Raw genomic sequence first — 57,671 nt, forward strand, 5'->3', positions numbered from 1 at the left:
CAATAATTTTCCAAAACGGATTCAAATTCTTGAATATTCGAGAAGTAAAAAATTCTAAAATATAAATTTATAATTTCTTGATATTATTCCAACAATCCCGCTCTTTTCGATGAAATACGAGCCTCAACTTAGAAAATGGGTCCGTTTTCTAAGTTTTATATTCTTTTTTTCTGATATTAGCGAGAAATCACGAATTTTTACGGTTGAAATTCGCGGGAAGAAACATTCCGAAATAAACGCTCCGGAATGGACGACCGTTTTTTAGGAAAGTAGATTGGAGGGAAGTTTGAAATTCATAGAATCCTCTCTGGATCCGGGGAAAAGTCCCACTTCCGCGTTCGGATAAAAAGCCTTTAACTTAGAGATGATTTCGTCCACCAAAACCTGGGGAGTGGAAGCGCCGGCGGTTAATCCTAAAATTCTAATTTCATTATTTTGAATATACTCTTTGGAAAGATCGTCCGCCCCCGTCACTTTGAAGGAATGCGGTTTCGATTTTTGAGCGAGCTGCAAAAGACGAAGAGAATTGGAACTGTTATCCGCGCCGATCACGAGCATCGCGTCGATCGCGTCCATCATCAAAGAAACGGCTTCCTGTCTTTCGGTGGTCGCATAACAAATATCGTCTTTCGCGGGATGTTCGACAAAAGGAAACGTCTTCGCGATTTGATCCACGACGTTCTTCGTGTCCGCAACGGAAAGGGTGGTCTGCATCAAATAGGTGAGCGGTTTGTTCGGATCGATCTTATCCTTCAGACGGATCACGTCTTCGGGGGATTCCACGAGATACATGGACGCTTCTCCCATAGTTCCGATCGCTTCGTCGTGTCCCTCGTGTCCGATGTAGATGATTTGGTGCGTATCTTTGATCTTGCGCGCTTTTCTGTGAACGCGTGTAACCAGAGGACAGGTCGCGTCTCCGATCTTCATTCCTCTTTTTTTTGCGGAATCGACGACGGAAGGAGCCACACCGTGCGCCGAAAAAACGACCGTCGCTCCGTCCGGGGCTTCGTCGAGATCGTTGATAAAACGGATTCCTCGTTTTTTCATGTCTTCCACAACGCGGCGGTTGTGTACGATTTCTTTACGGACGTAAATCTGTTCCGCGGAGTTGGCCTGAACCTGTTCCACGTAAGAAATCGCATACTTCACACCGGCACAAAATCCTCTAGGATTGGCTAAATAGATCTTTTCTAACATGATGTCTCCGCTCGAGTACCATTCTAAGAAACTCGTTTCAGCAAAGAATCAAAAAAAATTCCCGCGCGCTTACGATCCCTTAACGCGACATAGCGAAATCCGATAGGAAGCGGTTTTTTATCATAGAATCTCCAAAAAAAGTGCGTTATCGGATTTTACGGACGCGTCGATGGATTCTTTGAAAAGGTCAAGGAAGACCTTTGAAAAATCATTACCCCCTTTTTAAGGGAATCGGATTCAAGGAGGAACCGAATGATTATCAACCATAACGTCAGTGCCATTTTCGCGCACAGAACATTGAAGTTCAATAGCGAAAACATGGGAAAGGACATCGAGAAATTGTCCTCCGGAATGAGAATCAACCGCGCAGGCGATGATGCTTCCGGTCTTGCAGTGTCCGAAAAAATGAGAACTCAGATTCTGGGTCTCAGAAGAGCGGAAATGAACACTGAAGATGGTATGTCTCTGATACAGACTACTGAAGGATATCTCCAGGAAACTCATGAAATCGTTCAGAGAATCCGGGTTCTTGCTGTTCAAGCTGCCAACGGTATTTATACCGAGGAAGACAGACAACAGATCCAAGTGGAAGTTTCTCAGTTGGTGGACGAGATCGACCGGATCGCTTCTCAAGCTGAATTCAACAAAATGAAACTCCTTACCGGAGCTTTCGCGAGATTGAATCCAACTGCGAGTATGTGGTTTCACATGGGTGCAAACATGCACCAAAGAGAAAGAGTTTACATTGAAACGATGAATACGGCGGCATTGGGACTTAGAAACCCGACCGTTTTAACGTTTATCTCTCTTTCTACTGCCGGCAAGGCGAACTCGGTAATCGGATTGGCCGATGATGCGCTCCGTTCCATCTCTAAACAGAGAGCGGACTTGGGTGCGTATTACAACCGTCTGGAACACGCAGCGAAAGGTCTCATGAACGCTTATGAGAACATCCAAGCGGCCGAATCCAGAATCCGCGATACCGATATGGCCGAGCAAATGACTAGCTTCACGCGTTATCAGATCCTGACTCAGGCTGCGACCGCGATGCTGGCCCAGGCCAATATGAAACCGCAAACGGTTCTCCAGTTACTGAAGTAAACTGAAAGCGCCGTTTCTTCCGGCTGAAAGACCTTAAATTTCAGCCGGAAGAGTTAAGCAAACGCCGGAAATGACGATATCTAAAATGGATTTATAATTCCCGTTATAAATCGCCGTACGACTCTGAAGCCCGAGTATTCTTCAAAAGAATCTTCGGGCTTTTTTTTCTTTTCGTTTCGGTGGGAGGTTGCCCTAAAAACAAGACGTTTTTTCGGCAAAAGGTGTGGGCTCGTCTTGATTAGCGTAATCGCGCAGAATCGAGTGTGCATCTTTATGTGCGACACGGAAACTTATCCGATGGATTCTGTCTTTTCCTATCGAATTCCGTCACAGGAACTTGTCCGATGGGTTCCGCTTCTTCCATGTCAGATTCCTCCGCGGCTTCTTGTCATGGGGAGAATGGCGATTCGGATCATGATTCGGCTTCCGAATAGATTTACGAAAACTTGGATCGTGATTCTAAGGGTTTTATCCTGGAACTTTTCCCGTATATTTGCTTTGGAAACAGGGGAAATTGACTCCGAGCAACGTATTCGCTTTCTGGAATATTCAAAAAGAAGAATTCATTTTTACCGCTTCGCCCACTCGGCAAAAACGGGGCAAAAAATGATAAACCGAAACGATCGACAAACTAAAAAAAGTCATCGAACGCGCGCGCTGCAAAACGAAAAGCCGCTTCGAATTTTTTCGAAGCGGCTTTTTCAGCCGAGGTTCGCCTAAAAATCTACGTTTCAAGAAAATCCGACGTTCTCAAGCGTCGATCCAAAAGCGAAGGATTCTTTTCCAAAAGAATCAGCCGAATCGGTCGCTTAACAATTTCACCACTTGATCGGGTCTCATGTTCGCCTGTGCGAGCATCGCGGAACCGCTCTTTGTGAGAATCTGATTTCTGGTATAATCCACGATCTGTTCCGCCATGTCCGCGTCCCTCACACGGCTTTCAGCGGCGACCATATTCACGTAGCTGGATTGTAATCCCTGAGAAGTGATTTCCAGACGATTGTAATACGCTCCGAGATCGGCTCTTTGCTGATTCACCTTGGAAATCGCCGTGTCCAAAATCCCGATCATCGCGTTCGCGCTTGCGGGGGAGGAGAGGGCTTGTTTTTTTCCGTTGGCAACCAACTGAAGACCGGTCGCGTTCATGGAATCGATGAAGATATCGAGCTTCTCGTTCTGATTCGGACCGACTTGGAGCTGAATCGGCTTGTTAGCTTGTTTGGAATGATCGCCCGAAAGAGGTTTGATATGGTTGAACTCGGCGGATTTACCGATTCTGTCCACTTCCTCGATGAGCTGATCCACTTCGAGCTGAACCAATTTGCGATCCTCGTTCGAATAGATTCCGTTCGAAGTTTGGATCGAAAGTTCCCTGAGTCTTTGGAGGATATTGTTCACTTGCTCGAGCGTTCCTTCCGTAACCTGGATGAAGGAAACTCCGTCCATCACGTTACGCTCCGCTTGAGCAAGACCGCGGATCTGGGTCCGCATCTTTTCGGACATCGCGAACCCGAGCGCGTCGTCACCGGCGCGATTGATCCGCAGACCCGTGGAAAGTTTTTCCATGGTCTTGTCCAATTCCTTGTTTACACTCTTCAGTACGTTGTTCGTCCTGAGCGCGCTAATGTTGTGATTGATGATCATTGTCACAACCTCCCTGTCAATGTTACCCGGATCCGTCCGGGCCGATGTTTGGGGCGATTGGATCGCCTTTGTTTTTCCACTGCGAACCTTCACTCTGTCTCGAGACGGAGAAGAAAGTTTTTATATTTTTTTCCTAAAGTCTTGTGCGGAGGGAGCCGAACTTAAGTTTAGGGTTATTTTGTCAAAATACTACAAAGCATTTTGGTCAAAAGCAACTCTTTTCCTTTCCTTGCCAAAAAAATCCTTTTCATTCCGTCCCCGTTTTTTCATCGTTTGCTGGTATTTTGTCTCTTCTTTTGAAGGATGGAAACTCGTTTTATTATGAAAATTTATACGAAAAAAGGGGACGGCGGACAAACTTCTCTGGCCAACGGATCCAAGGTTTCCAAAGCGGATGTCCGCGTGGAACTGTACGGAACCGCGGACGAACTCAACTCTACGATCGGTGTAGTTAGGTCCTTTTTGGAAACAACGTCCGAGCTCCATTCTCCGTTGGAAACGATTCAAAATCTTTTGTTCGAATTGGGCTCCGAGTTGGCGGGATTCAGAGCGAAGGAGGATTCCTGCATTCTGCCGGAGGACGTTGTGTTCTTGGAAACGGAAATCGATCGTATGCAGGAACGTTTGACTCCTCTGAAAAAATTCATCCTTCCGGGAGGCTCACAAGCCGCTTCGTTTTTACATATTTCGAGAACGGTTTCTCGAAGATTGGAGAGGGAAATGGTGCGCGCCAAAGAAAACGGGCTGGAAATCCTTTCCTCTCCTATGATTTTTATGAATCGTCTTTCGGATTACTTTTTCGTCTCCGCACGTTATGCGAACTTGGAAAGGAATATTCAGGAACCGTTATGGACGTCGAGAGCAAAAACCTGAATTCTCATCCCAAATCGCTTCCGATTCTGTTTCTTACGGAAATGTGGGAACGTTTCAGCTTTTACGGAATGCGCGCCTTGCTCGTTCTTTTTCTGACCAAGGTCTTTCATTATTCCGACCCTCTCGCCAATCGAATCTACGGGATTTATATCGGCTTGGTCTATCTCACTCCTTTGATCGGCGGATATCTCGCCGACCGTTATCTCGGTTTTAAGACCTCGATTTATTTAGGAATTACCCTCGTCCTTTTCGGACATTTGAGTCTCGCATTCGAAACCAAACCGTTTTTCTTTTTCGGTTTGGCGTTGTTGATCCTGGGAATCGGTTTTTTTAAACCGAATATCTCTACGGTTATGGGTAGAATCTATGACGAAGAAAACAAAAATCATATGCGTGATTCGGGTTTTACCGTGTTTTATATGGGAATCAATCTCGGCGGATTTTTAGGACCTATTTTTTGCGGGTATTTTACGGATTCTTTCGGATGGGGATACGGCTTCGGAGTTGCCGCCTTCGGGATGTTATTCGGAATCCTCGTTTTCATTTTCGGCCAGAAATTCTTTTCGGAGAACGTATTCCAAGCCGGTAAAAGGAATAAACTACGAAGTTCGGAGAATTCTCATCCTCTCACCAATGAGGAGAAGGACCGAATCGTCGTGATTTTTATCTTCACTGCGTTTATGATCATTTTTTGGAGCGTTTTCGAACAAATCGGTTCGTCCATGAATCTGTTCATCGATCGTCACGTGGATCGAAATCTCTTCGGCTATTCGATTCCCACGCCCTTGTACCAATCCCTCAACCCTCTTTTGATCCTAATCTTTGCTCCGGTTGTCGCGATTTTCTGGACCGAACTCGCGAAACGAAATTGGAAACCGGACACTTCGACTCGATTCGCATTAGGATTTTTGATTTTAGGTCTGGGTTATTCCGTTTTGGTTTTTGCGACGAGCGACTATAGATTCGGAAATAAAATCTCCTCCTTTTGGCTTTTGTTGATGGTAACCTTGATTACGATCGGAGAATTGTTCACTTCCCCGGTAGGACTTTCCTTGGTCACGAAATTGGCCCCCTTACATCTTGGCGGTCTTTTGATGGGAATCTGGTTCATATCCAGTTTTTTCGGAGGAATTTTAACGGGCGAATTGGCGGGTCTCATGAACAAAGGGAGTTTTCCCGAATTTTTCGGAATTTTCGCGGGACTCGCTTTTGCCGGTAGCCTGGTTTTATTTTTAGCTAGAAAAAAACTGCAGAGTTGGATGCACGGGGGAGACCGATAGGATTGGGGTTCGAATATTTTGATCCCGAGAATTATAATATACTTATTTTTGAATATTCTAAATTTCTATGAAACATAGCCCAACCAACATCAACTCCATAGACGAATACATCGGAATGTTTCCCGGAGAAGTGAGTGCAATTCTTTCTAAGCTGAGAGAAACCATCCGCGCGGCCGCTCCGAATGCTGAGGAAAAGATCAGTTATCAAATTCCGACCTTTTTTTTAAATAGGAATCTCGTCCACTTTGCCGCTTTTAAACGACATATCGGCTTTTATCCGGGCGCGAGCGGTATCGCCAACTTTGAGAAGGAATTGAGCGGGTATAAAACGGCTAAGGGTTCGGTTCAGTTTCCCATCGAAAAACCTCTGCCGCTTTCGTTGATCCGCAAGATCGTTCGATTTCGGGTAACCGAGGAAAAAACGCGCGTCTCCAAAAAGAAAACTGTAAAACGGAAGTAAGGAAGAGGCATTTCCTTTCTTTTTTCGTGGATCGAAGTAATATTAGAAATTCATTGTAAATTAGAATACGAGGCGATATGTTTCAAGGATACGTAGTTTCTCTTTTGTTGTTCTTTTCGGCAGTGTTTGCTCCGAATCTTTTTGCTGATCCGTTTTCCGATCTGCTCAAAGAGGATTTCGAAGCGGGGCAAACTTTGTTGATCCGCAATTCCGTCTTTCAAAAGTTAGGCCGGAGATCCCAGGATCCCAAAGTGACAGAAATTACGAAAAACACGATTCCTTGGGCGATTTTAGAAGGGCTTTCGCCGGAGGCGGTGGCCGACTTGATCGTAAATCAATATTACGTTTCTCTTTCGGGAATGCGGTTCACGGACGCGGAGGATGCGATTCCTCTTCTGACAAAGCAGAAACTTTCCGAAAAAGACTTTGCGCTCGTCTCGTTGTTCGTTAAGGAAACGGGAAAAGCGGGAATCCGCGAAGAGATCAGAAACGTATTTTTATCGACGGCGCTCAAATCACGGTGGGACGGATTTTCCATTTTAGCCGGGGGAAGGGCTTTGATCGCAGGTAAATACGCCGGAATTCCGGAAAACCGTCTCGCGTCCCGGATTTTGAGTCTTCTTCCGAGCAAAGGAGGTGTTTCTCCTTTCGAAAAAACCGATTCCGCATTTAGACAATCGATTTACTTCAATCCGTCAAACGAGCGTTATACGATCGCTTCGGAATTTCTCGCCCAACTTAGGTCGATTCATTCCGGCACAAAAGGCAGATCCTCGGAAACATGGACGGCCTCACTTTCTTCCGCCCGCGCCTTGGACGAAACTTTGGATTCCGCAGGCGAGATCGTAATCGGCGATCGTCCTAAGTTCGGTTTCCAGGAGAACATCCCGGATCCACCCCTGGTGCCGGAGGTGGAACCGGACGCACCTTCGATTCCAGAAAAGAGCGGTTGGGAAACATTAAATTCTTCTAATTTATTTAAGGTTGTAAAGGAATGGATCGGAACTCCTTATTATTGGGGAGGGACCTCGAAAAAAGGTGTGGACTGTTCCGGCTTTACGTTCAGTTCTTTGACGGATACAAGAGTCGGAGTTCCTTCTAAGATCGTTCCTCGGGTTGGCAGAGAACAGGCTAAGTCGGGAAGCGCGATTTCACACAATCAGCTGAGGGCAGGTGATTTGATCTTTTTTTCCGCTTCTCCCAATCAAAACAAAATTACGCACGTTGGTCTTGTCATTTCGGATAAGGAGTTTGCGCACGCTTCTTCGACGAGAGGAGTGGTGATCGACAAGATTTCCATGAAATGGTGGGTGGATCGATACGTCACGTCTAGGCGGATTTTTCAAAAAGTAGTTCCGTGATTTTCTCCGCAAAGTTCGACCGGAACGAAACGATCTTTGTTTTGCGGTTAGGAAACTATGCGAGCGGATGCGATGGGAGCAGGAGCGCCTTTGTATTTTTATTGACCTCTGTTCATCGGATTTTCGAAAGAAGAAAATCCGTTTTTGTCACCGGTCGGCGTTTTTGGCTTGAGAGTCGGAGGAGTTTGGTTGTGTAGGAAACGATCGATTGTCAATCCCTGGATGATAGAAATATATTCCTTTTTTATCATATGCGCAGAGGAGTTTCGATTGGAATCGGGGAGTCGATGCTGCTCGATTTGAGGAATCCGCGAAAAAAGGGTTCGAAGGGTAAAGACAGGAGATTTAGTTTTCTAGTTCCTCTTCCGTATACCGATCCCCAGGATTGGAAACGTAAAATGAATGTTCCGGTTCGCACCGTAACCTGCGGATGATTTCGTTATTGGTTAAGTCGAGGTGCAAAATATAGCTGTATGACTTGTGAAATGTTGGACCTCCTTCATTCAAGATATCTACGATAGAATTCCCGATCCCGACCTCCTCCAACCACAACAGATAATTAAAAAGAAAACAGCGAGAAACCCCGTGGGCTTGAGCCAAAACTCCAAGCAAAGCCCAACTTCCCGTATCCAGTCGAACATTCAACCGTTGCAAAGAATCCATCCCGGAGCTCGACGACTGATACGTCGTTTTTCCGGCCTTTTTCCCCAAACGATCCGCGGAAGTTAAATACTTACCATAAACCTGCAACAATCTAGGGATCCGTTTCGCCATGTATTTCCGTTTCGACTCACCCAATTTGAGCCAAGTCGTTTTCGGAACAAGCAAGGTCACAACCTCCGTTTTATCTTCCCGAAGTTTTGATCGAATCTCTCGAGCCGAATTTAAAAGTAAAGTTCCCATAACGAAGTCGGTTCCCCAGGTCGTTCGATCGTTTCTTAAAAAACGAAAAGACTTAAAAATTATCTAAACCGAAGGGGAATTTTTTCGAAATCGTTAGGAACCGAGGGAACAATTCATTCTTTCAGATTCAATTCTTCGACGATGTTCATCAGAATTTTCATCTTCTCCATGGGATTCGGATCCACGAGTATTTCCTGCTTTTTGGAAAATTCAAAATTGAGAATGGATGCGATGAAATCGATGGGGAAGGGATGTGTGACGAGTTCGTTCATTCGCAAAATCAAATCTTCGCCGGCGCCCTCCGACAATAGGATTCGTTTCGTCAAAAAAAGGAGCCTTTCAAAATCTTTCTTAAAATCCGCGTCGCGAAGATATTCGAAATCCGGTTCGAGCTTTTGGATCCTGGCAACTCGAAACGGTTCCATGGTTTCGTAATCGATGAGTTTTGCGATTCCCTTTCCTTCCAAAAGAATATTCGATCTTCCGTCCGGCAACGGATCCCGACGAATGATTTTTCCCCATCCGAATACCGTTTCGATTTCCGGGTGTTTGGAATTGGTTCGTGATTTTGCGGAGAGGATCGGGGCTACGGCCAACTCCTCTCCCGATTCCATACAATAATCCAACATCAGTCGATAGCGAGGTTCGAAAATATGAAGAGGTAGATATGTCCCTGGAAAAAGAACGATTTCCGGCAAAGGAAAGATGGGGACAGTAGTGGTTGACACGGGAAGGATACTATAACTGCTTAGAGAGAAACCGTAAATCAAAATCCCAAGGCTCGGTAGAATTTGTATTATTTGGACAGAAATCGTTTTCAAACTTCCACACAAAATCTGAAGAATCTCAATATCATCGTAATCGGAGACTTCATCTTGGACGAGTATCTCATCGGAGAAGTAAACCGCATTTCTCCCGAAGCTCCGGTTCCGGTCGTATGGGTTCGTAAGGAAAAAATTACTTTAGGGGGAGCGGGGAACGTGGTCAAAAATCTTTCCTCGCTTGGAGTCAAGTCCGTCGTTCTTGGTCGAGCGGGAAAAGACGAAAAGGCAAATATCCTCCTCGAACTTTTGTCCCGGGAAAATTCGGATTCGGAAAAAAATTTTTTAATACGGTCCGAGTCGGTTCCCACGATTCTCAAAACGAGAGTCATCGCCGGTCATCAACAGGTTTGTAGAATCGATAAGGAAGAACTCAAACCGATTTCGAGGGAAGAAGAGGATTCTCTTTTGACCGCTTTTTCGGAAAGAATCGATTCGGCGGACGCGGTCATCCTTTCCGATTACGATAAAGGAACTCTTACTCCTCGGATCATACAGGAGGTTTCCAAACTCTGCAAAGAACGCGGTAAGATCGTAACCGTCGATCCGCAAGTCAGTCATTTTTTTCTCTATCACGGGGTCAGCATTCTGACTCCCAATCATCACGAGGCGGGAAAAGCGCTGGGACGAAAATTGGAAACGGATTCGGAAATTCTAAACGCCGCGGAAGAAATCGTTCAAAAACTTTCCTGTCCTTCTCTCATGATCACGAGAGGCGAAAAGGGAATGAGCTTATACGTAACTTCTAAAAAAGAAATCTATCATATACCCACCGTCGCCCAAGAAGTGTTCGACGTAACCGGAGCGGGAGACACCGTAATCAGCGCCTATACCGCATACCACGCCGCCGGCCTAAACGAATTAGACGCAAGTGTGGTTTCCAACGCGGCGGCTGGAATCGTAGTCGGAAAACTGGGCGCAGAAACGGTCTCCCCAGACGAACTACAACGATCCCTTTCCGATCGAGGAACGTTTTCGGCGTGACGGATCTTCGAAACAACGTCGTTCCTTGGGACAAGGTTTCCGAAACCGCGGATCGGCTACGTTCCGAAAAGCGGATCGTTTTTACCAACGGCTGTTTCGATCTCGTTCACAGAGGACATCTTACGTATCTTTCCCAAGCCCGGGAGCTCGGGGATTTCCTTTGGGTGGGAATCAACTCGGATGTTTCCGTAAAACGGCTCAAAGGAGAACAAAGACCGGTCGTTTCCGAGGACGATCGCGCCATTCTTTTGTCCAACCTGCGATTCGTGGACGCGGTAACGATTTTTCCGCAGGACACGCCGCTCGAATTGATCCGCCTCGTCAAACCCGCGATCCACGTCAAAGGAGGGGATTATTCCGTGGAAGATCTTCCGGAAACTCCTCTGGTTCGCCAATTCGGCGGAGAAGTCCGGATTCTGCCGTTTGTACCAGGAAACTCCACCTCGCTGTTGATCCAGAAAATCCTGAAACTCTAAAACGAACCCATGCCTCATTTTTGGAGACAGAATTCTTAGAAATTCCTGTTTGAATTTCTGGAAACTCCCAGAACTCTGTTCTGAAAGGCGGGAATGGAAGTTGTCGAGAACTAAGTTTATCTTTGTAACCGGAGGGGTAAGTTCCTCCCTGGGAAAAGGAGTCACCGTAGCGGCTCTTGGTTGTCTTTTGGAAAGTCGCGGTTATTCCGTTTCCCTCCAAAAAATGGACCCGTACATCAATATCGATCCTGGTACGATGAGTCCGTATCAGCACGGGGAAGTTTACGTCACAGCGGACGGCGCGGAAACCGATCTGGATCTCGGTTACTACGAACGTTTTACGCATTCCAAACTGACCCGAAAAAATTCCGTATCCACCGGACAAATTTATAATACGGTCATTCAACGCGAAAGAAAAGGGGATTATCTCGGGCGCACCGTACAAGTGGTTCCCCATATCACCAACGAAATCCGTAACCGGATGTACATCGTCGCCCGAGAGGAAAATCCGGATTTTATTATCGTCGAAATCGGGGGAACGGTCGGCGACATCGAATCGATTCCGTTCTTGGAGGCGATCCGTCAGATGCGGTACGAACACGGAAATTCAAACGTATTGTTCGTCCACCTAACGCTGGTCCCTACGATCACCGCGGCCGGAGAGGCCAAAACAAAACCGACACAACATTCCGTCAAAGAATTACTCGGACTCGGAATCCAACCCGACATTTTGGTTTGCCGGGTTTCCCAACCGATGACAAAGGAAATGAAAAATAAACTTTCCCTCTTTTGTAACGTGAAGGAAGAAAACGTAATCTCCGCGAGCGATATCTCCACATCCATCTACGAAATTCCTAAAATGTATAAGGAAGAAAAACTGGACGAGGTCGTTCTCAAAACCATGGGAATGGAACTTAGAACCTCCGACTTCGACGAATGGGACACGATGGTGAAGGGACTTCTCTCCACCAAAGAAATCGTACAGATCGCGGTCGTAGGGAAATATATTTCTCTACAGGACGCGTACCGTTCCATTTACGAAAGCCTTTCCCACGGAGGAATCGCGCATAACGCGAAAGTGGAATTCGTCAAAATCGATCCGGAAAACCTGGATAAGGAAAACGTGATCGACTCTCTCAAAAACGTTCACGGAATCTTGGTTCCCGGCGGATTCGGGGACCGGGGAATCGAAGGAAAAATTCTCGCGATTCAACACGCAAGGACCAAAGGAATTCCCTTTTTCGGAATCTGTCTCGGAATGCAATGTGCCGTCGTGGAATACGGGAGAAACGTTCTGGGACTCAAGGACGCCAATTCGACCGAAATCCGACCCGATACGGAAAATCCGGTGATATCCCTTTTGGAAGAACAAAACGACATCGAGCAGATGGGCGGAACGATGCGTTTAGGTTCGTATCCCTGCAAAATCAAAAAGGATACTCTTGCATACGCGGAATACAAATCCGAATCGATCCACGAACGTCATCGTCATCGATTCGAATTCACCAATCGATACAGGAAACAATATGAGGAAAACGGAATGGTAATCGCGGGCACTTCTCCGGACGACAACCTCGTGGAAATCGTCGAAATCCCCCAGCACGCCTGGTTTATCGGAGTTCAATTTCATCCGGAATTTCAATCCAAACCGACGGCTCCTCACCCTTTATTCGCTGGATTTATCAAAGCGGCCGTGAAATACTCTAAAAAAGGATAACGATGAAAGACAATACCTGCAGCAAACGGGAATTTCTCGGAGGAGCCAAAATCGGCGGAGACGAACCCTTCTTTCTGATCTCCGGCCCCTGCGTCATGGAAAACCGGGACTTACTCGACCGAGTCTGCGCGGAGATGATCGAAATCTGCGCTGAACTCAAGATTCCCTATATCTTTAAAAGCAGCTTCGACAAGGCAAACCGTTCCTCGGTCAACTCCTATCGCGGCCCCGGACTTTCGGAAGGCATTCGAAATTTGGAATATATCAAAAACAAATACAACGTCCCCGTTCTCACCGATATCCACGAAACGAGTCAGATCGCTCCTCTGAAGGACGTGATCGACGTGTATCAGATTCCCGCATTTTTGTGCAGACAAACCGACCTCATCGCAGAATCGGCAAAAACGGGAAAATGGGTGAACGTCAAAAAAGGCCAATTCCTCGCACCGGCCGATACGCGTCATATTCAGATTAAAATGAAAGAATCCGGAAACGATAAATGTCTCGTTACGGAAAGAGGAACCTCCTTCGGGTACGGGAATCTGATCTTCGACGGAAGAGCGGTTCCCATCATACACGGATTCGACATTCCCGTCGTATTCGACGCGACCCATTCCGCACAACTCCCGGGCGCCGCCGGAAACAGCACCGGCGGACAAAGGGAATTTATTCCGAGTGTTTTGCGTTCGGCTGTTTCTCTCGGGATCGAAGGGATTTTTATGGAAGTTCACCCCGATCCGGAAAAGGCACTTTCCGACGCGACCACACAATATCCCTTGTCGCAAATCAAAACGCTTCTGAAGGAAATGGTCGGTCTGGATCGTTACGTCAAAAAAGAAATTCTGGCTTCCAGAAGCGGATCATAATATTATAAAGTTATGAAACGTCCCCATTCGTTTCGAAGTCGGATTTTTCTCATTTCCTCTTTCATTCTTTGTGCACCCGTTTTGACCGATTGCAGGAAGACCAACTACGAACGTGTGGAAAAAGAGAGGGAAAGCGGCGCTTCGGTTTCTATTCGAAACTTCAAACGGACCGCTTATGATCAGGAAGGAAAACTTCAATGGGAACTCAAAGCTCAAGAATCCTACGTATACGTAAACGAAAATAAAACGATCTTCTACAATATCGATTTCGATCAGTTTGAGGACGGAAAATTCAAATCGAAACTTCTCGGAGAAAAAGGGGAAATCAATCACAAAACCCGTTTGATGACTCTGGAAGGAAAAATCTTTCTTCGCACCAACGACGACAAAACCCTGAACGCGCGCGCCATGGAATACAACATGGATACCAAAAAGCTGATTTCGGATTCCGAAGTGACCGTCAGCGCGGATGGAACCACGATCCACGGAGTCGGTCTGCGGGCGGATAAAGATCTGAATAAATTCACGATTCTGCGACCGACGGCGGTGACGCGGGGCGGAACCAATCCTCTCAAAGCGGCAGATTCGAAATGAAACCACGTCTTCGTATTTTTTTGCGCGTATCGTTTGTTCTTTTGATCGTCTCGGCCCCGGCAGTATATTCCGGAAACGTAAAACCTCCGTTTCCGATCGGAAGTGAAACCGCCGATCGCAAGTTCCTGGAAATTCCGGATCAAACCGAAAAGAAAGAAACCGGGCCCAACTTTCCGACTCTCTGGGGAGGATCCGCTCTGACCCAAGAGGAAAAAACGATCTCGGGTCTAAAAGTCACCACGTTCAGTCTGGAAGGAGGCGCCTGGATCCAGCACAAAAAGGTAAAACTTTCGGCCAACCAGATCGAGGTCTACGGAAAAGACGCGTTTAAGGGATTTTTGCGAGGAGGGGTTCTCGTACAAGACGGTGACAACGGAGTTACTCTCAAAGCAGGCACGGGTGAATACGACAAATTCGAGGAAAAAATTTATATCAAAGACAGACCGCGTTTGTTTCATACGGACAAAAGCGGAGCTAAGACGGTTATCTCCGCGACGTTTATAGAAAGAAACCTTTCCAAAAAGACGACGTTCCTAAAAGAGAACGTGGTTATCGCACATCCGCAAATCACCATTCTATGTAAGGAAGCGGTATTCGAAGAGGAGGAAGATAAGATCACCACCGATCCGGACCCGATCCTCATCGCGAACGATAGATACCTGACGGGAAATCGACTCACGTTTTATACGAACGAAAACAAGGTGGAACTTTTCGGCAACAGCGTATTGTTCCAAAATTATACGGACACGGAAAAGATAGAAACTAAGGATCCGAATAAAACGGAAGAAAAGACGAAACGCGAAGTCCGTAGAATCGCGATTCTCAAAGGAGACAAACTCGTAAGTGATAAGGACGAAAGCGGAGAAACGAGAGTGGGTCTTTATGGAAACGCCAAAATCTTTCGTCACAGAACGAAAATGGAAGCCGAAAAGATGATCAGCTACGGAAAAAATTCGACGAAGATAGAAGCTCGCAACAACATCACGATACACGACCGTGAAAACAGACTGATCCTTTCCGGGAATGTCCTTGACTACTATAAAAACGAACAATACATTCATTTGACCGATTCCGGTAAAATCGATTTTCTTGATAAAAGCTCGGAGAACGTAACGAGTACGATGACCGCCGTGGAATTCGAACGTTTTATGGATAAGAACGAAACGGTAATACGGGGAAACGTTCTGATCGAAGGAAAAGATTCTTCCGCAACGGGAGAATACGCGACCTATTTTGAAAAAGAGGAAAAAGTGTATCTTGAGGGAAATCCTACGTTGAAAAAAAACGGCAGAGACATTCATGCGGGAAGAATCATATTCTTTCCTCGTGAAGGACGCGCCCTTTTGACCGACGGAATCGTTCCCGGAAAGTGAATTAGAATTATGAGTAAAACCTTCCGAATGGAAAACCTGGTCAAGGTCTACAACAAAAGAAAGGTCGTGGACGGAGCCAGTTTCGATATCAAAAAAGGGGAAGTAGTCGGTCTGCTCGGACCGAACGGGGCCGGTAAAACGACTTCCTTCTATATGTCCGTCGGTTTTGTCAGACCCGATTCCGGAAACGTTTATATAGACGGTCAGGACGTGACCGAATCTCCGATGCATATCCGAGCGAGACTCGGAGTAGGTTATCTCGCACAGGAAGCGTCCATCTTCCGCAAACTCACCGTCGCGGAAAATCTGGAAGCGATTTTGGAAACGATGAAACTTTCCAGAGCGGAGATCATACGACGTCGGGACGAACTTCTCATAGAACTGCAGATCATGCGCGTCGCCAACCAGAAAGGTTACACTCTTTCCGGCGGAGAAAGAAGACGTTGTGAGATAGCCAGAGCCTTAGTCACCAATCCCGACTTTATTCTGTTAGACGAACCGTTCGCTGGTGTGGATCCGATCGCGGTCAAGGACATTCAAACCGTGATCCAGTCCTTAAAGGAAAGGGGATTGGGAATTTTGATCACCGATCACAACGTTCGCGAAACCTTAAAGATCACCGATCGAGCCTACATCATGTACAGCGGTAGAATTTTGATTTCCGGTTCCACACACGATCTTGTGAACGATCCGGAAACCAGAAGAATTTATTTGGGTGAGGATTTTACGCTGTGAATCTCAGTCAGTCACTGGTTCAAAAACAAACCCAGAAACTGGTGATGACGCAGGACTTACGTCAGTCCATAGAACTTCTTCCCTTATCCACACTCGAACTCGGAGATAGGATCAGTTCCGAACTCGTGGAAAACCCGATGCTCGAAGAGGAATACGCTTCCGAACGAAACAGAACACCCGACCTCTACAGTCGGGACGATTTAAGAAGGAAGGAAAAAAACGACTTTCTCAAAAACTCGGATGTGACCTGGCAGGATAATTTTTCCCTCGATCGGGGAGGTTCCGCCGGTTCCGACGCGTCGGATCGAAACCAAAAATACATAGAATCCTCCCCGGAAAAAAGTTCCTTGTCGGAGCACCTTCTCTGGCAGCTGCGTCTTTCCAATTTAAAACCGGACGAAATATCCATCGGAGAGATTCTGATTTCTCTGTTGGACGATCACGGATTCATCACAGTAGGAATCCAAGATCTTTGTGCGGAAATGAAACTGAACGAAAAAAAGGTACACAAAGTTTTGGAACAAATCCATCGTTTGGATCCGATCGGAATCGGCGCCAAAGGCGTGGAGGAAACCCTTCTGATTCAGGCGAAAATCCTAAAACCGGAAGATAATAAACTGCATACTCTCATTCGGGATCATATCAAAGACCTGGAAAAACTGGATTACAAAACCATCTCCAAAAAAATGGAACTCCCTTTGGAAACGGTGGAATCGCTCGCTTCCGAAATCAAAAAGCTGGAACCTTATCCGGCGACGCTTTATACCGCGAACAAACCCGACTACGTCATACCTGACGTCATCGTAAGGGAAGTGGAGGGGGAATTCGACATCTATATCAACGACGAATGGATTCCCCGACTGAAAATCAATAAAGAATATAAGAATATTCTAAAAAACGCAAAGGACTCCGACAAGGAATACATCAATTCAAAGTTAGGCTCCGCGGAATGGCTCATCCGTTCCGTAAACCAGAGAAGACAAACCCTGTTCAAGGTGACTTCCGCAATCATCGAAATGCAGACCGAATTCTTTCGTAAAGGAATTCAATTCATCAAACCACTTACGTTAAAAGACATCGCCGAAAAACTGGACATGCACGAATCCACCGTATCCAGAATCACCTCCAACAAATACGTTCAAACCTCCCGTGGTATTCTGGAACTAAAATGGTTCTTTTCCTCGGGAGTAAAGTCCGCGGAAGGCGGAATCGAATCCTCCAAAAAGATCCACGACCTCATCCGAAATCTGGTGAAAGAGGAAAAATCGGAAAACCCTCTCTCCGATCAGGAAATCGTCGAAGCGATCGGGAAACAAGGAATCGAAATCGCCAGAAGGACCGTTGCCAAATACAGAAAGATCCTCAAAATCCTTCCTTCTAACCAGAGAAAAAAAGTAAAGTCGTTGGAGTCGAGATAAATCATGTCCATGCCCGGAATCAACGTTTCGAATATTCTCAACGAACACGAAGAGTTGGGTCTGCGTCTTCTCGCGGGAGAAAAGGGACTTACCAATCGGATTCACATGTCCGAGATCAATCGACCCGGTCTTTCCCTTACCGGTTTTTACGAAAACTTCGCACACGATCGGATCCAGATTTTCGGAAAAGGAGAATGGGCCTTTATTTCCTCTCGAACCCCGGAGGCCCTCGAACAGATCGCGGCCAACTTTTTCGGATTTCATCTCAACTGCATCATTTTCACACACGGAAATATGCCTCCCCCTATCTTCGTCGAAAATTGCGAACGACTCGGAATTCCGCTGATGATTTCGGACGTTTCCACACACAAATTCATAACTCTGATCTCCGGAATTCTGGACAGAAGTCTGGCTCCGAGAACGATGCGACACGGAGTTTTAATCGAAGTGTTCGGGATAGGAATCCTTCTTTCCGGAAAAAGCGGAGTGGGTAAAAGTGAAACCGCTTTGGAATTGATCGAACGGGGACACCGACTCGTGGCCGACGACATGGTGGAAATCCGCAGGCTTTCCGAAAGTTATCTGATCGGAACCTGTTCCGATCTTCTTCGTCACCATATGGAGATCAGAGGATTAGGGATTTTGAATATTAAGGATATTTTCGGAATCGGCTCCGTCCGCGATCACAAACTCATCGAACTGATCATTCATCTCGAGGAATGGACGGAAGACAAGGACTTCGATCGGACGGGTTTGGAAAATCCCACCGAAGAATTGTTAGGCGTTCAAATTCCTCTGATTCGAGTGCCGGTTCGTCCGGGAAGAAACATCCCGATCATCGTGGAAACGGCTGCTATGAACCAACGTCTGCGCAAACTCGGTAAAAACGCGGCTCAGGAGTTCAATCAAAAGCTAAGTCAACATCTACAGCAGGGTAAAGGTGAAAGAAATTCTCCTCAAAATCAATGAAAACGGGACCGGTATGCACGCCCGACCCGCATCCGTATTCGTAAACTGCGCGTCCAAATTTCCCTGCGATATCATCGTAATCAAAGAGGACGTGGAAGTGAACGGTAAAAGTATCATGGGATTGATGATGCTCGCTCTCGCACCCGGAAACGAATTCAGGATACAAGCCTCCGGAGAAAAAGAGGACGAGGCGTTGGAAGCCTTGACCAACATAGTCAATAACGATTTCGTCTAACGGATTTCCGTTCGAACCATGAACGACGAAACCAGATATCATCTACGTGACCTTCTTATCCTAGGATTGATCATCGTATTGTCCGTCACCTTAGCGGAATCGATTCAACTTTCGGGGAGGGAGACGGACCCCGAAGGGATAGGATTTCTCGATAGGATCGTAGTTTATATCTTCTACTTCATTCCCCTATTTTCTCTTTCGTTGTTGATATCGTATTTTTACAGGAACAAACGGAATTTAGAGACCGGAAGACTCAAAAGTTCGATTCGATATCGCCTAACGTTATCCTTTATTTTCGTAGCGCTTCTCCCTTCTGTTCCAATCCTTTTTCTTTCTTCGAACGTCACCGGAAAGTTATACGAACGTTTTTACGGAATCGACGTAGAGGAGGCGCTCGCATCGGGGGAAACCCTGATATCAAACGAAGAAGAACCCAAGAAAAAACTCCTCGCGGAAAAGACCAAAGTGTTGGAAAATTTTTTGAGGTTTCAACCAGCCAACCTCGAAGCCCTTGTAGCGCTCGCGTCCAAACTCAACCTCATTCAGAGCGACGAGTTTTACGTGGGCATTTACGAAAACCAAAAGCAGATTTTAGAAAACCGAGGTTTAAAATACAGACCGCTCGATCATGAATTCAAGTCCTTCTCGAAAAATTCCGACTGGAAGGATTTCTTAAGCTACCGACCGGACTATTGTATGTATTTCATCCGAGTCCCTTTTCCCATCGGGGAATATTCGCTTCGCACCGGAATCCGAATCCACAAAGGCGAAGAAAGGATCGTTTATTCCCTCATATCTACGAGAAGAAACTACGACCGCGCCGATCTCGCGAAGGAAAAACTTCCGTATCGAATTCGTCTAACGTTCAGCGTCCTTACCGTGTCGATTTTTCTTTTGGCGATTTATTTCTCCCTTCTTTTCGCGAGAAAAATTTCGAGACCGATCATAGAACTCGCGAACGCTACTCAAAAAATTTCCATGGGGGACACGGATATTACTCTGGAAATCCGCGAAACCGGAGAAATAGGGGCGCTCATCGATTCCTTCAACCAGATGGTGCAGGATCTGAAATCCAAAAACGCGGAACTGATGCAGAGTCAACGGATCGCCGCTTGGAAGGAGGTTGCACAAAGGATGGCGCACGAAATCAAAAATCCATTGACCCCGATCCAACTTTCCGCGGAAAGGATCAGAAGAAAAATGCAATCGGAAAATTGGGAGCAGTTCCAGGAAATCGTCACGAACGGAACGGATACGATCATCAAACAGGTGAGAGTATTGGAACACCTAGTAAACGAGTTCTCCGATTTCGCGAGAATGCCCGCTCCGAAATTGATCAACCAGAATCTGGAACCCATATTACAGGAAGCCGTAAAACTTTTCGAACACACTCCTAAATTACATATCACCACACGCATCGCCAAGGGTTTTCCTCAGTTGTTTCTGGATCAGAAGATGATTCTTCGCGTATTCACGAATCTCGTAAAAAATTCGGTCGAAGCGATAGAACGAAAACGTGAAAAGGAGGAGGATCCCGAATTCGAAGGATCGATTCTGATTTCGGCTTCGATCACGAGAAAAATCATGAGAAGGGTAGCGATCATCACGGTCGAAGACAACGGAATCGGAATTTCCGTAGAGTTAAAACAGAAGGTATTCGAACCCTATTATTCCACCAAAAACAACAACACTTCCGGAATCGGTCTCGCCATCGTTCAGAAAAGTGTGATTGACCACAACGGGCATATCTCCGTAGATTCTTCTAACATGGGCGGTTGTCGATTTCAGATCGAACTACCGATCTCTTAAACTCGAATGAAAATTCTCATCGCAGACGACGAGCCGGAAATCAGAAAATCCTTAAAGGAAATTTTGGAGGACGAAGGATACGAGGTGGAAACCTTTGCCACCGGTAAAACGTTGTTAAAACATCTACGCGTCGAACGGCCCGCGCTCATTCTTCTCGACGTTTGGTTGGGCAAGGAAGACGGAATCGCCGTCTTGGACGAATGTAAAAAACTATATCCCACTCTTCCGATATTGATGATTTCCGGTCACGGAACGATCGAAATCGCCGTCTCGGCCACAAAAAAAGGCGCCGCCGACTTTTTGGAAAAACCTCTTTCCATAGAAAAAGTATTAGAAGCGGTGGATAACGTCCTACAATCGGACGAAAAAAAACAAACCTCCGATATTAAATTAGAATATGATGAAATACTAGGAAACTCTCCCGCGATACAGAAAGTGAAATTTGCGATAGCCCAGGCGGCGGCGACGAACGCGAGGGTTTTTATCTACGGAGAAAACGGAACCGGTAAAGAACTGGTCGCCAAAACAATATTCAAAAATTCTAAAAGAGCCCATCAACCGTTCGTCGAAATGAATTGCGCGGCGATTCCGGAAGAACTCATAGAATCCGAACTTTTCGGGTTCACAAAAGGAGCTTTCACCGGTGCGACGGATGCCAGGATCGGAAAGTTCGAAGCCGCCAACGGAGGAACCCTTTTTTTGGACGAGATCTGCGACATGTCTCTTTCCACACAGGCCAAGGTGTTGCGGATCTTACAGGAGCAAAGATTCGAAAAACTGGGAAGCACCGAAACGATCACGGTGGACGTCCGAATCATCGCGGCCACAAACATACCGGTCGAAGAGGCGATTCGGGAAGGGAAATTCAGGGAGGATTTGTATTATCGTTTGAACGTGATTCCGATCACGATTCCTCCTTTGCGCGAGCGCACTTCGGATATCCCGCTTTTGGTCGATTATTATATATCCAAAACATTGGAGGAAAACCGTCTTCCTGCGAAAAAAATAGAATCGGAAGCGGTTTCCATACTTCAAAATCACTTTTGGCCGGGAAACATACGAGAACTTAAGAATATTATGGAACGCTTATGTATCATGACCGTAGGCACCGTCATAACTGCGAACGACGCACGGGACGCCCTCACAGGTTTTAAACGAGCGAACGAAATGGTGGAACTGGGGGATTTCCGAAAGGCCAAAGAGGAATTCGAGCGACAATATATCATAAAAACCCTACAAACCAACGAGGGGAACGTTACTCGCACTTCCCGTGTGCTCGGGATAGAACGCTCCCATCTTTATAGAAAGATGAAGTCTTTGAACATTTCTTCGGATCAATATACGGATGGATAAACGCGTTTTAACCGATCTTACGAGGATCTTGGGGTACTTGAAATTCCTGATCCAAAAGAAAAGGATTCCAGTCCTTCAATTTTCGGGGGAAAAACCTCCGGAAACTTCCGAACTCGTATGGACAGAGGAAGAGTGGAATTCCACTTCCGAAAACGATCTCAAACTCGAATCCGAAGGAATTCAAATCCGTAGACCGGCCCGCGCAGCCGAGCGCAATTTCACATGCAAACTGTGTACGGATCGAATCAGCGCCGTACGCAACTTCCTCGTCAAAGGTAGAAAACCTATATTAGTACTTCATTATACAGGCGAGATCGCACCCGGAAGACCGGCGTTTACGAAAACTTCGCCCGATCAAATCTTTAGAACCAAGGAAGCGGAGGATCTTTTCGACAGAATGATCCGAAAACAATTCGGTTTCGGTCACCGAGAGTTTTATTATCAGGAGTATCCCGCCTGCGTATTCGCCCATACTAAATCGAACGCGAACGACTGGAAACTTAGAACTGAAAAATGCGAAACACAGGTAAAGGAGACGATCGACTCCGAAAAAATACGTGGAATCATACTTTTGGGAACGAGTGCGATCGCGGTTTACGGGAAAGAAAAGGCCATTGAAATGATGGGCCGAACCCTCGAGTTTCTCCCGGGAATTCCTATGGTTGTATTACGTTCTCCCGAGGCGATCGCGGCCGTGGAAACGAAACGGAGGAATTTCAAAGGGAATAAGGAATCCTTCGAATTCGAAACGATCAAAAAAGAGGAAGTCTCCGTCAAAGAAAGTATACTTTCGCAACTCGCTTTGTTTCAGGAAAAACTCAAGGACTCACTTTGATCCTGTACGCGGAAGTCGCATTCGACCTTCCTTTGGAGGAAGATACCTTCACCTACGAAGTTCCCGAAGACACACAACCGGGAGTAAGGGTCCTCGCCAAATTAAGAAATCGGGATGAAGAGGGGATCGTAGTCTCCGTTCATCACAACGAGCCCGCCTATACGGTGTTAGCCGTTCAAAAAGTGATCGACAAAACTCCGATCGTTCTACGGGAACAGATCGATCTGGCGTATTGGATGAAGGACCAGTACGTCGCTTCCCTCGGAGAGTGTATCCACAAGATGATTCCGGCAGGAAGAAGACAGGTCAAACTGGAAGCGTTTCCTTCCGACGCTGAAGGAAAACCGGTCACGTTAAACGAAGAACAGAATGTCGCTTATCAAAGAATCGTTTCCACGTTAGGCAAAACCTCGGTTCATCTACTCTTCGGAATCACGGGTTCCGGAAAGACGGAGGTTTATATCCACCTGATACGAAAAACGCTCGAAACACCCGGACGTTCCGCGATCCTTCTCGTTCCCGAAATCAGCTTGACCTTTCATATCATCCGAAAATTGGAATTGATTTTCCCCGGACAACTCGCGGTGCTTCATTCGGCGCTTAAGGTTTCCGAAAAATTCAAAGCGTATAACGAACTGTTGAGCGGCAAAAAAAGGATCGCCGTCGGGACTAGAAGCGCCGTTTTTGCTCCGGTTTCCAACCTGGGTCTTATCATCATAGACGAGGATCACGACTCTTCGTTTAAGGAACATTCTAGTCCGAGATATCACGCGCGTCAAGTGGCGATGCAAAGATGTAAAACGAACGAAGCGGTTCTCGTCTTGGGAACGGCTACACCTTCCCTGGAGATCTACCATTTAGCCAAAGAAGGAAAGATACATCTGCATACGCTCACAAAAAGACCGGAAGGCGTTCAACCGCCCGCTGTGCGAATCGTGGAAAATCAAAGAGAGTCTAACGTGCTCAGCTCCGAACTTTCCTTTGCGATCAAACAGAGATTGGATAAAAAGGAACAGGTAATTCTCCTTTTGAATCGAAGAGGTTATAGTCCGCTGATTTATTCCCCCTCGACTTCCTCCTACGTTCCTTGTCCGAACTGCACGACCAACCTTTGTTATCACAAAAAGGGGACCGCGATCTGTCACCTCTGCGGCCATACGGAAACCTTGGTTTCCTTGGAAAAAAGAATGGGGGAAACCTTGACACTCAAAGGAACGGGAACCCAAAAGTTGGAAGAGAATCTTTTGGAAGCCTTTCCTCAAACGAGGGTGGAACGACTGGATCAGGATTCGATCCAGGATCGAAGTTTGTTAAACGAAGTCATTTCCCGTTTACTCGCGGGAGAAATCGACATTCTCACCGGAACGCAGATGATCGCGAAAGGACTGGATGCGTCCCAGGTTACGCTCGTAGGAGTGTTGAATGCGGGGATAGGCCTCGGACTTCCCGATTTTCGGGCCAACGAACGTGTGTTTTCCCTTTTGACTCAGGTCGCGGGAAGGGCCGGGCGATCCAAACTCAAGGGAGAAGTATTGATCGAAACGAACGCGCCCGATCATCCGGTTATTCAAATGGCGACCACACAAAACTATATTAAATTTTATGAATCCGAAATCAAAATAAGAAAGGATCTTTTTTATCCTCCGTTTTCGAGGCTCATACGGATCGTCTCTCGTTCCAAGGAGGAAGGCCTTTCCCTCGAAACGATCGAGTCGGTGTTCGTAGTTCTCAAAAAATTTTTTCCTTCCAAGGACACGATCCTACTCGGACCGGCGCCTTGTCCCTTTTATAGGATCGATTCCAATTTCAGGAATCATATCATTCTCAAAACGTCCTCCTTGAACGTTTGGAGAGAAATTTTAAAAAAAGAAGTTCGTCCTCTGAAACTCTCCAAAAAAGTGTATCTGGAAATCGATTTCGATCCTTTGGATTTGGTGTAACATGAAACTCGGCTATTTCGGAACCCCGGAACATTCCGCAAAACTTTTGCAAGCTCTGCTCGATTCGGATCTCGCTGAGGTGACCTTCGTGGTCACGAATCCCGACCGAGCCAAGGGAAGGAGCAAAATTCCGGAACCGAGTCCCGTAAAAAAAATCGCACTCGAACACGGACTTCCCGTCTTCCAATACGAATCGATCAAAAAGGAAAAAGAAAAAGCGCTCTCCGACATCGGTTCCTTGGAAGCTGAGTTGTACGTAGTATTTGCGTACGGTTCGATTCTTCCGAAAGAAGTTTATGCGCACGCGCCGTTGACTTCGATCAACCTACACGGCTCCTTGTTACCGGATCTACGCGGCGCGTCGCCCGTTCAAACCGCGCTTTGGAGAGGATATACGAAAACCGGGATAACGATCCAATACATCGGAGAAAGGATGGACGAAGGTGATGTCCTTCTCACAAAAGAAATCGAAATTTCCCCCGAGGACGACACGGGAACTCTGATGGATAAAATCACGGAGGCGGGGATCGAATCGATTCTACAACTTTTGCGGAATTACGACGGAAAACCGTTTTCCGCGACTCCGCAAAATTCGGCTTTCGCCACGTATTGCGGAAAAATCAAACCGGAGGATCGGATTTTAGATTGGAACTTGAACGCGGAGGAACTCCACAACCGGATTCGAGCCTTGTATCCGGACGCCGTGGGAACTACCACGTTCCGGGGTAAACGACTCAACATTCTAAAAACGAGAACCTCTGCCTTAGAGGCGGAAGCGGATCCGCGACCGGGCAGTTTGAAACGGTTGGACAAAAAAGGCCTTCTTACGCAGTGTGGTGATGGTAGATTTCTGGAAATTCTGGAATTACAACCGGAAAATAAAAACAGGATGTCTGCATCCGATTTTCTCAACGGTTCCAGAATCCAAGAAGGGGAAACATTCGGGTGAATCAGGAACAAATCAAGGAAAAGTATCTTCCGATAGGAGGTTACGTCTTATTCTTAGCGGCCGGTCTTCTTATATTTTTCAGCGCCGCGTTCTTAGTGGTTTTCGTCAGAACCAAAAGTACCGCAAAAATCATCGTTCCCGATTTGGTCGGCAAGTCCTATCCCGAAGTTCACAACGAACTCGGTCGTCTTCAATTGAAGGTACGTCTGGAAACGAAACGTTATCCGGATCAAACGGACGGAATTATTTTGTATCAATCCATTCGTCCCGGAAGGGAAATCGAAGCCGGAAGTAAAATCGTCCTTACGGTCAACAACGGACTCGATCGACTGGTAGTTCCGGACGTCCGAGGACAATCCATCGATTCCGCCAGAGCCAATCTTCAAAAAGTACTTTCCGGAGATACCTACGTGGACCTTCAAATCGGCGGAATCACGTACATCGAACCGGAAGGAGATCAGCTTCCGAACACAGTCATCGATCAAATTCCCGAGCCGGGTAAAAATGCGACGGCCCGAGAAAAAGTTTTTTTGCTCGTGACCAAGGCTCCGAGCAAAACGAAAGAGGAATTTTCTCCAACTTCATTTCAAGGAGCGTCGTTTCCCCTCGTTCAAAAAAGCCTCACTCGATCAGGAGTAAAAAGCCGGGTAGAAGAGGTGGTCCAGACGAGGGTTCGATCCGAAAACGGATTGGTACAATCGGCGCGTTTAGAAGGAGAAGAAATCCGATTTAAAGTATATTACTTCGAACCGGAACTGTCCGTGGAAAGCGGTTATGAACTTTTTTCCTATGAAATCGGAGACAACGGAGACTACAAAGCGGTTCTCAAATCGGAAACGAAACAGGAAACCGACGTGCTCACGTTGCCCGTTCCGTTCAAAGATGGAGAAAAATTCCAAACGGTCTTTTATAGAAAAGGAAACGTAAAGTTGACTCTTTTGGACTCGGCCGATTCCAAGATAAAATCCAAATCCTACGAGAGCGAACTTTGAAAATTTCCGCATCCATTCTAGCCGCAAAACTCACCGAATTAGGATCTACCGTTCCCGCTTACGATCCGGCCGCCATCGATCTCATGCATATGGACGTTATGGACGGAAATTTCGTCCCTCAGATCAGTTTTGGAGAAGCTCTCTGCAAAGAGGTGCGTGGATTGACTCCGATTCCTTTGGATGTACATTTGATGGTTTCCAAACCGGAAAACCATGTCGCAAAATACTATGAACTCAATCCGTATTGTATTACGTTTCATATCGAAACCACGGACTTTCCGGTTCGTTTGGCACAGGAAATCAAAAACAACGGAGCCAAAGTCGGAATTTCCCTAAATCCCGGAACCCCCGTTTCTTCTTTGGAAACCGTTTTACCGTATGTGGATCTGATTCTTTTGATGACCGTAGAACCAGGATTCTACGGACAAAAATTCATCGTGAACGGAATGGAAAAAATCCGAAAGGCGAAGGAGTGGATCGGCTCCCGTCCGATCGAACTCGAAGTGGACGGCGGAGTCAACGAGACCAATATTCAAGAATTGAAAAAAAACGGAGTGGACATCGTCGTCGTCGGAGCGGGTCTTTACAAAACCGGAACACCCGTGGAAAACGCGAAAAAACTCAAGACCCTCGTTTCGAATTGATCCTACAATCCCTCCGTTTTCTTGACAGAGGGACATATTGCACAATATTGGTAAAAATCATGCATTCTTTTTCGAACCTTTGCGTTTCGAAATCGTAGAATGAAAAAAGGAAAACGATCCCTTGGTAAAGCTTAGATTACAAAGAACCGGAACCAAACACGATCCTCATTATAGAATTGTCGCCGCCGACAGCAGAGCTCCGAGAGACGGAAAATTCGTGGATATCGTGGGACATTACCATCCGGCGCAAATCAAAGAGCAGACTACGTTCAACAAAGAAAAAATCCTTACTTGGCTGAAAAACGGCGCGCAACCAACCGGAACGGTTTTAAACCTTTTCAAAAACGCCGGAATCTGGGCCGAATACAAAACAACTCTTAAAAAGTAATGGAAGAATTGCTGAAGTACATTGTTGCTTCTCTGGTTGAATTCCCGGATGAAATCGTAATTCGGGAAATCGAAGGGGACGAACAAAACATCATCGAACTCAGAGTTTCCCCGAAAGACGTGGGAAAAGTCATCGGAAAAAACGGAAGAATTGCGAAATCCTTACGCGCGATTCTCACCGCAGCTTCCGTAAAAGCGGGCAAAAACTTCTCCTTAGAAATCATTGACTGAGGAGTGGATTTCACTCGGTCAATTGGGAAAACCCTTTGGTCTCAAAGGGTTTTTGCGTTTGAACGTTCGAGAAACCGTTCTCAGCGAAATTGCCCTGCCCATAGATCTCCGACTCAAAAAACCGGACCCACAATTTCCGGAAAAAAAAATCCAGCTTCTCGAAATTCAAAAACATTCCGGAAAATTTATCGTTCGGTTGGATGGAATTACAACTCCGGAAGAAGCGGAGCGACTCGTAGGAGCCACTCTTTTTCTTCCCAAACGAATGCTTCCGAATATTTCCGTCCCGGATGAATTTTACGTCTCCGATCTGATCGGATTACGGGCCCGGAATGAATCCGGTCAACCTTTAGATTGGATTCTCAAAGACGTCCAAGAAAATCCCGCTCATGAAATTTTAGTTTTCTCCAGACCGAATCAGGAGGACGTTTTGGTCCCGTTTGTAGGCGCTTTCGTGGGAACGATCGACTTAAAACAAAAAACGATTCTTCTGATTCAACCGGAGGTTTGGGATGAAATTTAATTTTATCACCTTATTCCCCGAAAAAATCCGTTCTTACTTCAACGAGGGCTTGCAACAAAAGGCGATCGAATCCGGAGTTTTTTCCGTGAATGTAGTACAACTTCGCGATTTTTCAGGAAACAAACACAATCGTGTAGACGACACAATCTACGGGGGAGGCCCGGGAATGTTGTTGCGCGTGGAACCGATTCACAAAGCACTTTTGCATTTGGGTGAGGAAAAAGGAACGGTGATTTTAACCTCTCCCTCCGGAATTCCATTCCACCAAGGGATCGCCACTCAACTCAAAGAAGCCGGAAAACCGATCACGTTCATTTCCGGATATTATGAAGGCGTAGATCACCGAGTCGCGGAACATCTAGTTGACATGGAAATGTCCCTTGGAAATTATGTATTATCTGCCGGGGATTTGGCAAGCATTTGTATAGCGGATGCAGTGTCCAGACTTCTTCCGGGTTTTTTAGGGGCAGGGGAAAGTCTTTTGGATGAATCCCACAACCTTCCGGATATCTTAGAATATCCGCAGTTTACGAAACCTTCGGAATACAACGGATGGAAGGTTCCTGACGTCCTTCTGAGCGGAAATCACGCTTCGATTTTGGCGTGGCGGGAACAAAATAGAAAAAAGATCGACCCGGATCGAGAGAGGAAATTATGAATCAACTTTTAAGAGAAGTTTTAACATCCGACGCGGAAAGAAAACAGAATTTTGCAGTGGGCGATACTGTGAAAGTTCATTACAAAATCGTAGAATCCGGAAAAGAAAGGGTTCAGGTTTACGAAGGTGTCGTCATTTCCATCGCCAATGAAGCGAACGGAAAAACCTTCACGGTTCGTCGTGTTTCCTATGATATCGGTGTAGAAAGAATTTTTCCTCTCTTTTCTCCCAGAATCGCAAAGATCGAACTGATCCGTAAAGGAAAGGTAAGAAGATCCAAACTTTATTACCTCCGCAGCCTCGCCGGGAAAGCGGCTCGTATCAAGGAGCTCAAAGGTGGTAAAGCCCTTGTGAGCGAGGACAGAAAAAGACAACTTCAGGAAAGCGCAGCAGCGACAAAAGCGGCGACTCCGGCGGCAGAATAATCCGGTTTGCCGGATCTTGCGAAACCCAACCGATTTGAACCGGAGGAACTCCGGTTCTTTTCCGAATCGATTCCCTGCGGAATCGACGAAGCAGGCAGAGGTCCTTATGCGGGGCCTCTTTCTGTTGCCCTCGTATCGTTTTCTCAAAATACGTTTTCCCAAATTTTAGAAGGTAGATTGCTCGTCGGATTGACCGATTCCAAAAAAATTTCCGAAAAAAAACGGGAAGGGCTTTTTCCAGAAATTCTCGAACACGCATCGATCGCCTATCAAACGTTTTTAAGTCCTCGTTACATCGACAAAGAAGGGATCAACCGCGCCGTTTTGGAAGGAATTCGAAAGTGCGCCAAGGTAGCGATTCGGAATTCCGGTTCTACGATTCCCTTACAACTTTTGATCGACGGAAATTATAACTTCAACCGTTATCCGGAATGGAACTTTCTGAAAAACCGGGTCTCGTTTTATACCAAAGGAGACCTAAGAATCGTTAGCATCGCCGCAGCGTCCATCCTCGCCAAAGTCGCCAGAGACCGCTATATGGTCTCCGTTTCCAGACGATTCCCCGAATATAAGTTCGAACAACACAAAGGATACGGAACAAAAGTTCACGAGGAGTTGATTCGAAAGCACGGACTTTCCGATATTCATAGAAGAAGTTTTACCGGAAAATTTTGATGAAACTTTCTGCGGATCCATCTGTGGGGAAACTACGTTTGCTCGATTTTCGGGATACCGGAGGTGCGGGCGTTTCGTTGGAAAAATCTTTTTTTCCGACTTTGGATTCCAAAACAAAGGCCACCGTTCTGGAATTAATCCCGGGCGGTGTTTGGCTTGGAATCGGCGGTAAAAAATTTCGGGCACAAACGGATCATCCTTTGTTTTCCGGCGAAGTTTTAACGTTAGTCGTTCAATCGGGCAAAAAAGGAATCGAACTCAAAATTTTAGAACGCGAGGTTTCGACGTTCGATTCTCTTCTCTCAAAATCACAACCCATGGATTCCGGAATTCTGGAATTGACCGAAAAGATCGGCGGATTGGAATCCAAGGAAGTTCCTCCGGAGAACGCAATTTTCAAAATTTTGAAATCGTATTATCCGTTTTTAGAATGGAATGCGGAATTACCGTACTTCCGTTGGGAAGTAAAGGATGGAAATGCGGAAGGAATTTTCGATTCGAACCAAGAAGAGAAAAAATTTTTATTTCGTGTGCAAACCGAAAAAACCGGAAGGACTCTTGTTTTATTCGTGTGGAAGGAAATTTCCGGGGAAGACTTACTCATCCATGCCACTTTCGATAATTTTAAAATGTACTTGCACGCTTGCCAAAACGCCGAAACATTTAAGAGAATTCTGACCGAGTCATCCGTACAATACAAGGGTTATAATTTGTCTTATAAACCGTTCGTGACTCGGAAGGAGTGGAATGCTTAAATGATCAGTGTTGCGTTGAAATTCATTCCCCAAAAAAACGATGCTCCGGTAATCACGGCCTCGGCTTCGGGTCTACTCGGGGATACGATCCGAAACCTCGCTCAAAAAAATTCCGTTCCTATCTTTAAAAATCCGATTCTCGCCGAATCGCTTTCCGAACTTCCCGTCGGACAGGAAATTCCGGAGAATTTATACCGAGCCGTAGGAGCCATTTTCGCGATGATATTGGAATTGGAACCGAACTCCGGAACAAGGAAAGCGTAACGATGAAAAAATTTGCCGTATCCGAGCTCAAACCGGGAATGCGTTTTTCAAAACCAGTTTATTTAGATAAGGAAAATCTATTTATCACCTCCAACACACCCGTCACCGATAGCGATCTGGATCGTTTGAATAAGTTCGGTATTCGAGAGGTGATGACCGCGGGGGAAATACTTCAATTAGGTGCAAACCGCGATTCGGACGAATTAGAGACGAACATCGACGACATCATCGTAAACACAGTCGTGGAAGAGGAACTACAACCTCTGAAAGCGGTTTACGATAATCTCAATCGTATCAAAGTAACGTTCGGAAATTTATTTCGGGAAACTGCGCAGGTCCTCCAGGATGTTTTCAAAAAGACACTCGACGAAAAACCCTTGGAAGTGGCTCCCGTCCGTGAAATCGCCGAAAAACTTACCGATTTCGTCCGAAGCAATCAGAATATTTCCTATCTCATTCTCGCAAACAATCCAACGGGATACTATCTCTACAATCAGATCGCAAACGCCACGTTCTACTCTTTGATTTTGGGAAAGTTGTTGGAGTATTCGAGACCCAAAATGCTCGATTTGGGAATTTCCTGTCTTCTCGCGGACATCGGTATGTGTAAGGTTCCTTCTTCTGTTTCGGAAAAAAACGAACAGCTTACGGACGAAGAATTCAAAAGCGTTATGAAGCATACGATTCTTGGATACCAAATCCTTTCCCAAAGGATGAAACTGAAAAACAACTTAGCGATCGTAGCCCTACAACACCACGAACGTTACGACGGAAACGGATATCCCCAGAAATTGAGCGGCACCGCGATCGAGGAACAAGCGAGAATCTACGCGATCGCGGACAACTTTTCGGCTCTGGTCACCAATCGTCCTCATCGTAAAAAGATTCTTCCGCACGACGCGATCAAATCGATGATCAGCATGGACGTGGGAAAATTCGATCTCAAACTGGTTCGATCCCTTTTGGGACATCTTTCCCTGTATCCCGTCGGATCTTGCGTCGAACTTTCGGACAAACGGATCGGCGTAGTTCTCGGTCCTAATCCGGATAAACCGATTCGTCCCTGCATTCGCATTATAAAAGATGAATATGGTTCCATGGTGAGAAATCTAATCCTCGTGGATTTGTTGCGGGAAACGAACCTTTTCATTTCCAGACCCGTGGATTTTCAAGAAATTATTTCCTAATTTTTCTTTGGTAGATTTTCGTAAACGGAAAGGACAGGAAGGGGAATCGATCGCCTGCGAATTCCTGATTTCGCTCGGCCACTCCATTTTAGAGCGAAACTACCGTTATGGACGGATCGAAATCGACATAATTTCTACGAAAGGCGAGATATTGTATTTTACGGAAGTGAAACACTGGAAGGAATTTCCAGGATTCGACCCGATCCTTTCTCTCACTACTTCCAAACAAAACCGCATGCGGACGGCCGCGTCCGGTTATCTTATCGAACGGCTTTCCTTGCGAAATCATTTTGTCTCCTTTGCGCTGGTCTCCATAAACTCGGAAAAGGGATGTGAATATTATCCGGATCTCTTTTGAAATTGTTCATTAAGGTACCGTTCACATCCACCGAATTCTTTAATTGTCTGCGGGTTCTCAAGGAAGAGAGCCTTAAATCGTTACAAGGAAGTAACCATGAAGAGCATCCCGATTTTAGGAAATCTGGCCGAGTCAGACGACTTCGGTCCGGATCCGGTAATTCTCCGAAAGCGGGGAATGCCGGTAAAAAAGCGAAAATTTGAAGATTACAAACGGAAACTGGAAGACCCCACCTACATCGATTTTGCCATAGACAAAATCGCCATGGAGATCTCCCACTTCCTTTCGAAATAGACTTCTCGCTTAACGGGAATTAAGCGATGGCCCTGTTTTCTCCGTTATTTCCGGCATTCTGGAAATTCAGGGCCTCGAGAAGGTGTTTCGCTTCCACACTTTCTTTCTCCTCCAAATCCGCGATCGTCCTCGCCACTTTCCGAATCTGATTCAACTTTCGAACGCTGAAACGTTCCGATCGCATAACGTGTTCGAGCACGTCCTCGCAGGAACGATCGAATCGCAAAAGGCGATTGACCGTTTCTCCGCGCATTTGTCCGTTAAAAAGATATTCCCGATCCTTATACCGCTCCCATTGAATCTCTGCGGCCCGTTTCGCCTTCAGCTTGTATTCCTCCAAGGACACGAGAGTTTTCTTGCGTTCCTTTTTTAGGGAAGGGTGCATCTGAACTTCCAAATCAATCCGATCCCGAAACGGACCCGCATACGGAGCTTGGTATTTTTTGATCTTCTGTTCCCCGCATTTACACTGTCCCTCCTTCACTCCGAAATACCCGCAAGGACAAGGATTGGCCGCGGCGATCAAAAGAAATTGCGCGGGGTAGGTGATACTTCCCGATATTCGCGAAACGGTGATATGACCTTCTTCCATCGGCTCGCGTAAGGTCTGGAGTACTCCCGATTTATATTCCGATATCTCATCCAAAAATAAAATACCCCGATGCGCCAACGTTACCTCTCCCATTCTCAATTCTCTGGAACCTCCCACAAGGGAAATATCGGAAGTTGTATGGTGAGGAGAACGATAGGGACGTTCTACGACGAGTTCCTTCAAAGGCGACTGCGCCGACCGTATTTTAAGAATATCTAATGCTTCCGATTCTTGCGGAGGAGGTAGTAAATTTCCCGCAATCCTTGCAAGAAGACTTTTTCCCGTTCCGGGAGGACCCGTAAGAAGCAGGTGATGCCAACCAGAAACACAAATTTGTAGGGCTCGAAACGCCAACATCTGATCCTGATACAATTCGAATTTGGATTCCGTTTCCATTTCCGTTTCGCGATCCAGAATTCGAATTCTGGATTTGTGAACCGGAGCTTTTTTATTTTCAAGGATCTCCTCCAACTCCCGTAAATGGGAAATTCCGAACACTTCGAACTTTTTTAAAAGAGAGGCCTCTTCTTCGTTCTGACGCGGAAGAATGACCGTGTCGTATTTTTCGGAAGAAATTCCGGACAAGATCGGTAAAACTCCGCGGAGCGGTTTCAAACTTCCGTCCAATCCCAATTCTCCCAAAAGTACCGTTCGATCCAATTTTCCGGAAGAGAAGATCTGATCGGTAACGGCCAATACTCCACAGGCGATCGGAAGGTCGAGTAGGGTCCCTTCCTTCTTTCTGCCCGCCGGCGCAAGGTTGACGAGTATGTTTTGAAACGGACAATGATAGCCGCTGTTGTCTAACGCGACACGCACTCGTTCGGCGGATTCCCGGATCGACTGGGCCGCAAGGCCTGTGATCATAAAACGGGGAATTCCCCTCTTTAAGTTGATTTCCACCGAAACCGGAAAGGCCTCCAGTCCTTCCAAATTCGCTCCTGTCAGACAAATCCATGAGTTGGCCATCGCGCCCTCCGTTACCGGAACCGGTTCCTTCCCGAAGCCGAAACGCTCCCGAGAGACCTTTTTTTTTAAAAAAGAACGCACTCTCGAAAAAAAATCGATCGAAGGCCGGAAACGTTTCTCGCCGGAACAAAGCGAAAAAGGCGGATCAACAGACGAGATTTTATATTTTCGCCGAAAAACGGAAGGTTACGCGGCTTTTCCCAAAAAAACTAGTTTCAAATAGCTTCGCCTTCTGTAATTTTGCACTGAAATGTTTCGTATCACGGTTTCCCTGCTTTCGGGAATCATTCTTTTGCTTGCCGGTTGCGGGAACCGACTGATCCGCAAAGATTCCATCGCAAAGGTGAACGAATACTACGCGGATAAGATTTATTATCTGATTCAGGACAAAAAGGTTTCCAACAACGAGACGTTCAAAAAAGGAATGCTCGTTCGGATCTACATCGAATCCACCCCTTCGATGGTGAAGATCAAATGTTATCCCGCAGACCATAAGCGGGAATACGCCATCGGGAGGATGATCCTCTATCAACTCAACGATGAATACACGGGTAAAAAAATTACGATTGAGGATCTGGATAGACTGATTGCCAATGAACTCGTGGAATACAAAAAGAAAAAGTAAAACCTCTCGCAGGGCGGGTTCAAGATCGACCGTTCGTCGTTCCGATAGTAAAAGGGTGAACGGAAAACTTCTTTTACTCCCTCTGATCTCTTCCTTGGTCCTTTCGTCGTCCCTTTCGGCCGACCCTTTGAAGAATTATGACGCGGCGATTTCTGAATACACGAATAAGGATTCGTCCTTTTTTACGGATAAAGAAGAACGGAAAATCAAACAATTATTTTCCCAGTCCCCGGACAATTGGCAGGAAGAGAAATATTCCCTCAATTATCACAAAGATAAATCCAATCTGGAACTTCCGAGTTTTATCAGCGTCAACAAAATCATCTCTTCCAAAATCGTAAGTCACAGCGGCATCGTTCATAAAAGTTACGTCGTCAAGGCAAAGGACAATCTTTCGAAAATCGCGAGATTGATGAAAACCTCCTCGCAAAAAATCAGCGCGGCAAACGGTTTGAAAAAAAATTCCACCTTACAAGTAGGACAAACGCTCGCCATTCCGGTTCAGGTTCGAAACGCAAGTCGGGAAAAAGTAGAATTTCGTAAAGTTTTCGTAAGCCCCGTGGTAAACGCAAAAATCACTTCGCGGTACGGTCGTAGAAAGGATCCGTTTCATACCGGCTCCGGCGGTTATCATTCCGGATTGGATTTCGGAGGAGCACAGGGCGCGCCGATTTTAGCGTCCGCGGACGGGATCGTTTCCTTTACGGGAGTCAACGGTGGATACGGAAATACGGTCATCATCGATCACGAAAACGGTTATAAAACCATGTATGCACATTGCGCTAAAATTACGATCGAAGAGGGAACGAGAGTGAGCGCGGGAACGGTCATAGGTGCCGTTGGTAGAACCGGATCCGCGACGGGACCGCATTTACATTTCGAGGTTTTTTTAAACGGAAATCGGATCAACCCGGAAGCGGCCTTACGGAAAACGTTGAAAATCGTAACTCCTTTGGATCCCGGAAAATTCGCCCGACTGTAAAAACGAAATCGAAACCGCGCGTTACAAAGGCCGGGTTTCGATGGAAAAAAAATTAGAAGTCACCGTCCGACCGAACCGAAACTTTCATGAACGCGATTTTTTTAGAACTGAGAAAGAACACATTCTATACGCTGATCCCGGTGATTTTGTTTTTTTCGTATTCTTTGTCGTATCTCCTCCGCGCTATCATTCTTGCGTTTCTCAATCCGAGCGTACAAACGACCGGCTCCGGTTCCACTCCCATCCGCAACAAGATCAATCCGGATTCCAACCGCGCCCTTTCCTCGTATGAGGAAATGGTGCAAGGCAATTTAATTCGCGGGGTGATTCCTCGAGCAGGAGAGATTCCTACCACGGAAGGCGAACTTTCCACCGCTCCGCCCGATACCGGAGAAGGCGAAGAGATGCGTGTCACGGGAACCTTGAGCGGACATTGGTCCTTTGCCAGAGTTACGATCGTGGAGAAAGGGAAACCGGATTCTCAGGAATTTGCAACCGGAGAAACGGTCGGAGGTTATAAGGTTCGTTCGATCGCGCTGAACTACGTCGTTTTGGAAAAAGGCGGCGTGGGGCTCAAAGTGGAAATCGGACAAACACCGGGAGAAGCCAGGGCCAAACTGGGAGCCGAAGCAGCTCCGAAAGGAGAAGGACAGACTCCGACCGGAGACACGGTTCGGAAAGTTCTTTCTCGACAGGATGTGAATCGAAAATTGAAAGATCCCGCCGCCTTGTATAAGAACGCACGATTCGGTCCCGCATTGGTGAACGGAAAAATCGCGGGTTATAAAATTTACAGCGTAGCCCCCGATCATATATTCTATGCGCTGGGAGCAAGAAACGGAGATACGATCAAACGTGTGAACGGAATGCCGCTTACCGAAACGGAAAAAATGTTAGAAATCTGGGGAGCCGTAAAAACTGCCGATAAGATTACGGTAGATGTGGAAAGAGGTAGCCAGATTCTCACCTACGAATTTATTATCAGAAACTAAAAAAATGCCCGGTACAACCCAAAATATTCCAATCTTCAGAGTTTTTTCGATTCTTATTTTAGTGCTTCTCGTATGGGATAAGCCGATTTTTCCGCAGAATAAGAAAAAAACCACGGTAAAAACCAAGTCCGTCGCCGCCGACGAACCAGCGGAACGCACGTTTTACGCCAATTGGAGAGATACCGAACTCAACGACTTTCTCAAAGGAATGAGCGCAATTCTGAAAAAGAATATTCTTTTGGACGAAAGCCTCAAAGGGAAAAAAATCACGATTATTTCCCAAAAAGAAATTCCGATCAAAAACGCCTTCGTATTTATGAAATCCGTCCTGGAATCTCTGGGTTTCGGCGTAGTGGAAGAACCGGATCTCATTTCCATCGTTAAGATCAAGGATGCCCTGGCTCGTTCCCCCGTCGTTCGGGTCGGCAAGGATCTGATTCCCGAAAACGAAGTCGGGGATTATCGAACGATCACACAGATCATTCCCGTGGAAAACGTTAAGCCGGAGGAATTGGAACCGATTTTAAAACGTCTCACCTCTCCGAATACGGACGTAATCGTCTATAAGAACACGAATACGATCGTCCTTTCCGGTTCCGCGGCGGATATCAACAAATTGTTGACTCTTGTTACAGAGTTGGATCTCAAACTCGAAGACACGGCACCGGGTTCGGTCTCCTCCGCGGGGGACGTTCATATTTACACCTTGGAACACAGCGAAGCGGAAAAAATCGCCGCGACCTTGGTGAAGCTGGACAATCCGGTCGTTCAATCGGAAGATATCACTCCGGAAAAACGGGCGCAAGGACAAGCTCCTCCTAAGGCGGAAAAAATCAAAGCGGTCGGCCATAAGGAATCAAACTCCGTGATCGTTACGGCTACGAACTCGGAGTGGAACGAAATCCGAAAGATCATCAAGGTTTTGGATTCCGCCAGAAAACAGGTTCTCCTAGAAGTTCTGATCGTAGAATTGACCTCCAGCGATCTCAATGATTTTGGGATCGACTGGAGATACAAGGGACAGGCTTTCGGTCAATTCAATTCCGGTTTATCGAAGGAAGCGAACATCATCAATTCCAATGGACAGATCAACCCGAATATCAATACTCTAAGCGGCTTTTCGTTGGGATTTTTAAAGGCGGGTTCCGAACAGATCATCGGTATTTTGAGCGCCAACCAAGGAAATGAAAACTTCAACGTTTTATCGGCTCCACAGGTTCTCACCGTGGACAATCAGGAAGCCGAGATCAGCGTTGGACAGGACGTTCCGGTACGAACCCAAAGTAGGAACGCGGGAACGGGCGGTGCAAACGCGGTAACCGTGGACAACTTCGAATACCGACCTACGGGGATCAAACTGAAATTCACTCCGCACGTGAACAAGAATAATAAGATTACGCTCGAACTCTTTCAGGAAATCAAAAACATCGCCGAGATCGCTCTCGCCGGAGGAAACCCCACCTTCAATCGAAGAGAAATCAAAACTTCGATTACGATCGAAAACACCCAATCCATCGTGATCGGGGGTTTGATCTCCAACGATAAACAAAAACGGATCATCAAAATTCCGTTGTTGGGCGACATTCCGTATCTCGGTCATCTGTTTAAACGAACCACCGAAAAGGTGAAAAAAACCAACCTGATGGTATTCATCACTCCGCATATCCTGGATAGCCGGGAAAACGCGGATAAGATGACCGTGAAAAAGAAGATGCAACAGGAACGATACGAACTCGAGCGGGAAAGAATCCTCAACAAAGAAAAAGAAATCAAAGAAAGAGGGGACTGACCGTGAAAACTCTCGGAGACATCCTAATCGAAGAGGGGATCATATCCGAAAAAGATCTGGAAGATTCCCTCAAAGTTCAAAAAAAGAACAACCTTCCCTTAAGTCATATCATCCAAAAAAAAGGGATCGCAGGAGAAACGGATATTCTCCGTGCGCTTTCCAAACTGTATCATCTTGAATTTCGTGAAAAACTGGATTTCTCCGGAATGGAGGATGTGTTTCTTCAGATTCCTCTCAAGCTGATCCAAAGAAGTAAACTGGTTCCGTTTTCCCTTTCCAAAAAAACCGTACGGATTGCGGTTTCCGATCCTTCGGATCTTCATCCGATGGACGACGCGCGCAACTTCTTACGAGGTTATTCCGTGGAATTCGTCCTCGCTCCCGAACCGGAGATCATGAGGATCATCCATTCCCATTTCGACAACACTTCCTCCGCAGCAAAGGAAATGTTGAACGAAATGGAAGGAAGTTTTTCGGAACTCGCCGAAGCCTTCGAAAACGAAACCCTGGATTTAAGCGACGACGCACCCATCATCAAAATGGTCAACGTCATCCTTTCCCAAGCCGTAAACGAACGCGCGTCGGACATTCACATCGAACCGTATGAAAAATCCCTCGTGGTTCGATACCGCGTGGACGGTATTTTGCATAACGTGCTGAGTCCGCCTAAATCCTATCACGCCGGAATTTCCTCCCGGATCAAAATCATGTCCAATCTGAACATCGCGGAAAACAGACTTCCGCAGGACGGTCGTATCAAACTTCGTTTGGCGGGAAAGGACATTGACATTCGAGTTTCCACGATTCCCTGTCAGTTCGGCGAAAGAATCGTAATGAGGCTTCTCAATAAGACCGATCAGAAGTATTCCCTCGATACGATGGGATTTTATCCGGAATTGGTCCAAACCTTACGTTCCCTGATTTACGAACCGCACGGAATCATCTTAGTCACCGGCCCTACGGGTTCCGGAAAGTCCACGACGCTTTATTCGGCATTGAGCGAATTAAACACCGAGGAAAGAAACATCATCACCTGCGAGGATCCGGTGGAATACCAGATCGAGGGAATTTCCCAAATGCAGATGCAGGAAAAAATCGGTCTTACGTTCGCCACTGGATTACGCGCCATCCTTCGTCAGGATCCGGACGTGATCATGGTGGGGGAAATTCGGGACGAAGAAACGGCCAGAATCGCGATCCAGGCGTCGCTGACCGGTCACCTTGTATTCTCCACGCTGCACACGAACGACGCCGCCAGCGCAGCCACCCGTTTGATCGACATGGGAATCGAGCCGTATCTCATCACCTCAACGGTGTTAGGTTTTATGGCACAACGTTTGGTTCGAGTCATTTGCGCTCATTGTAAGGAAACATACAAACCGACGGCGACCGAGCTGGAATCGATCGGCATTTCCAAAAAATCCCTAAAGAACGGAGTCCTTTTTAAAGGAAAGGGATGTTCTCATTGTATGGGAACCGGATTTAAGGGAAGAACCGGGATTTACGAACTTTTATTGGTGGATTCTCCTTTGAAAACGGCTATTCTACATGGAAGCGACGCGGGCAAACTCAACGAGATCGCCGCGGAGAATAATTTCAAAACCTTGAAAGACTACGGAATCCGGAAGGTGATCGACGGGGTCACAACCATCGACGAAGTTCTTCGGGTGACTTAAACGACATACTATGGCAATTTATTCGTACGTAGCGTTCAACAAAAAGGGGAAGGAAGAGAAGGGAATTATCGACGCTGCGTCCTTGCAAGCGGCCCGATCCAAACTTAAAAACAAAGGTCTGTATGTTCGAAACATTTCGGAAGATTCCGAAAAAAAAGACCGGGAACTGTTTCCGTTTTTAGCGAAATATTTTTATAGAATTCCGAGAAAAGAAGTCGGACTTTTTTCAAGACAACTTGCCACCTTACTCGGAGCGGGAATTCCCTTGGATAAATCCCTTTCGAGCATCGTAGAACAGACGGACAATCAGAGTTTTCGAAAGATCATCACAGGTATGCAGGCAAGCATCACCGAAGGCGCTTCGCTTTCCGATGCGATGAAAAAACATCCGGATGTGTTTCCTAGTCAGTTTCCCTCTTTGGTTGCGGTGGGAGAAAAAACCGGAGACTACGAAGCGACCTTGACGCGACTTGCCGAATTGGAGGAAAAATCCAGCGAACTCAAAGCAAAGGTTCAAGTGGCGATGGTGTATCCGTTTATCATGGGTTCCCTCTCGATCTTCGTGACGATCTTTTTGTTAACCGTCGTAATTCCTCAAATTCAGGAATTATTTTTACAATTCGACGCAAAACTGCCTCTCATCACCCGAATCGTAATCGGAGTCTCCGATATTTTGATCGGTTTTTGGTGGCTCCTTCTCGCACTCGGCTTGGGAAGTGTGTCCGGTTTTATCTATTACAAAAATACCCCCAAGGGTAAAAGAAATTGGGACGAGTTCCTTTTGAAGGTTCCGATCCTGGGTTCTTTGTCGAGAAAGGTTCTCGTAAGCAGCTTCGCAAGAAATATCGGAATTCTTTTGAGCAATCGGGTTCCCCTAATCACGACGCTTACGATCGTGGAAAAAATCGTGGATCATTCCATTTTCGGCGAAGAGATCAAAACCGCCGTGGAACGAATCAAAGAAGGGGAAAAATTATCCGCTTCCTTCAGCGGATCGGCGATTCTTCCCCAGATGGTGATCGGGATGATCGCTGCGGGCGAAGTTTCGGATCGGGTTCCGGAAATGATGAACAAACTCGCCGATATTTACGATACGGAAGTGGACACGGCCATCAAAACGATGACACAATCGATGGAACCTTTGATGATCGTCGTGATGGGTCTCGTCATCGGGACCATCATGGCTTCGATCATGGTTCCGATGTACAACTTGACGCAGCAACTTCAGAATATATAATACTTGATTTAGAATAAGGAGAATCCCATTGAATCTGCCCAAATTAAAAAGAAAATACAGAAAGGGTCTGACACTGATCGAACTCGCTGTGGTCGTGATTATCTTAGGCGCACTGATCGCTCTTGTTTATTCCAACTTTAAACCGGGTGAAATCAGCGACGACACCGCGGCCCTAAAGTTGAAAAAAGACGCCTACGAAATCCAATCTCATTTGGAACGTTATGCACAGAGATACGGTTCTTACCCTACGGACGAACAAGGTTTGGAAGCACTTGTGGAGAAACCGACGACGGGAGAAGTTCCCGAAGATTGGAAGCCGATCCTGTCCAAAAAAGCGGCCATCAACGACCCCTGGGGAAATACGTATAAACTCAAACGGGACGCAAACGGGGACGTTCAATTGTTCACTTTAGGAAAGGATAAACAAGAAGGCGGGGAAGGAAAAAATGCTGACTTCAATATCCTCAACGAAGACGAATACCCTTCCGATTTCCGCAGAAAATAAACTATACCTTCCTTTCCGGTTATGAAAGTAAACAATATCCGGAAAGGATACACGCTCATCGAGTTCATCATAGTCGGCACCATCATAGCCGGTCTAATCACGATTCTCGGGAATACCGCTAAAAACTTCATACTCCCTTCCACCACGGACGCGGCACAAACACTCAAACAAGCCGCAGAATTCTGTTATCGAAAATCCATACTGACCAACACGACTATGGTCCTCGAGTTGGACATAGATAACGACACGTATACGGTAAAAAAGATCGTGAGAGACGAAGGCGGATTAAAAGAGGAACCGATTTTTAAACCGAAAAAACTTCCTTACAACTCCGAGATCATCGACATCGTCGATATACGCGGCTTCCGTTATACAAAAGGGATCGTCAGAGTTCCTTACACGTATTTGGGAATCGCGGCAGATTACAGCGTTCACTTGGGAAACGATCCCTCCATCTATCAGACATTAGTCGTCTATCGATACGGAGGAAAAGCGGCGGTCTTGGAGGGGGAACAATTCCATACTTCCTCGAACTTGAGCACGGACAAAAAATGGAAAGAACAGGATGAAAACGAACAACAACAACCGTAAATTCCGTTCGACGGTTTTCATTTCGAATTTCCGCCATGGCTTCAATTTGGTCGAAGTTTCCATAGCTCTTGCGTTAGCCGGAATTGCCATGACATACACGTACATGGTAATCTCGAACGGAATCAAACAACAAAGAATGGCGGCCGTCGTTTCCAACGCCGTACATTTGGCGAAGATAAAAATGGCGCAGATCGATTCCGTTTCCGTACTTCAATCCGATAAAACCACAGGAGAAATTCCCGGTTATCCCGGTTACAGCTTCGAAACCGTAATCGGAGAAGAGGACATGGATCTCCTAAAGTTGGCGGGCAAAGAAGGAAAAAAACCGGAGGATCTTTTAGGAGGAAGGGATTCCGAAATGAACAAACTCATCATGCGTCGTTCCGGACAGGCCAATCAAGGCTCCTCCACGGCAGGAATCATCCGCGTATTCAGGATCAAGGTTACGATCAAATACCCGACCGGAAGCGGAACGGAAGCCTACACGGCGGAAACCTTCAAATCCGCACAATATTAAAGATTACTCATGAACATGGACTTTCGAATTTTCAGAAAAAAAAGAATGAGAGCCGGTTTCACCCTGATCGAGATTTCAGTCGTCGTTATGCTCCTCGGCGTGATCTTCACCGGAATTTTTTCCACGTACTATACTTCCTTACGAATCTCGCGAGAATCTTCTTCTCCCGGAGGAGCCGCGAAACGGGATATTCTTCTTACGATGGAGAACATACGAAGTACTATATCGATGTCTTTTTTCCATCAGACGCAAAGAAGGTTGATTTTTGTAGGTAAGAACGACGGTAGAGCCGGCGAACGAAAAGACCGACTCGACTTCGCGGCCACTCACCCTAATTCGGAGGAAACCTCGATGCCGGAAGTTCGGGAAGTTTCGTTTTACCTAAAACCGATGCAGGAGGATCCGAATTACAACGTACTGATTCGAAGGGAAGACGAAATGGTGGACCGTTATCCGAAATCGGGAGGAACGGAGTATGTGCTTCTCAACTACGTAAAAAGTTTTCAACTCAAGTATTCCAGAACCGGAGCGAAGTGGGAAGACGAATGGGATTCCAAACTCACAAAGGTCTTACCGAGACTGATCCGGATAGAACTGATCGTAAACTCCGGAAAGAAGGAGGTCCGTTATGAAACGCTTGCGTTCCCCGGAATCCTTTTTAAGTAATATATTAAAATTTCAATATATTCGAATACAATCGGATGATAGAGAGACTTCCGTCGTCCGCAACTCCCCGCATCCGAAACGAAAATCGAAACAGGGATTCATGGTAGTCATTTTGGTGATGGCGATCGGTACCGCCTCGTTTTATACGGCTACGGAATTCGGGGAAAGAGCGCTCGGGGAAAGGAGGATAGCGCAAGCGGACGCGGACGGATTCCGGGCTTTGTTACTCGCCAAGGCCGGATTTCAGGGCGCGCTCGGTGCGCTTAAAAAAATTCCCGAAGAATATCTGTACAAAAGCGGAATCGCCCTCAACCCACCCCCGTTGCCGATGGGTGGAGGAACGATCTACTACAAGATCAGTTCGGAGGACGGCAAGATCAATCTGAATTCGCTTCTGAATCAAGACGACAATCAACAGAATTTGCGGTCCGTGGAAATGATTTCCCGTCTTTTCGACAAATTAGGAATCAAACGGGAAAAATTATTTCCTATTTTCGATTGGATGGACACGGACCTTCAGGAAACGGGAGGAGGCGCGGAGGACGCGTATTACGCCTCGCTCAAACCCCCTCGGAAAAATAAGAATTCTTTTATGTATTCCCTTTCCGAATTGGTTTCCATAAAAGGTTTCGATCGGGATACGGTTTACGGCTCTTTAAAACCCGCGGACTACGATCAGAAATACTCGAACGCATTCCAATCCGAGGAAGAGAAGGCTTTGATCGGAGACAACGATTTCGTTCTCGCAAACAACGTGACCGCGTATATTCCTGCGGGACAAAACTCGGACGATAGAATCAACTTGAACGCCGCGCCATATTTTGTTTTGATGTCTTTATCCGATTTTATGACCAAACAGGCCGCAATGCGGATTCTAAAATTCAAACTCGAGCAGGGCGGTTATATCAAGGAATTGAAGGACATAGAAAAGTTTCAGGAATTCCAAATCCCTACGGCGGGAGGACTTACTTTGTATAAGGAATTAGCCGGAGAAGGAACGGACGTTTCCGGCGGAAGGGTGAAAACCAAAGGGGAAGTGTTCCGAATCGTAGCGGTCGGCCAAGTGGGGAAAACGATCCGTAGAATCACGGGGATTTTCGACCTGACCAACAATGTGATGCTTTATTACATGGAAGATTAAAACAGATGTTTATTTACGATCAATTTCTCGCCATCGATTACGGAACGAGTACGATCAAGGGAATTCTCTTCCAGAAAGTTCTGGGAAAATTGAGCATTCTCCGTTCGGAAATCATGCCGATCGTTCACGGAGAAGAGGACGAGTACAAACACAACGTTCTTCGTTTTATCAACTCCTATTTTCCCGGAGAAACGAGTATTCTACTCAACCTTCCTTTGGACAGACTTTTCGTGCGTGAGTTACACATTCCGTTGACAACCGTCAAAGCGGTTCGCGAAGTGATTCCTTTCGAAGTGGAAAACCGGATTCCGTTTCCCATGGAAACGGTCGAAGTTACGGGAAACATTTGGAGAATCGATCAGGAAAAATCGGACGTGATCGCTTACTCCGCGCACCACAGCGAGTTGGACTTCATCACTTCTCCTTTTCTGGGGTCGAACATAGTCTTTCGAGGTTTGTTCGTGGACTCGGTAAGTTTGTCCTCGGTGATCACCGAACATACAAACAAAGAAATCGTACATAAAAACTGCGCGCAGGCGGACATCGGCGGAAGAGTTACGATTCTCAATATTCTTTCCGAAGGAAAAGTGGCGCATACTAGATATATTTCGTTAGGTGGAGACACACTCACGGAACAGATCGCCTCCGATCTTAAAATCCCCTTTGAAAAAGCGGAAGCGATCAAACTCTCGTTACAATTCGAGCCGTTTGCGGGAGAAGAAGACGGACTCAACCTTTTCGCAAAAGAATTCAAACTCAAAGTAGCGGATATTAAAAAAGCGTTTCAAAGCGCATCCAAATTTGCCGAGCGACTCAGTTCCGAAATTCAAAGAAGTATCATTTCCCTAAACGAAACCGAACGTCCGGAGGTTTTGTATCTTTCGGGCGCTGGAAGTAAAATCCGGGGACTCGATTCCGTATTCGGAGATTCCTTGGGGTTAATCACAAGAAGATACGATTTTCTTCCTTTGGACGGAGACACATTTTCCAATTGTTTCGGAATGGGATATCATTTCGGCTTCTCGAAAAAGGACAAAGTCGATTTTATCGACACGCCTCACGTAAAAAGAATCAACAAGAACATCCTGAATTTCGACCAGTTTCGTCCGCATATCATCGTTTCCGGGATTTCCTTGTTCATATTGATCACCGTCTTTTTCGTGGGAATCGTCGTCGATAAACGAAAATTAAGCGCGAGTGAAAAATCTCTCGCCGAAAAATTCCAGAAAGGGTTCGGAAGATCCGCCCCGGAAGATTTTGATATATTAGAATATGCAAATAAACTAAAAAATGAAGAGAAAAAGAAGACCGAGATATACAGGTTATATCTGAGCAAACCGAGTATTCTGGATATTCTTTTCGAACTTTCGATGAATTTTCCTTCGTCGGATATGCAACCATTCCAGTTGGACCAATTCGATTACGACCAGGATCTCGTCAAAATCGCCGGAAGAGTGAACGAATTCAGCGAAATCGGAATCGTACAAAGGTCCCTCGAAAAATCGCCGATGTTCAAGGATATAGAAATCACGAACAAACGATTGATGCAGGGAGTGAAGGCGTACAAAGTATCGTTCACGATCACGATGAAAGTGGTGAATAAACCGGTTTCTTCGGAGGAGTCTTTTTAGTCGCCATGCTTGAAAAATTGGAACCAAGGGAAAGGCTTCTCGTATTGGGCGGAATCGGTCTGATTCTGCTCCTAATTCTTTTTTTAGCGGTACGTAAAGTGGTCACACTTCGCCAGGGACTTTCCGAACGTGTGCAGGATTCGAGGACCGCTCCGGTAAAACTAGACAAGATCATCCAGGAGTTCAACGATTTTCGCTCCCTGGATTCAACTGGCGGAGAAACGGACGTTAGCGCGTTGTATGCCAAACTCGACGAAATTTTCGTAAAATACGGATTGAAAGAAAAAATTTCCACGATGAAGGACTCGAACGCGGTCGAGGATAAAAAATACAACCGGATCACGATAGATATCAACTTTCGATCCGTAACCCTGGATAATATAGTCCGCCTGATTTACGACATAGAGAAAAATAAGATGGTCAACGCGAGAGTGGAATATCTGAATTTTCGAAAACCTTTTCAGGGAAAGGAAGTTTACGACGTAAACCTGAAGTTATCCACATACAGCCGTCTAACGGGCGCTAAACGATGAAAAAAGAAGAAGAATTCCAGGAAGAAACCGCGATGAGCCCGGAGGAGGAGGAATTCCTTACCCTCGAATTGCAGGAATCGGAGGAGGAAACCGTCCCCCGATTTACGTTAAAACAAAAGCTGATCCTGATCGGAATAGGAACCGTTTCCTTTCTCGTCTTTTCGCTTTGGCTTTTTCCGTTAGACGAAATCGTTCGAAGTTCGGTCAATTCTTCGTCCTCTCAAACAGGAACGATCATCCAGTTCCGCGACATGAAACTTTCCGTTCTTGGAAACCTAACGTTCGATAGTTTGGAAATCTCTACCGCCTCGAATTTTAAGGTTAAAACCGACGAAACGGTATTAAAAACCTCCTTATTCGGTCTTATGAAACGAAAGTTCGACGGCAAATTCAAGATCGAAGCCCTCAAGATCGATACGGAAAACGGACCTCTTCTCAAAATCAACCGATACCTGGAAGGGCAGGGTAAGTTCGAAAATGTAAACGACGGCATTTCAAGAATCAACGGCAATCTTGATATAGAGATTCCGGCGGGCTCTTCCGGTCTAGTCTACGAGCTACCCGAAATTCCGTTGTTAGGCGAATTAAAGAATATTAATATTAAAAAGTTCATCGCCAAAGTGAATCTTCAATCCGGCAGTCTTACGTTTAACGACTTCACGTTGGACACTTCGATCGCTCGATTCGACATTTCCGGTAATATACGTTTGGCCGAGAACATTACTTTTTCGCAGCTCAATCTGAGAATCTGTCTCGAACTCGATAGAAACTTCGCCTTGGAAAGACAGGATATCTCCGATATGCTGACCTTATTGGAAAAACAAAGCGGCGGCAAATGTATTCCCATTTTGGGAACGATCAACAAACCGGAGGTAAAAATTCCAGGTTTGACGGGACCTCCGGCATCGGCTGTTCCCTAAAAAGATCGGTAGAAACGTATCGCGTTTTAATTTTACGAGTATCGTTTTTATGGTTTGATTCGATTCGAATGAGCAAACTCACCTTAAAAACGATCTCCTCTTTTGTTTTCTTTCTTTTTAGTTGCGACTTTCAGCCGCATACTCCTCCTTCCGAAAAGCAGTGGATCGAATTCAAGGAACGTCCCGGAAACAAGGAACGAATTCTCGCCCTGGAGACGTTTCTTAAAAAGCGGAAACTGTCGAATGTAGTTCCCGTGGAACAGCTTCTAAGACAAGGCACCGATTGGAGACAGGCCAAAGCCCAACCGTTTGCGATTCCTCCCCGAAGTTTATGGCCGAATATTCTCCCGACGTTACGAGTTATCCGGGACCTTATCGTTCCTAGCATCGGTTCGGTGACGGTCGTTTCCGGATTTAGAGAGTCGGAATACAACGAAAAGGCTGGAGGAGCCAAGTCAAGTCGGCATCGTTTGTTTTCAGCATTGGATATGATTCCCGATCGAAAGACGGATCGACATTCTTTGACAGATTCCCTTTTAGAACTTTGGCAACAGAAAGGTTCCGAACGAAAGATCGGACTCGGATTGTATTCTCGCAACCGATTTCACATCGATACAAACGGGTTTCGTAAGTGGGAAAAATAAATGCGTAAGGGAATGTCCGCACCTTTCCTTTTCGTGTTCTTCCTTTTTCATCCTTTCTCAGCCGGAGCCGATCCTATTAAATCGTCGTCGAATGAAATCCACGTTTTCATAAATGGTACGGGATACGATCGACAGATCTATTTTCGAAAAGGAAATCTAATTCGACAGATCAGCCGTTTTTCGCATTGGGAAAATATCGGAAAATTCGTAGTATCACCCGATAAAAGTCGATTGGTCGTATATCATCGAAAAAACGACGAAAAATCGTTTCGACTCAGCGTATTCGATCTTGAAAAGAAAAATCATCCTCTCCTGAGTAGTTTTCATCCTGGAATGGCCTGCCATGATCTTTTTTGGTACGCGGATAGGATTTTTTTTCGAACGGGAACGACGGGAGGAGGAACGTTTCTTTGGATTTATGACAAAAACTTATATCGAATCGGAGAGATTCGTTCGTTCGCCCTGCATATCGATACGGTTTTAGGAATCGCAATCGGATCACCCGTATATCCTACGGACGAAGGTATATTCAAAATTTATAATTTGTTTTCGGGGAAAACGCTGGAGATTTTCGATTACAACAAAGAAGTGGGGGAGTTTTATCGGACTTTAGAGTTACGAAAAACAAAATCCGACGACCGTTTTAAGATTGAAGTGACCGGATTCAATACGAATCGAAAGAGGACTTTCATAAAAAAGATTCCGAAAAAATAAAACGGATTCCCGAATTCTCTCGTAGTCTGGTAAATTCTCGAAACAATCCGAAGCATAAAAAAACCCGAATGTGAATCAATCGACATTCGGGTTTTATCGACTTACTTCCCTAAAACAACAACCTTAGGGAAATAAAATCACCTTTTCCTTTTTACTCAAGAACATCCAGTGGTCGAACCACAAGACATACATTTCAAACAAGATCCGTTTCTCACCATTTCAAAGGAACCACACTCGGAGCAAGAATCTCCTGTATAACCTTTGATCTTCGCGAGTTTTACTTCCTCCAAAAGAGCGATTCCGGTTGGAGCCGCAGTCCTTTCTTTGGTGATCATCTGGGAATACGAAATCGTTTCCACTTCCTTTTTCGGAACCGGTTGTTGTTCCACGACCGCCGCCGTAGGAGCTACCGAAACCGCTTCCTTTTCCCTTAGATTGGATTCCGCAGTCGCGTTTTTAGAACCGATCTCGTCGCCTCTCAAATCTTCCGGAGCCACTTGACCGAGGTCGTATCTTCCGAGATAAGTGATCGCCAACTCCCGGAAGATATAATCGATTACGGAAGTGCTCATTTTGATGTGTTTGTTTCCGGATACGATTCCGTTCGGCTCGAACTTGAAGAAAGTGAAAGCGTCCACGTATTCTTCCAACGGAACACCGTGTTGTAAACCGAGAGAAACGGAAATAGCGAACGCGTTCATCAAACTTCTAAACGCAGCTCCTTCCTTGTGCATATCGATAAAGATTTCTCCGATTTGACCGTCTTCGTATTCCCCGGTTCTTAAATAAACCTTGTGACCGCCTACGATCGCTTTCTGCGTATATCCCGCCCTTCTGCTCGGAAGTTTTCTTCTGTGGGAGATGTATTTCGTGATGACCTTTTCCGCGATCTGAACCGGATCCTTGGAGATCATCGCCTCTCGGATCTCATCCTGATCATCCACTTCGATTCCATTCAAAAGTTCTAATACGGAATTGAGAGGTTGCGAAAGTTTGGATCCGTCTCTGTACAGCGCGTTCGCTTTGATCATCATTTTCCAAGAAAGAAAATACGCGTTTTTGATATCTTCCACGACCGCTTCTTCGGGAAGATTGATCGTTTTGGAAATCGCACCGCTGATAAACGGTTGAGCCGCAGCCATAATTCGAATATGGGATTCGTAAGAAAGGAAACGTTTTCCGTATTTACCGCATTTGTTCGCACAATCGAAAACGGGATAATCCTTCTCTTTTAAGAATGGAGCGTTTTCGATCGTCATCGTTCCACAAACGTAATCGTTTGCTTTGTTGATTTGTTCTTTGGTGAATCCTAAGTATTCCAAAAGAGAAAAGCCGGGAACGTCGAAAATTTCTTTCGCGATTCCGAGGTTACGGGTCAGGAAATCTTCGCCTAAATTAAATTTGTTGAACGCGAAGTTGATGTCGAAGGCAAGAGGAAGCGATGCTTCCACTTTCTGGAGAATTTCGTTCGTAAACCCTTTTTCTTTCAGAGCTTGCGTGTTTACGATCGGTGCTCCGTTCAAAGTCGCGTGACCTTTGCAGTAGTTCACGATCGCTTCGATCTCGGAAGGAGAATAACCCAATTTCTTAAGACCATAAGGAACGGATTGATTGATGATTTTGAAGTAACCGCCTCCCGCGAGTTTTTTAAACTTCACAAGAGCAAAGTCGGGCTCGATTCCGGTGGTGTCGCAATCCATCACAAGACCGATCGTTCCTGTCGGAGCGATTACGGTGACTTGAGCATTTCTGTACCCGTATTTTTCACCGAGTTCCAACGCCAAGTCCGAATCTTCTTGCGCCGCTTTGAGCATGTAAGAAGGGCAGAATGCAGGGTTGATTCCCACGGGGGTAATCGTTAAACCTTCGTAGTCACCGGAAGGAGCGTTGTAAGCCGCTCTTTTGTGGTTGCGGATCACGCGAAGCATGTGTTTCTTATTCTTCGCATAACCGGCAAACGGGCCTTGTTCTTTTGCCATTTCCGCGGAAGTCGCATACGCGGTCATGTGCATGATGGAAGAGATCGCACCTGTGATCGCCATCGCTTCTTGAGAATCGTAAGGAATCCCGAGAATCATCAGAACGGAACCGAGATTCGCATAACCGAGTCCTAACGTGCGGAACTTATACGAAAGTTCTGCGATTTCTTTGGAAGGGAACTGAGCCATAGTCACGGAGATTTCCAGAACGATGGTCCAAAGTCTGCAGAGATAACGAAAACCCTCCACGTCGAAGTTCAACGTTTCGAGGTTTACGAATTTTTGTAAGTTCGCGGAGGCGAGGTTACACGCAGTGTTGTCCAGGAACATATATTCGGAGCAGGGGTTGGACGCGTTGATCGATCCGTCTTCCGGACAAGTATGCCATTCGTTGATGGTCGTATGATACTGAGTTCCCGGATCCGCGCTGGCCCATGCCGCGTAGGAAATTTTTTCCCAGAGTTCTCTGGCGCGAAGGGTTTGAGACGGTTTCGCCTTACGTCCTTCCGCTTTTGCTTTTTCCTTTTCGGTTCTAAAATACAGATTCCAAGGTTGGTCTTGTTCCACGGCGGTCATAAACTCATTCGTTAAACGAACCGAGTTATTGCTGTTCTGACCGGAAACGGTGTTGTAAGCGTCGGACTGCCAATCGGTGGTCAATTCTTCAAAAAGAATTTCCTTATAACCTTGTTTGGCAAGGTCGATCACACGTTTGATGTAGTTGTCCGGAATGAGAACTTTTTTTGCTTCGAGAATTGTTTTCTTTAACGAGGAATTCTTCTTTGGATCGAAACGATCTTCGGTTTCCATCTCGTAACAAGCCGACATGATCGCATTGAGATGGCGGTTGTTGAGCATCGAACCGGTTACGAGAGAAGCTACTTTTTTCTCTTCGGTCACTTTCCAATCGATAAAACTTTCGATATCGGGGTGATCCACGTCGAGACAAACCATCTTCGCCGCGCGGCGAGTGGTTCCTCCGGACTTGATCGCACCTGCGGCACGATCACCGATCTTTAAGAAACTCATCAGACCGGAGCTTTTTCCTCCGCCCGAAAGAGGTTCGTTTTCTCCTCTTAAATTGGAAAAGTTGGTTCCTGTTCCGGAACCGTATTTAAAAAGACGAGCTTCGCGCACCCAAAGATCCATGATCCCGCCGTCGTTGACGAGGTCGTCGTCCACGCTTTGGATAAAACACGCGTGCGGTTGCGGATGTTCGTAAGCCGATGCTGATTTTACGAGTTTGCCGGTGGCAGGATCGACGTAGTAGTGGCCTTGGGATTTTCCGTCGATTCCGTACGCCCAATTGAGACCGGTGTTGAACCACTGCGGAGAATTCGGAGCCGCCATCTGAGTCGCGAGCATATATACGATTTCATCATAGAAAACCTTGGCGCTTTCTTCATCGGAGAAATATTTGTATTTGTATCCCCAATACGTCCAACATCCCGCCAGTCTATGAAAGACTTCTAATGCACTTGTTTCTCCGCTGAAACGATCTTCCGGTTTTAGAGACTCGAGTTTTTCCGTATCAGGAACCGATTTTTGAAGCCACTCCGGAATTCCGTCTTCTTGTATTTTTTTTAGATACTTTGGAACTCCTTTTCTACGAAAGTATTTCTGCGCAAGAATATCCACTGCGACTTGGGACCAACCCTCTGGAACGAGGATATCGTTTGCCTCGAAAACTTTCGATCCATCCGGATTGGAAATCCTGGAATTTCGTTTCGCCCACTGAATTGTGGCCGATTCTCCGTTTTTGGGGACGGTAAAATGGCGGTTTAGCTTCATAAATTTGCTCTCAGACTCCGTAACACTAGTAAGAAGGGATTATGTCACTCTAAGGAAGAGGAAAAATGATCCAAAGCGTTTTTTCGCTCCAACTCTTCCAAAGATTCAAAATTTTTCCCTCAAAAAGTGGTAAAAACGCTTGCCAATGCGACAAATTAAGGTTGCGCTCTTGCCCCTTTTTGGAAATATAGGCCTAACTACCGAGGATACTCCCCTTTAGCTCAGTCGGTAGAGCAAGTGACTGTTAATCACTGGGTCGCTGGTTCGAGCCCAGCAGGGGGAGCCACCTTTTCTAGTCCTCTGCCTTTTGAAAACCTTCCCTTCTTTTGGTTCTTGTTAGACTTTCTCTTACAAGAAAGTTTGAAAAAAAAACTCAATTTTTGTATAGTGAATTCGTAAAAAGAAATTAAAAAACCGACCAACTCCCAAAAGATTTCGGAGCGGTCGGTTGCAACATCCTTGTTAGGAATCCGATTTTACTCGGGATTTTTGGCGGGTTTTAGGGATTTCAAAAATCGATAGATCGCCTTCAATTCCAGATCGCTCATTTTTGAAAACGAACCCCAAGGCATATGACTGTGTTCCACAAGTTTTCCGAGACGGAATCGTTTTAAGAATTGTTCCTCGGTCCAAAGGGAAATTCTTCCTTCCGGATGGGGAGTTAGATTCGGGGGAATCAAGGTTTCCTTTCCCGGTTCCTCCATCGGATTCCCTCCCGCATACGGTACTCCGATATATTCTCCGATCTCGCTTCTTAAGGTGTGACATCCGTTGCAGTTGGCAACGCTGCCCGCCAAGTATTCTCCATACTCTGCGGTCGCTGCGGGAACGATCGATTTCAAAACTTCTCCCGTAGGTCCTACCGGTTTTACCAAGAAAGCCTTGAGGACTTTTCCGATCAGATTCAGGTCGCGTTTCGGAACCGAATTCGATTGCGGAGGCAAACTCCTGAGGAAGGATAAAATCGCCGTTAGGTCCTCGTCGCTGGTATTATGAAACGGCATAAAGTCGAAAAGGACCGTTCCGTCCGCGCGGACTCCGTATCGAAGAGAACGAGCGATTTCCCGATCGGATAGTTTACCGATTCCCGTTTCCGGATCGGGGGTGATATTCGGCGTGTAAAAATCTCCTATGGGTAGAGCAAACAACCGTCCTCCCGAAAGGACTGGCTGTGAAGCCGGAACTTTGGAATTCCCATCGGATACCTTGCTATGACATTCAACACAATGCGCTGGCCCCGTCGCCAAATGCCTTCCTCGTTCGATCAAGGCCGGTTCCGAAGAAGAAGCCACATCCGGATACGGTGCGTCGTATTTCGCGTTTTGTCTCGCGACGGTGAACGTCGCTACACCCAATACGACGATCAACAAAAAGATTCCTGTCCATTTTAAGGACTTTAAGATCATAAGTTCCTCACACGTTTATTTTCAAAGCGGAGTTCGTGTCGTCGGGATTTTTTCCCTTACACAATTCCGAAACTTAAAACAAAGAGAGTGATTACTTTTGATTCTTTTAGTCCTTTTATAAATCTCCGATCGTTTTTTACGACTCCGATCTATAAATCGAATCTCGATTTCGAATTTACGATATTATCTTAGCGGTTTCGTAACGACGATTCTATCTTGTACTATACTTTAGAATTCTTTAATTTCCTAAATAGATAAAGGATCGAAAAAGTCAACAGACCTACGGCTAACAACGCGTAGCCTAGGAGAACGAAGGTTAACTTCAAAAAGGTGAGGGTTCCCGTAAAAGCGGCAAGTCCTTCCGGTATGAGAGGCCAAACGTTCAAAAAATACATCATGATTGCGTTTTCGATCGGATCGAAAACGAGAAATCCGAACGGCAGAAGATTCCAGATTCTCGGAAAATGGAGGTAGTCGGCGCAACGGGAATATATGGATCCGATCATCAAACAGACGGGAATCGGTAGAATCATATCCAACACGTTTCCCCAAAAGTATAAATTTCTTCCCGTTTCCCCGTAAACGCCGAACACGGTTTCCACGTCTTTTGCCGTTGAAAACGGACGAAAATCCAACTTTACGGGTATCGAAGTCCCCTCGGCCACGGGAGTCATCTGTTCCAGGAATTGCATGGCTCCCGAAACGAGTATCGAAGCACCTATAAAAAGGAGAATTCTTCGGTTCGATGCGTGTTCGGCGATCCAGCGACTGAACCGGAGCATCCAGGGCGAAGATGCTCCGCCGATCAAAAGGAAACAGAATCCGACGGAGAGGGCAAACAGTGTTCCTCGTGAAAACGGATGGAAATTATATCCGACGAAAAGCGATCCTACGGCTAAGACCGTGAGAAAGGCTCCGATCCTTCCGTTTTCGACTCGCATCCGAATCCCCCAGAAGCCGATTCCCAAGACAAACAAACAAACGATTCCCGCTTCGATCCAGACAAACCGAAATCCGGTCGTTCCGTTTTCCCTTAAAAGAAACTCCGATCCGTTTCCGATCCAAGCGACGGCGATCGCCGCCAAAAAAAACTTCGTCGGAAATCCGCTTTCTTTCGAAAAACGCTCCGATACGGTTCCGTTTTTTTTTAACTCTCGTATGGAGAACAAGAGACTTGCGTAGACCGGTATCCAAAAACATCCGAACAAGAAAGAAAGATATTTTGCGGGAACATATGCGGTTATCGATTCGAATGTGATCCTTGCGAATTCTTTCGCGTTCGCAAATAAGACGGGCGGGGCGCCGTTGACCCAATACGATTCGAGTAATACCAGATAAAAAGATAAGAGCGCGGCGCCGATCGCCAAAATCACCGAAACATTCATTCGTTTTCCTTATTCCCCATTCGTATTCGAATCGGACTTTGTTTTCCAACAAAATGGAAAAAGAAGGATTGCCCGGTTTTTCGGGGAAGCGAACAATACGAATCCCCAGCTTATAAGATAGGGATTCGATCGTGCGGAAAAAATGAGAGAGATCGGTTTGCGGAAGGAAATTCCAGAACGAAATTTCAAATCGGAATCGTTTCGAGACGTTGTGGTGTGATTAGAACAAATCCTCTTCTTCGGAAGACTTTGCGGAAGCGGTGGAGGCGGCGGACGCTGAGGATTTCGTTTCCGATTTGGATTCTCCTCCTTTGAATCCGGTTTTCACCGTTTTATTGGTTTCGTCTTTGGTCAAGGCCTCGATCTTTCCTTCCGCGGAATCCAATATTCCCTGACAGATCTTTTTTAATTCCATTCCTCGTTCGTACGCTTTTAAGGATTCCTCCAGACTGAAATCCTGACGTTCCAGTTTTTCCGCGATCTGTTCGAGTTCCATCAGTGCTTCTTCGAATGAGATTTTAGTTTTTGATTCTGCCATCGTATTAATTTCCTTTTCTGACCACTTGTATCGTTCCGCCGGATAACAAAACCTGTAATTCTTCTTCCGGTTCGGTTTCTTTCGGGGATCGTATTATTTCACCTTTTTGGTTTCTAACGATGGAGTAACCGCGTTTCATCGTCGCGACCGGGGAAAGATCCTCGACCTTAGAAAGCCAGAATTCAGCCTTTTGTTTTTTATAATTTAGAATATTATGAATTTTTGATGAAAGCGTTTCGTAACGTTCCAGTCGCACGAGAGCGAGATTCAGTTTATTGGAAACCGCCTTTTGCAACCTGGTTCCTATCTCGTCCAGGCGCTGACTTCTCTGATTGAGAAGTTGCATCGGTTCCCTAAAGATGAATTTTCCGGAAACCAGACGAAGCCGGTCCTTGCTGGAAGAAACCCTGGCCGAAAGGGAGGTTCGTAACCTTCCCTCCAATTGGGAAAGAAATTGTAGAATATCCTCTTCCTTCGGTACGGCGTGTTCCGCGGCTGCGGTCGGGGTAGGAGTGGCAAAGTCGGCCGCGAAATCCGTCAACAAAACGTCCGTCTGATG

Annotated in this window: 59 protein-coding genes and 1 tRNA gene (1 of these 60 cut by a window edge); 50 read left to right on the forward strand and 10 right to left on the reverse strand. The window is 46.2% G+C overall.

Annotated elements, in window-relative coordinates; genetic code table 11:
* Positions 1 to 261: 261 nt before the first annotated feature.
* Positions 262 to 1,200 carry a 4-hydroxy-3-methylbut-2-enyl diphosphate reductase gene (gene ispH / locus EHQ17_RS07435; RefSeq protein ID WP_135594120.1) on the reverse strand — a complete coding sequence of 313 codons (939 nt, stop codon included), beginning with the start codon at positions 1,198 to 1,200 and terminating at the stop codon, positions 262 to 264.
* Between the two features lie 252 nt (positions 1,201 to 1,452).
* Between ispH and EHQ17_RS07440 the strand changes: the two genes are divergently transcribed.
* The gene (locus EHQ17_RS07440; RefSeq protein WP_118956865.1) at positions 1,453 to 2,301 is read left to right on the forward strand and encodes a flagellin N-terminal helical domain-containing protein; all 849 of its coding nucleotides are present in this window, start codon (positions 1,453 to 1,455) and stop codon (positions 2,299 to 2,301) included.
* A 792-nt stretch (positions 2,302 to 3,093) separates the two neighbouring features.
* Here EHQ17_RS07440 and EHQ17_RS07450 read toward each other — a convergent pair.
* On the reverse strand, positions 3,094 to 3,945 hold the full coding sequence (locus EHQ17_RS07450) for a flagellin N-terminal helical domain-containing protein (RefSeq protein ID WP_135594124.1): 852 nt from the start codon (positions 3,943 to 3,945) through the stop codon (positions 3,094 to 3,096).
* A gap of 321 nt (positions 3,946 to 4,266) precedes the next feature.
* Here EHQ17_RS07450 and EHQ17_RS07455 point away from each other — a divergent pair, with 321 nt between their 5' ends.
* The 4 genes from EHQ17_RS07455 (at position 4,267) to EHQ17_RS07470 (ending at position 7,919) form a co-directional block, all read left to right on the forward strand.
* Positions 4,267 to 4,818 carry a cob(I)yrinic acid a,c-diamide adenosyltransferase gene (locus tag EHQ17_RS07455; protein WP_135594126.1) on the forward strand — a complete coding sequence of 184 codons (552 nt, stop codon included), beginning with the start codon at positions 4,267 to 4,269 and terminating at the stop codon, positions 4,816 to 4,818.
* Positions 4,794 to 6,098, forward strand: coding sequence for a peptide MFS transporter (locus EHQ17_RS07460; protein ID WP_135594128.1), 1,305 nt, complete (start codon positions 4,794 to 4,796; stop codon positions 6,096 to 6,098). The genes EHQ17_RS07455 and EHQ17_RS07460 overlap by 25 nt, the downstream gene beginning before the upstream one ends.
* Before the next feature lie 67 nt (positions 6,099 to 6,165).
* Positions 6,166 to 6,558 carry an iron chaperone gene (locus EHQ17_RS07465; RefSeq protein WP_135594130.1) on the forward strand — a complete coding sequence of 131 codons (393 nt, stop codon included), beginning with the start codon at positions 6,166 to 6,168 and terminating at the stop codon, positions 6,556 to 6,558.
* Between the two features lie 77 nt (positions 6,559 to 6,635).
* Positions 6,636 to 7,919: a C40 family peptidase gene (locus EHQ17_RS07470; protein ID WP_135594132.1), complete on the forward strand. Its 1,284-nt coding sequence runs from the start codon at positions 6,636 to 6,638 to the stop codon at positions 7,917 to 7,919.
* A gap of 345 nt (positions 7,920 to 8,264) precedes the next feature.
* Here EHQ17_RS07470 and EHQ17_RS07475 read toward each other — a convergent pair whose 3' ends face one another.
* On the reverse strand, positions 8,265 to 8,822 hold the full coding sequence (locus tag EHQ17_RS07475) for a DUF1564 domain-containing protein (protein ID WP_135594134.1): 558 nt from the start codon (positions 8,820 to 8,822) through the stop codon (positions 8,265 to 8,267).
* Between the two features lie 113 nt (positions 8,823 to 8,935).
* Positions 8,936 to 9,559, reverse strand: a complete 624-nt coding sequence (locus EHQ17_RS07480; protein ID WP_135594246.1) for an LON peptidase substrate-binding domain-containing protein — start codon at positions 9,557 to 9,559, stop codon at positions 8,936 to 8,938.
* Between the two features lie 54 nt (positions 9,560 to 9,613).
* Between EHQ17_RS07480 and rfaE1 the strand changes: the two genes are divergently transcribed.
* The 28 genes from rfaE1 (at position 9,614) to EHQ17_RS07620 (ending at position 33,289) form a co-directional block, all read left to right on the forward strand.
* A complete protein-coding gene (rfaE1, locus tag EHQ17_RS07485) occupies positions 9,614 to 10,627 on the forward strand; it encodes a D-glycero-beta-D-manno-heptose-7-phosphate kinase (protein WP_135594136.1) in 1,014 nt (337 codons plus the stop codon).
* Complete coding sequence (rfaE2, locus tag EHQ17_RS07490; RefSeq protein ID WP_135594138.1) at positions 10,624 to 11,103, forward strand: D-glycero-beta-D-manno-heptose 1-phosphate adenylyltransferase; 480 nt, start codon at positions 10,624 to 10,626, stop codon at positions 11,101 to 11,103. The genes rfaE1 and rfaE2 overlap by 4 nt, the downstream gene beginning before the upstream one ends.
* Before the next feature lie 100 nt (positions 11,104 to 11,203).
* Entirely contained in the window at positions 11,204 to 12,820 is a 1,617-nt protein-coding gene (locus EHQ17_RS07495) for a CTP synthase (protein WP_135594140.1), read from the forward strand.
* A gap of 2 nt (positions 12,821 to 12,822) precedes the next feature.
* Positions 12,823 to 13,686: a 3-deoxy-8-phosphooctulonate synthase gene (kdsA, locus tag EHQ17_RS07500; RefSeq protein WP_135594142.1), complete on the forward strand. Its 864-nt coding sequence runs from the start codon at positions 12,823 to 12,825 to the stop codon at positions 13,684 to 13,686.
* A 12-nt stretch (positions 13,687 to 13,698) separates the two neighbouring features.
* Entirely contained in the window at positions 13,699 to 14,280 is a 582-nt protein-coding gene (gene lptC, locus EHQ17_RS07505; protein ID WP_135594144.1) for an LPS export ABC transporter periplasmic protein LptC, read from the forward strand.
* The gene (locus tag EHQ17_RS07510) at positions 14,277 to 15,653 is read left to right on the forward strand and encodes an LptA/OstA family protein (RefSeq protein WP_135594146.1); all 1,377 of its coding nucleotides are present in this window, start codon (positions 14,277 to 14,279) and stop codon (positions 15,651 to 15,653) included. The genes lptC and EHQ17_RS07510 overlap by 4 nt, the downstream gene beginning before the upstream one ends.
* 9 nt (positions 15,654 to 15,662) lie before the next feature.
* Positions 15,663 to 16,388, forward strand: coding sequence for an LPS export ABC transporter ATP-binding protein (lptB, locus tag EHQ17_RS07515; protein ID WP_167881217.1), 726 nt, complete (start codon positions 15,663 to 15,665; stop codon positions 16,386 to 16,388).
* Positions 16,385 to 17,806, forward strand: coding sequence for an RNA polymerase factor sigma-54 (gene rpoN, locus EHQ17_RS07520; RefSeq protein WP_135594148.1), 1,422 nt, complete (start codon positions 16,385 to 16,387; stop codon positions 17,804 to 17,806). The genes lptB and rpoN overlap by 4 nt, the downstream gene beginning before the upstream one ends.
* A gap of 3 nt (positions 17,807 to 17,809) precedes the next feature.
* The gene (gene hprK / locus EHQ17_RS07525) at positions 17,810 to 18,775 is read left to right on the forward strand and encodes an HPr(Ser) kinase/phosphatase (protein ID WP_135594150.1); all 966 of its coding nucleotides are present in this window, start codon (positions 17,810 to 17,812) and stop codon (positions 18,773 to 18,775) included.
* Positions 18,747 to 19,010, forward strand: a complete 264-nt coding sequence (locus EHQ17_RS07530) for an HPr family phosphocarrier protein (RefSeq protein WP_135594152.1) — start codon at positions 18,747 to 18,749, stop codon at positions 19,008 to 19,010. The genes hprK and EHQ17_RS07530 overlap by 29 nt, the downstream gene beginning before the upstream one ends.
* Positions 19,011 to 19,028: 18 nt before the next feature.
* Positions 19,029 to 20,819, forward strand: a complete 1,791-nt coding sequence (locus EHQ17_RS07535; protein WP_135594154.1) for an LIC_11548 family sensor histidine kinase — start codon at positions 19,029 to 19,031, stop codon at positions 20,817 to 20,819.
* A 6-nt stretch (positions 20,820 to 20,825) separates the two neighbouring features.
* A complete protein-coding gene (locus tag EHQ17_RS07540) occupies positions 20,826 to 22,172 on the forward strand; it encodes a sigma-54-dependent transcriptional regulator (protein WP_135594156.1) in 1,347 nt (448 codons plus the stop codon).
* Complete coding sequence (locus EHQ17_RS07545; RefSeq protein ID WP_135594158.1) at positions 22,165 to 23,007, forward strand: hypothetical protein; 843 nt, start codon at positions 22,165 to 22,167, stop codon at positions 23,005 to 23,007. Before EHQ17_RS07540 ends, EHQ17_RS07545 begins: the two co-directional genes overlap by 8 nt.
* Complete coding sequence (priA, locus tag EHQ17_RS07550; RefSeq protein WP_135594160.1) at positions 23,004 to 24,947, forward strand: replication restart helicase PriA; 1,944 nt, start codon at positions 23,004 to 23,006, stop codon at positions 24,945 to 24,947. Before EHQ17_RS07545 ends, priA begins: the two co-directional genes overlap by 4 nt.
* Before the next feature lies 1 nt (position 24,948).
* Entirely contained in the window at positions 24,949 to 25,896 is a 948-nt protein-coding gene (gene fmt, locus EHQ17_RS07555; protein WP_135594162.1) for a methionyl-tRNA formyltransferase, read from the forward strand.
* On the forward strand, positions 25,893 to 26,888 hold the full coding sequence (locus EHQ17_RS07560) for a PASTA domain-containing protein (RefSeq protein WP_135594164.1): 996 nt from the start codon (positions 25,893 to 25,895) through the stop codon (positions 26,886 to 26,888). Before fmt ends, EHQ17_RS07560 begins: the two co-directional genes overlap by 4 nt.
* Positions 26,885 to 27,532, forward strand: coding sequence for a ribulose-phosphate 3-epimerase (gene rpe / locus EHQ17_RS07565; protein WP_135594166.1), 648 nt, complete (start codon positions 26,885 to 26,887; stop codon positions 27,530 to 27,532). The genes EHQ17_RS07560 and rpe overlap by 4 nt, the downstream gene beginning before the upstream one ends.
* Positions 27,533 to 27,653: 121 nt before the next feature.
* Positions 27,654 to 27,920 carry a 30S ribosomal protein S16 gene (gene rpsP / locus EHQ17_RS07570; RefSeq protein WP_002176633.1) on the forward strand — a complete coding sequence of 89 codons (267 nt, stop codon included), beginning with the start codon at positions 27,654 to 27,656 and terminating at the stop codon, positions 27,918 to 27,920.
* The gene (locus EHQ17_RS07575; protein ID WP_135594168.1) at positions 27,920 to 28,150 is read left to right on the forward strand and encodes a KH domain-containing protein; all 231 of its coding nucleotides are present in this window, start codon (positions 27,920 to 27,922) and stop codon (positions 28,148 to 28,150) included. The genes rpsP and EHQ17_RS07575 overlap by 1 nt, the downstream gene beginning before the upstream one ends.
* Positions 28,143 to 28,673 (forward strand): ribosome maturation factor RimM, encoded by a 531-nt coding sequence (gene rimM, locus EHQ17_RS07580; RefSeq protein ID WP_135594170.1) that lies wholly within the window; start codon positions 28,143 to 28,145, stop codon positions 28,671 to 28,673. The genes EHQ17_RS07575 and rimM overlap by 8 nt, the downstream gene beginning before the upstream one ends.
* Positions 28,663 to 29,331, forward strand: a complete 669-nt coding sequence (gene trmD / locus EHQ17_RS07585) for a tRNA (guanosine(37)-N1)-methyltransferase TrmD (RefSeq protein WP_135594172.1) — start codon at positions 28,663 to 28,665, stop codon at positions 29,329 to 29,331. Before rimM ends, trmD begins: the two co-directional genes overlap by 11 nt.
* Entirely contained in the window at positions 29,328 to 29,756 is a 429-nt protein-coding gene (rplS, locus tag EHQ17_RS07590) for a 50S ribosomal protein L19 (protein WP_135594174.1), read from the forward strand. The genes trmD and rplS overlap by 4 nt, the downstream gene beginning before the upstream one ends.
* A gap of 6 nt (positions 29,757 to 29,762) precedes the next feature.
* Entirely contained in the window at positions 29,763 to 30,431 is a 669-nt protein-coding gene (locus tag EHQ17_RS07595) for a ribonuclease HII (RefSeq protein WP_135594176.1), read from the forward strand.
* Positions 30,431 to 31,186, forward strand: coding sequence for a hypothetical protein (locus EHQ17_RS07600; RefSeq protein WP_135594178.1), 756 nt, complete (start codon positions 30,431 to 30,433; stop codon positions 31,184 to 31,186). The genes EHQ17_RS07595 and EHQ17_RS07600 overlap by 1 nt, the downstream gene beginning before the upstream one ends.
* The gene (locus tag EHQ17_RS07605) at positions 31,187 to 31,450 is read left to right on the forward strand and encodes an EscU/YscU/HrcU family type III secretion system export apparatus switch protein (RefSeq protein WP_135594180.1); all 264 of its coding nucleotides are present in this window, start codon (positions 31,187 to 31,189) and stop codon (positions 31,448 to 31,450) included.
* Between the two features lie 2 nt (positions 31,451 to 31,452).
* Positions 31,453 to 32,637 carry an HD-GYP domain-containing protein gene (locus EHQ17_RS07610; RefSeq protein WP_135594182.1) on the forward strand — a complete coding sequence of 395 codons (1,185 nt, stop codon included), beginning with the start codon at positions 31,453 to 31,455 and terminating at the stop codon, positions 32,635 to 32,637.
* A gap of 7 nt (positions 32,638 to 32,644) precedes the next feature.
* Entirely contained in the window at positions 32,645 to 32,995 is a 351-nt protein-coding gene (locus EHQ17_RS07615) for a YraN family protein (protein ID WP_135594184.1), read from the forward strand.
* Positions 32,996 to 33,091: 96 nt separating this feature from the next.
* Positions 33,092 to 33,289: a hypothetical protein gene (locus EHQ17_RS07620; RefSeq protein ID WP_100748088.1), complete on the forward strand. Its 198-nt coding sequence runs from the start codon at positions 33,092 to 33,094 to the stop codon at positions 33,287 to 33,289.
* Positions 33,290 to 33,308: 19 nt separating this feature from the next.
* Here the strand turns inward: EHQ17_RS07620 and EHQ17_RS07625 are convergent, their stop codons facing one another.
* Positions 33,309 to 34,850 carry a YifB family Mg chelatase-like AAA ATPase gene (locus tag EHQ17_RS07625; RefSeq protein ID WP_135594186.1) on the reverse strand — a complete coding sequence of 514 codons (1,542 nt, stop codon included), beginning with the start codon at positions 34,848 to 34,850 and terminating at the stop codon, positions 33,309 to 33,311.
* A gap of 250 nt (positions 34,851 to 35,100) precedes the next feature.
* Here EHQ17_RS07625 and EHQ17_RS07630 point away from each other — a divergent pair, with 250 nt between their 5' ends.
* The 16 genes from EHQ17_RS07630 to EHQ17_RS20135 all read left to right on the forward strand — a co-directional run bounded on the left by EHQ17_RS07630 (position 35,101) and on the right by EHQ17_RS20135 (position 50,013).
* A complete protein-coding gene (locus EHQ17_RS07630) occupies positions 35,101 to 35,475 on the forward strand; it encodes a type II secretion system-associated lipoprotein (protein WP_135594188.1) in 375 nt (124 codons plus the stop codon).
* Positions 35,444 to 36,457, forward strand: a complete 1,014-nt coding sequence (locus EHQ17_RS07635) for a peptidoglycan DD-metalloendopeptidase family protein (RefSeq protein WP_135594190.1) — start codon at positions 35,444 to 35,446, stop codon at positions 36,455 to 36,457. Before EHQ17_RS07630 ends, EHQ17_RS07635 begins: the two co-directional genes overlap by 32 nt.
* An 86-nt stretch (positions 36,458 to 36,543) precedes the next feature.
* Positions 36,544 to 37,449: a general secretion pathway protein GspC gene (locus EHQ17_RS07640; RefSeq protein WP_135594192.1), complete on the forward strand. Its 906-nt coding sequence runs from the start codon at positions 36,544 to 36,546 to the stop codon at positions 37,447 to 37,449.
* Between the two features lie 4 nt (positions 37,450 to 37,453).
* On the forward strand, positions 37,454 to 39,238 hold the full coding sequence (gspD, locus tag EHQ17_RS07645; RefSeq protein WP_135594194.1) for a type II secretion system secretin GspD: 1,785 nt from the start codon (positions 37,454 to 37,456) through the stop codon (positions 39,236 to 39,238).
* Between the two features lie 2 nt (positions 39,239 to 39,240).
* Positions 39,241 to 40,914 (forward strand): type II secretion system ATPase GspE, encoded by a 1,674-nt coding sequence (gene gspE, locus EHQ17_RS07650; protein WP_135594196.1) that lies wholly within the window; start codon positions 39,241 to 39,243, stop codon positions 40,912 to 40,914.
* 10 nt (positions 40,915 to 40,924) lie between these two features.
* A complete protein-coding gene (locus tag EHQ17_RS07655; protein WP_135594198.1) occupies positions 40,925 to 42,151 on the forward strand; it encodes a type II secretion system F family protein in 1,227 nt (408 codons plus the stop codon).
* A 28-nt stretch (positions 42,152 to 42,179) separates the two neighbouring features.
* Positions 42,180 to 42,656 (forward strand): type II secretion system major pseudopilin GspG, encoded by a 477-nt coding sequence (gspG, locus tag EHQ17_RS07660; protein WP_135594200.1) that lies wholly within the window; start codon positions 42,180 to 42,182, stop codon positions 42,654 to 42,656.
* Positions 42,657 to 42,677: 21 nt separating this feature from the next.
* Positions 42,678 to 43,247: a prepilin-type cleavage/methylation domain-containing protein gene (locus EHQ17_RS07665; protein ID WP_135594202.1), complete on the forward strand. Its 570-nt coding sequence runs from the start codon at positions 42,678 to 42,680 to the stop codon at positions 43,245 to 43,247.
* Positions 43,222 to 43,764 (forward strand): type II secretion system protein, encoded by a 543-nt coding sequence (locus tag EHQ17_RS07670; RefSeq protein WP_135594203.1) that lies wholly within the window; start codon positions 43,222 to 43,224, stop codon positions 43,762 to 43,764. The genes EHQ17_RS07665 and EHQ17_RS07670 overlap by 26 nt, the downstream gene beginning before the upstream one ends.
* Before the next feature lie 45 nt (positions 43,765 to 43,809).
* The gene (locus EHQ17_RS07675) at positions 43,810 to 44,430 is read left to right on the forward strand and encodes a type II secretion system protein GspJ (RefSeq protein WP_135594205.1); all 621 of its coding nucleotides are present in this window, start codon (positions 43,810 to 43,812) and stop codon (positions 44,428 to 44,430) included.
* 25 nt (positions 44,431 to 44,455) lie between these two features.
* Positions 44,456 to 45,571 (forward strand): type II secretion system minor pseudopilin, encoded by a 1,116-nt coding sequence (locus EHQ17_RS07680; RefSeq protein ID WP_425460686.1) that lies wholly within the window; start codon positions 44,456 to 44,458, stop codon positions 45,569 to 45,571.
* Between the two features lie 5 nt (positions 45,572 to 45,576).
* Positions 45,577 to 47,202, forward strand: a complete 1,626-nt coding sequence (pilM, locus tag EHQ17_RS07685) for a pilus assembly protein PilM (protein ID WP_135594207.1) — start codon at positions 45,577 to 45,579, stop codon at positions 47,200 to 47,202.
* Positions 47,203 to 47,207: 5 nt separating this feature from the next.
* Entirely contained in the window at positions 47,208 to 47,735 is a 528-nt protein-coding gene (locus EHQ17_RS07690; protein WP_135594209.1) for a hypothetical protein, read from the forward strand.
* Complete coding sequence (gene gspN, locus EHQ17_RS07695) at positions 47,732 to 48,655, forward strand: type II secretion system protein GspN (protein ID WP_135594211.1); 924 nt, start codon at positions 47,732 to 47,734, stop codon at positions 48,653 to 48,655. The genes EHQ17_RS07690 and gspN overlap by 4 nt, the downstream gene beginning before the upstream one ends.
* A gap of 68 nt (positions 48,656 to 48,723) precedes the next feature.
* The gene (locus tag EHQ17_RS07700; protein WP_135594213.1) at positions 48,724 to 49,299 is read left to right on the forward strand and encodes a D-Ala-D-Ala carboxypeptidase family metallohydrolase; all 576 of its coding nucleotides are present in this window, start codon (positions 48,724 to 48,726) and stop codon (positions 49,297 to 49,299) included.
* On the forward strand, positions 49,300 to 50,013 hold the full coding sequence (locus EHQ17_RS20135; protein WP_246057443.1) for a hypothetical protein: 714 nt from the start codon (positions 49,300 to 49,302) through the stop codon (positions 50,011 to 50,013).
* Positions 50,014 to 50,168: 155 nt separating this feature from the next.
* Here EHQ17_RS20135 and EHQ17_RS07710 read toward each other — a convergent pair whose 3' ends face one another.
* Positions 50,169 to 53,783 carry a vitamin B12-dependent ribonucleotide reductase gene (locus tag EHQ17_RS07710; RefSeq protein WP_135594215.1) on the reverse strand — a complete coding sequence of 1,205 codons (3,615 nt, stop codon included), beginning with the start codon at positions 53,781 to 53,783 and terminating at the stop codon, positions 50,169 to 50,171.
* 210 nt (positions 53,784 to 53,993) lie between these two features.
* On the opposite strand from EHQ17_RS07710, the gene EHQ17_RS07715 reads away from it, so the two are divergent.
* Positions 53,994 to 54,069, forward strand: a tRNA-Asn gene (locus EHQ17_RS07715).
* A 190-nt stretch (positions 54,070 to 54,259) separates the two neighbouring features.
* Here EHQ17_RS07715 and EHQ17_RS07720 read toward each other — a convergent pair.
* The 4 genes from EHQ17_RS07720 to xseA all read right to left on the reverse strand — a co-directional run.
* On the reverse strand, positions 54,260 to 55,189 hold the full coding sequence (locus EHQ17_RS07720) for a cytochrome c family protein (protein ID WP_135594217.1): 930 nt from the start codon (positions 55,187 to 55,189) through the stop codon (positions 54,260 to 54,262).
* 221 nt (positions 55,190 to 55,410) lie between these two features.
* Entirely contained in the window at positions 55,411 to 56,574 is a 1,164-nt protein-coding gene (locus EHQ17_RS07725) for a hypothetical protein (protein WP_135594219.1), read from the reverse strand.
* Between the two features lie 220 nt (positions 56,575 to 56,794).
* A complete protein-coding gene (locus tag EHQ17_RS07730) occupies positions 56,795 to 57,112 on the reverse strand; it encodes an exodeoxyribonuclease VII small subunit (protein ID WP_135594220.1) in 318 nt (105 codons plus the stop codon).
* A gap of 4 nt (positions 57,113 to 57,116) precedes the next feature.
* A protein-coding gene (xseA, locus tag EHQ17_RS07735) for an exodeoxyribonuclease VII large subunit (RefSeq protein WP_135594222.1) crosses the window boundary here: on the reverse strand, positions 57,117 to 57,671 show its 3' portion. Its footprint extends 714 nt past the window's final position; the window shows 555 of its 1,269 coding nt (coding positions 715-1,269); its start codon lies off the right edge, out of view; the stop codon is at positions 57,117 to 57,119.

The organism is Leptospira gomenensis (assembly GCF_004770155.1).
Taxonomy (GTDB): domain Bacteria; phylum Spirochaetota; class Leptospiria; order Leptospirales; family Leptospiraceae; genus Leptospira; species Leptospira gomenensis.

Coding starts and splice junctions, on each gene's coding strand:
- ispH (WP_135594120.1), bottom strand. CDS start 1,200: ATGTTAGAAAAGATCTATTTAGCCAATCCTAGAGGATTTTGTGCCGGT.
- EHQ17_RS07440 (WP_118956865.1), top strand. CDS start 1,453: ATGATTATCAACCATAACGTCAGTGCCATTTTCGCGCACAGAACATTG.
- EHQ17_RS07450 (WP_135594124.1), bottom strand. CDS start 3,945: ATGATCATCAATCACAACATTAGCGCGCTCAGGACGAACAACGTACTG.
- EHQ17_RS07455 (WP_135594126.1), top strand. CDS start 4,267: ATGAAAATTTATACGAAAAAAGGGGACGGCGGACAAACTTCTCTGGCC.
- EHQ17_RS07460 (WP_135594128.1), top strand. CDS start 4,794: ATGGACGTCGAGAGCAAAAACCTGAATTCTCATCCCAAATCGCTTCCG.
- EHQ17_RS07465 (WP_135594130.1), top strand. CDS start 6,166: ATGAAACATAGCCCAACCAACATCAACTCCATAGACGAATACATCGGA.
- EHQ17_RS07470 (WP_135594132.1), top strand. CDS start 6,636: ATGTTTCAAGGATACGTAGTTTCTCTTTTGTTGTTCTTTTCGGCAGTG.
- EHQ17_RS07475 (WP_135594134.1), bottom strand. CDS start 8,822: ATGGGAACTTTACTTTTAAATTCGGCTCGAGAGATTCGATCAAAACTT.
- kdsA (WP_135594142.1), top strand. CDS start 12,823: ATGAAAGACAATACCTGCAGCAAACGGGAATTTCTCGGAGGAGCCAAA.
- lptC (WP_135594144.1), top strand. CDS start 13,699: ATGAAACGTCCCCATTCGTTTCGAAGTCGGATTTTTCTCATTTCCTCT.
- EHQ17_RS07510 (WP_135594146.1), top strand. CDS start 14,277: ATGAAACCACGTCTTCGTATTTTTTTGCGCGTATCGTTTGTTCTTTTG.
- lptB (WP_167881217.1), top strand. CDS start 15,663: ATGAGTAAAACCTTCCGAATGGAAAACCTGGTCAAGGTCTACAACAAA.
- hprK (WP_135594150.1), top strand. CDS start 17,810: ATGTCCATGCCCGGAATCAACGTTTCGAATATTCTCAACGAACACGAA.
- EHQ17_RS07535 (WP_135594154.1), top strand. CDS start 19,029: ATGAACGACGAAACCAGATATCATCTACGTGACCTTCTTATCCTAGGA.
- EHQ17_RS07540 (WP_135594156.1), top strand. CDS start 20,826: ATGAAAATTCTCATCGCAGACGACGAGCCGGAAATCAGAAAATCCTTA.
- EHQ17_RS07545 (WP_135594158.1), top strand. CDS start 22,165: ATGGATAAACGCGTTTTAACCGATCTTACGAGGATCTTGGGGTACTTG.
- fmt (WP_135594162.1), top strand. CDS start 24,949: ATGAAACTCGGCTATTTCGGAACCCCGGAACATTCCGCAAAACTTTTG.
- EHQ17_RS07575 (WP_135594168.1), top strand. CDS start 27,920: ATGGAAGAATTGCTGAAGTACATTGTTGCTTCTCTGGTTGAATTCCCG.
- trmD (WP_135594172.1), top strand. CDS start 28,663: ATGAAATTTAATTTTATCACCTTATTCCCCGAAAAAATCCGTTCTTAC.
- rplS (WP_135594174.1), top strand. CDS start 29,328: ATGAATCAACTTTTAAGAGAAGTTTTAACATCCGACGCGGAAAGAAAA.
- EHQ17_RS07600 (WP_135594178.1), top strand. CDS start 30,431: ATGAAACTTTCTGCGGATCCATCTGTGGGGAAACTACGTTTGCTCGAT.
- EHQ17_RS07605 (WP_135594180.1), top strand. CDS start 31,187: ATGATCAGTGTTGCGTTGAAATTCATTCCCCAAAAAAACGATGCTCCG.
- EHQ17_RS07610 (WP_135594182.1), top strand. CDS start 31,453: ATGAAAAAATTTGCCGTATCCGAGCTCAAACCGGGAATGCGTTTTTCA.
- EHQ17_RS07620 (WP_100748088.1), top strand. CDS start 33,092: ATGAAGAGCATCCCGATTTTAGGAAATCTGGCCGAGTCAGACGACTTC.
- EHQ17_RS07625 (WP_135594186.1), bottom strand. CDS start 34,850: ATGGCCAACTCATGGATTTGTCTGACAGGAGCGAATTTGGAAGGACTG.
- EHQ17_RS07630 (WP_135594188.1), top strand. CDS start 35,101: ATGTTTCGTATCACGGTTTCCCTGCTTTCGGGAATCATTCTTTTGCTT.
- EHQ17_RS07635 (WP_135594190.1), top strand. CDS start 35,444: ATGAACTCGTGGAATACAAAAAGAAAAAGTAAAACCTCTCGCAGGGCG.
- EHQ17_RS07640 (WP_135594192.1), top strand. CDS start 36,544: ATGAACGCGATTTTTTTAGAACTGAGAAAGAACACATTCTATACGCTG.
- gspD (WP_135594194.1), top strand. CDS start 37,454: ATGCCCGGTACAACCCAAAATATTCCAATCTTCAGAGTTTTTTCGATT.
- EHQ17_RS07655 (WP_135594198.1), top strand. CDS start 40,925: ATGGCAATTTATTCGTACGTAGCGTTCAACAAAAAGGGGAAGGAAGAG.
- EHQ17_RS07665 (WP_135594202.1), top strand. CDS start 42,678: ATGAAAGTAAACAATATCCGGAAAGGATACACGCTCATCGAGTTCATC.
- EHQ17_RS07670 (WP_135594203.1), top strand. CDS start 43,222: ATGAAAACGAACAACAACAACCGTAAATTCCGTTCGACGGTTTTCATT.
- EHQ17_RS07675 (WP_135594205.1), top strand. CDS start 43,810: ATGAGAGCCGGTTTCACCCTGATCGAGATTTCAGTCGTCGTTATGCTC.
- pilM (WP_135594207.1), top strand. CDS start 45,577: ATGTTTATTTACGATCAATTTCTCGCCATCGATTACGGAACGAGTACG.
- EHQ17_RS07690 (WP_135594209.1), top strand. CDS start 47,208: ATGCTTGAAAAATTGGAACCAAGGGAAAGGCTTCTCGTATTGGGCGGA.
- gspN (WP_135594211.1), top strand. CDS start 47,732: ATGAAAAAAGAAGAAGAATTCCAGGAAGAAACCGCGATGAGCCCGGAG.
- EHQ17_RS07700 (WP_135594213.1), top strand. CDS start 48,724: ATGAGCAAACTCACCTTAAAAACGATCTCCTCTTTTGTTTTCTTTCTT.
- EHQ17_RS20135 (WP_246057443.1), top strand. CDS start 49,300: ATGCGTAAGGGAATGTCCGCACCTTTCCTTTTCGTGTTCTTCCTTTTT.
- EHQ17_RS07710 (WP_135594215.1), bottom strand. CDS start 53,783: ATGAAGCTAAACCGCCATTTTACCGTCCCCAAAAACGGAGAATCGGCC.
- EHQ17_RS07720 (WP_135594217.1), bottom strand. CDS start 55,189: ATGATCTTAAAGTCCTTAAAATGGACAGGAATCTTTTTGTTGATCGTC.
- EHQ17_RS07725 (WP_135594219.1), bottom strand. CDS start 56,574: ATGAATGTTTCGGTGATTTTGGCGATCGGCGCCGCGCTCTTATCTTTT.
- EHQ17_RS07730 (WP_135594220.1), bottom strand. CDS start 57,112: ATGGCAGAATCAAAAACTAAAATCTCATTCGAAGAAGCACTGATGGAA.